The following is a 55,767-nucleotide window of genomic DNA, read 5'->3' on the forward strand; positions in this document are numbered from 1 at the left end:
CGGAATGATCGCTGCCGTCCGCATTCAGTGCTTCCTGTGATTCTTCGTTATTGCCCGGTTCCGCCTCACGCTTCGATCACCTGCCGACAGACACCGGCGATCCGGCAGGCCGCCGAGCGGTTCTGCAACGGAGTGAGGCGCTTGAGATAATCGGGTTCTAACCCGCAATATACCGGTTTGTTCAGCGCCGATCCTACAAAGATCGTCGAAGAAAACTGCGCGATCATCATCCGCGAATTGGCGATCATCTCCTCGGTCTTCCCTTCCGCATAGACGATGCTGCCCGGCGCGTGCTGCTCGATCTCTCGCGCGGCCCGCGCGGCGTTTTCGTTCGGATGGAGCTTGAAGAGCAACTGCCGACCGTCGGCCATCTCAAGGTACTTGCGAATGTTGCGCTTGCGGTTTTCATAGACAAAGGTTTCGCGATTGTCGGAAGTACAGACCAGCACGTAGTCGCGGTGCTCGAAGTCGTTTTCGAGGAAGCGCTCGCAGTTGTCGAAGTTGGGTATGCTGGTCACTTCGATCTTTTCGGGGCGAACGCCTTTGCTGATGAACAGGTCGCGGTAGCCTTCGCTGGCCACGCAGAACTTCTCGTAGGTGTCCGACAGGCCCGTGGTCGCCGTGCCCGCGATCCAGCGCGGCACCCAGCGGAAGTTGCGGGCGAGGTGGAACAGGATCGTTTCCGGCTCGGTCATCCCCTCCTGCACGAGCACGATTTTGCTGCGCTTGAGATGTTTCGGTACGATGAGGTCGGTGCAGGTCACCACCAGATCGTACCGGTGCAGCGTACCGCCAATGTCGAGCTGAAAATTATGCGAAGTAAGGTAATCGATGGCTTTGCTGGCGCGCTTTTTGCCCATGATCGTGAATTCGAGCATTCCCATGTCGCTGGCTTTGCCGAGCAGGCCGTCACTGAAAAAGGGGGTGAACCACTGATCGTACTCCCGGAGATGCTCCGAAATCTGGTGCATCTGGGTGGTCTGATTCATCGAACCGCAGACAAACAGAATCTTCTTGTTCATGCACTCTCTTCACTGACTTGTTCGGCATCCCGAAGATGAATGCCCTCCATAAACATCACACCGTAACCTATCGAATACCAGATCACCTCCTTGAAGCGGCGCAGCATCACGAACGCTCCTCCATAGGCGAGGTAATCCGGAAAGCCGAGCGCGTGAAAAAAAGCGAGATAGCCAAGATCCTGAATCCCCAGTCCCGATGGAATGAAAAAAAAGATCGCCCTGAGAATGGTCAGAGCCGTGTCGAACGCCAGCACCTGAAAGAAAGTCACCTTGAGACCGAGAACGTGTAATATAAGATAACTTTCCAATGCGAGCATCATCCACGCCGCGACATAGATCGCCATCACCGGCAGCAGCGATTTCATGCCGCCCGACTTGACCCGCTGAAGCTTCTGGTCGGTCTCGGCGAACCCCTCCTCCTGCTTGAGCAGCCACTGCCGCACCTTTTCAAACGGAATATTCATCAGAGCCCGATGCAAGCCGGAGGCAGCCTTGCCGTTGATCAGCAGCAACAGCAAGAGGGTGATGACCAGGGTGAGCGCGATGCCGGCAGCGAGCATGACAATGCCGAGTCCATGAAAACCGACCACCTGAACGGAGACGGCCTGGAGCATCCCGAACCCGGCAATCGCGCCAATCATGGTATAGATACCCTGGGTGACACCAAGCAACAGCTTGCGCACCGCGACCGTGGCGACCCCATCCGGCAGGGGAATGCCGAGAAATTTCCGGCAGAGCCAGGGGCGCAGCGGCTCGCCGACGGCCACGCCTGCGGGCAGGGTCATCGAAACCGTTTCGGTGACAACCTGGATTTTAAAGAGGCCGAAAAAGGGTACCTGGCCGCTCTCTTTGGGAAACAGCCGCTGCCATGCCGCCGTCTCCAGAAGATGCAGCCCGAGGTAGGGCAGAAGAATCCAGAGCGAGGAGGGGCCGAGTGATGCGATCAACTTCATCGATCCGGCAAGATCAACCTTGCTGAACAGATATGCAATGAGAGCCAGACCGGCCAGAAGCCCCGCGTAACTTGTCCAGGACTTTTTTCCTTTCTTGTGCGCTTGCATGGAATCGATTGGAGATGAAACAGTTTTGCCACCAGCGAGGCTATTGCGCGGCTCGCCGCCCAGTCGTGTTCGGAGGGCCGGAAACTGCCAGCGCAAGTCTGGGCAACGCGCGGCGGAGAGCAGATGAGGCTCGTCGCCCGGCCCGGAACGAAAGCGCATAAATATATCAAAAATAGGCAATTCCCGTGAACTTGCCTTTTTCGTGACTCACTCCGGAAGTGCGGAGCCGATTTCGATGCCGCAGAGCCGAATCGGAAAAGCATGTATATAGGTAATCAGACTACCGAAAGCGGCAATAAATTGTTGGAGAAGAGGGCTTTGATTGTTACATAACAGTATGTGATCACATTCAGAGCGTTCCTGTCATTTTGTCCGTTTCAACGGACATCCCTGTTGACCGTTTGCGTCAGACCCGATTTCACGATTCTACATCACCTCATTCCGGAATCAAACTTTCGTTTATGGGACTCATCAATCCTGATTTCCAGACCTTGCCCGAACTGTTCATCTCGGTGTTCAGCCATTTCAAAGGACAGCCCGGCAAAGCGCCTATCGCACGGAAAATCAACGGCGCATACTCGCCCATCAGCTACGACTCGCTGGCGGAGGATTGCCGCCATTTTGCCGCATACCTGAAACAGCGGGGTATCGAGCCGGGCGACCGGGTGGCGATTCTGTCGGAAAACCGTCCGGGATGGTACCTGGCCGACATCGCAATCCTCTCGCTCGGAGCGACCGACGTGCCACTCTACCCCTCCCTTCCGCCGAACCAGATCGAGTACATCCTGAACAACTGCGGCGCGAAAGGCATCATTGTCTCCAACATGCTTCAGCTCGGCAAAATCCTCTCGATCTGGCAGAAGCTTCCGGAGCTGAACATGGTGATCGTCATGAACAAGCTCGAAGAACCGGTCGAGGATGTCATCAATCTGGGAGAGGCCAAATCGGAAGGGAAGAAAATTCTGGAGGCCAAACCGTGGCTGCTCGACGGCATCAAAAGCAGTCCGGACGATGTGGCGACGATCATCTACACCTCCGGAACGACCGGCCTGCCGAAAGGGGTGATGCTCACGCACCGGAATCTGTGCGAAAACGTCAAATCGTGCTCCACGGTCATCCGGCTCGACGAAACCGACAGCAGTCTCTCCTTCCTGCCGCTCTCCCACGCCTACGAGCGCACCGGCGGATACTACCTCCTGTTCGCCTGCGGAGCGTGCATCTATCTGGCAGAAAGCATCGAAACCATCTCGCTCAACATCTCGGAGGCCCAACCCACCATCATCTTTACGGTGCCGAGGCTCTTCGACCGCATCAAGGCCAACATGCTCAAGACGGTCGCCCATGAGGGTGGCGTCAAAGAGAAAATTTTCCGTTGGGCGATCAGTACCGGCGAAAAGTACCACAAGCAGCTCGCCGCCGGAAAGGTGTCGCCGCTGCTCGCCGTGCAGCACAACCTGGCCGACAAGCTGGTTTACAGCAAGATTCGCCAGAAGTTCGGCGGCCGCCTGCGCTACTTCGTCTCCGGCGGCGCGGCGCTGCCGCAGAAGACTGGCGAGTTTTTCCAGTCGATCGGCATCACGATTCTCGAAGGGTTCGGCTTGACCGAAACCTCGCCCGTCACCAACGTCAACCGGCCCGAAAAGGTGAAGTTCGGCACGGTCGGCCCGCCCGTCAGCAACGTCGAGGTGAAGATCGCCCCGGATGGCGAAATCCTGCTGAAGGGGCCGAACATCATGAAGGGATACTGGCAGGACGAGGCCGCGACCGCCGAGGTGCTGAAAAATGGCTGGTTTTATACCGGAGACATCGGCGAGATCGATGCAGACGGCTACCTCAGGATCACCGACCGCAAGAAGCACATCATCGTCACCAGCGGCGGCAAAAACATCGCCCCGCTCCCCATCGAGAACCTCATTCTCGAAAGCCCGTATGTCGATCAGGCGATAGTCGTCGGCGAAAAACGCCCCTTCCTCATCGCCCTGATCGTGCCCGATTTCGTGAAACTGAGAGATTTCGCCGCGGAACACCAAATACCGGCAAGCAGCGCAAAAGAGCTGATTGCATCGAAAGAGATTGCGCAGGTTTACGAAAAGCTGCTGAAGAGCATCTCCCGCCAGCTCGCCACCCATGAAAAGGTGCGGAAGTTCCTGCTTGTCGAGGAGCCGTTCTCGATTGAAAACGGCATGATGACCCCCACGCTCAAGCTCAAGCGCAAGGAGATCACCACCCGGTTCAGCGCCGAAATCGACAATCTCTACAACGCGCTGAACATGGTCTATAACACCGAGTGAGCACAGCCGAGCCTGGTTCGACACGGCTGGGGCGCTGAATCAATCTTCCCGCGCCAGCCGCCCTCACCTCTCCGCGCCAGAATCCCCGGCTATCCGCAGCATCCGCTGCTCCCCGTACTCCTCGATCAAGGACTCCATGACCAACATATCGACTATCGAGCCGATGCCGTGCGGGCAATCGGCGTAGCGCTCTTCGACCGACTCGCGGGACAGCTCGCCGCTCGTGAGCAACTCGCGAAGCAGCGCTCCGCGATACCAGCGCCGGGAGCCTTTGAAGCTCGACTGGCGGGTCAGCGGAGCGATGCCGGTTTTCCTGCCGGTCAGCTCCATTGCGCCGTAATCCATCAGCGCGTTGTGCCAGTCGCGGCTGCGCCCTTTCGGTAGCACTTCGCCGGCGACGTCGAGCAACGCTTTCGGAGTGATCGATTCGGGAAGGTTGAGTTCGTAGATCAGCACACGCCTGATATTGGTATCGACGGCTGCGATATCGAGGTTGTCGGCAAAGACGAGAATCGAGCGGCTCGTGTAGGCTCCGATGCCCGGCAGCTCGATGAGTTGCGCGGGATCGGCGGGCACTCGGCCACCGTGCTGTTCGACGATCATCGAGGCCGCCCGGTGCAGCCGCTGGCCGCGAGCGTTGTAGCCAAGACCGCTCCACTCTTCGAGCACCTCGCGAAGCGAAGCCGAAGCGAGCGAGCGCACATCGGGAAAGCGCTCCACCCAACGGAGAAATCTCGGCGCGACCCGGTCGGCCTGGGTCTGTTGCAGCATCACCTCGCTCACCATCACGCCGTAGCGGTCGGTAGTCGAGCGCCAGGGGAAGCTCCGCCTGTTCTTTTCGTAAAAATCGAAAATCTTCGACTGAAAAGCCTCGATGCGAGCGATGTTCATGGCAGGGTAAAATCAGAAGGGAAAAATAGAGCAGTCTGCGCTTTCAGCACTCATCTCTTGTCCACCAAGTCCACAGCGTCCACCACGAAACCAACAGAGCAGCACCGCCGGTTCAGGGCAGCGCTGCTCTGCGTAAAAACTGGAAAAGCTGAAGCTTATGCCTGGGCGGAAGCGCTCTTGCGCTCCTTGACCTTCAGCGCGGCCTTGCCGGTACGCTTGCGGAGGTAGAAGAGTTTGGCCCTTCTTGCCTTGCCGCTTCTGATGACCGTGACGCTCTCGACGTTCGGCGAGTTGATCGGGATGATCCTCTCGACGCCAACGCCATGCGAAATTTTGCGGACGGTGATGGTCTTGGATGCGCCCATGCCCTTGTCGCCAATCACGACACCCTCGAAAGCCTGAAGGCGCTCTTTCTCGCCCTCGATAACCTTGAGCTGAATCCTGACGGAGTCACCGGGACGAATCTCGGGAATATCGCTCCTCTTTTGGGTTGCTTCGACCAACTGAATTAACTGATCCATGATGACACTGTTATCTTTATGTTGTCTTTACTCTTCTTCACTCTCTTTGCCGAGCATCTCCGGCCTGCGCTCAAGCGTACGTTCTCGCGCATTCTCCTGCCGCCAAAGCTCGATTTTTTCATGATGGCCTGAAAGCAGCACATCGGGCACCTTCATCCCCCGGAACTCCGCCGGTCGCGTAAACCATGCGCAGTCGAGCAGCTCGCTCTGGAACGAATCGGTCAGCGCCGACTCACCATCACCGAGCACGCCCGGTATGAGCCTGACCACCGCGTCCATCACCATCAGCGCAGGAATCTCGCCTCCGGAGAGCACCACGTCACCAACGGAGAGTTCCATCGTCACCAGCGTCCGGCGAATCCGCTCGTCCATCGCCTTGTAGTGACCGCAGAGCACGATCAGGTTCCGCGTTTGCGACAGGCGGTTGGCCCGCTTCTGGTCGAAAGCCTGCCCGTCCGGCGTCATGAAGATCACCTCGTCATAACTCCTTTCAGCCTGCAACTTCTCGATACATGCGAACACCGGCTCTGGACGGATCACCATCCCCGCGCCACCTCCGAACGGCGCATCATCCACCTGCTGGTACTTGCCCAATCCGTAATCGTGCAGGTTGTGCACGTGGATCTCCGCAAGCGCTTTCCGCCTTGCGATGCCGAGCAATCCCTTTTCGAGGGGTGACGAAAAAAAATCCGGAATGACGGAAATGATATCTATCCGCATGGCTTCAACACCTCTCTGAGTCATTGCCTTTCAATCTTGTCAAGAACATCGCGCCTGAACTTCATCGAAGAAGTCGCGACACGCTGACGTTACAAAAATTCACGGAATCTCCGTAACGTCACGATCCCTTTTTCGAGATCGGTTTCAGTGATGAAATCCTCCACCGCCGGAACCAACACCTTTTTGCTTCCTGTGTCGATTTCGTAAACGTCGTGCGCAGGCATCTGCAACACATCGCTGACGATGCCGACACAACCATCCTCTTCGTCGAACGCCTCCAGACCGATCAGGTCGTGGATGTAAGCGCGATCTCCGGGAAGAGGCGCCAGCGCTTCACCGGTCACATACAGCCTGAAGCCCGCAAGAGCTTCGGCCCCTTCGCGTGATCCGACGCCCTCGAACACAAGCCAGGCGAAACCCTGACCAAGCTTGGCCGACACCACCTTTCGGAGCGCGACCTCTTCAGGCGTTTTACCGACATAATACTCCCGTCGCTTCAGGAAGCGCTCCGGAAAGTCGGTCACCGGCTTCACCTTGAGTTCGCCTTTCAAGCCTTTGGGCTTCAGGACGACGCCTGTCAGAAACAGCTCCACTCTGGTTCAGCCGGTTCGGATTTCCTCTTCCTCAGCCTTCGGCGGAACCGACGGCTTCGGCGGCTTTCTTCGACTGACGGCGACGCAGCTTGGCGTTCAGGCGCTTCTGACGCCGCTCGGCCTCTTTCTGCTGCCACGCTTCCATCTGAGCGGCGATGTCGCTTTCGCTGAAACCACGGCGCTTCAGGTTCATTTCGTGAAGCAGACCGGTGCCGCGAATGAGGCTGTGGACAGTGTCGGTCGGCTGCGCGCCAACGTTCAGCCAGTAGGCAACGCGATCTTTTTCGATGGTCACGGTATGCGGTTTGGCGGTCGGGTTGTAGTGGCCGACCACTTCAAGAAACTTGCCATCTCTCGGCGCGCGCCCGTCGGCAGCAACGATCTGGTAGAACGGCATCTTTTTCCTTCCGGCTCTTTTCAATCTGATCTTAACCAATGCGTGATAATTTTAATTTATGAGAGACATTGTACTTATCGTTTCAGAAACTTGTCGAGCGCCAGGTTCTCCGTGGTGATCTTCCGACCAGACTTGGCCAGGCGGTTCACCGAGCGCATCATCTTCTTCATTTCGGAGAACTGCTTGAGCAGCATGTTGACCTCCTGCACCCTGGTACCGCTGCCGAGCGCGATGCGCTGACGGCGGCTGCCGTTGATGATTTCGGGCTGCTTGCGCTCATCCCTGGTCATCGAGGAGATCATCGCCTCAATGGGCTTGAAATTGATATTCTCGAGATCCTGCTTGGGCACCATCTTGTTCAGGCCGGGCACCATTTCGATGAGGCCCTGGATCGAACCCATCTTCTTGAGCTGCTGGAGCTGATCGAAAAAGTCGTCGAGGTCGAACTCGTTTTTCATGAGCTTCGACTGCATCGCCATCGTCTTTTCGAGATCGAGCGTCTCCTGCGCCTTTTCGACGAAGCTGACGATGTCGCCCATGCCGAGAATCCTCTGGGCCATGCGGTCGGGGTAGAACACGTCGAGATCATCGACCTTCTCGCCAACGCTCATGAACTTGATCGGCTTTTCGACCACCTGACGGATCGACAGCGCCGCACCGCCGCGAGCATCGCCGTCGAGCTTGGTGAGCACCACGCCGTCGAAGTCGAGCCGGTCGTTGAACGCTTTGGCGGTGTTGACCGCCTCCTGACCCATCATCGAATCGACGACGAAGAGCAGTTCGTCCGGGCTGAGCCTGTTCTTGAGCGCTTCGGCCTCGGCCATCATCGTCTCGTCGATCTGCAAGCGACCGGCGGTATCGACAATCACCACATCCTTGCCGCTCGCGCGCGCCTCTTCGAGACCGCCAAGCGCAGCCTTCATGGCGTCCGGCTCCTCCACGGAGAAGACCGGCACGTCGATCTGCTCGCCGAGCGTTTTGAGCTGCTCGACCGCCGCCGGACGATAGACGTCGGCAGCGACAAGGATCGGATTCTTGCCGTTCTTTTTGAGGCGCTTGGCCAGCTTGGCGCAGAAGGTGGTTTTACCGGAACCCTGGAGGCCGGCGACCATCACGATGGCGGGAATTTTCTTTGGAGGCAGGTTCAGCGGCTGGTTCTCGCCGCCCATGATTTCGGTCAGCTCGTCGTTGACGATCTTGACGATCATCTGCGCCGGGGAGACGCTTTTGATGACCGATTCGCCGAGGGACTTTTCGCGGATATCCTCGACCAGTTTCTTGGCAACCTTGTAGTTGACATCGGCGGAGAGCAGGGCGCGCTTGATGTCGCGCATGGCGATACCGATGTTGACCTCGTTGATCGTCGCCTGTCCGGCGAGCTTTTTAAAGGTCAGCTCAAGTTTGTCACTGAGATTGTCGAACATATTGAACCTGTCACATAAATTCTAAAAATGGATAGCTTTAAATATAAAAATATTCTTGTAAAATAAAACCAAACGATGCGACCTTCACCAAACTATTTTCAATTATATTGGTGGGCTAAATTTCAAACCACAGATCAATGACCGTGGAAACGATCGAGCAGATATTTCAATCATTCAAGGAGAAGAAGATCGCCGTTATCGGCGATGTGATGATCGACAAATATATTTTCGGCCACGTATCGAGAATTTCACCCGAATATCCGGTACCGGTGGTCGATGTCACCCGCGAGAGCAGCCGTCTCGGCGGGGCGGCCAACGTGGCGGTCAACACCAGGGCGCTCGGAGCCGAAACGCTTCTGATCGGCGTTACTGGCGACGATCAGGAGCGCCGAAACCTCACGAGCCTCATGGCGGAGCACGGGCTCGATCCGGGGATGCTCGTGGCCGACAGCAACCGGCCGACAACCTGCAAAACCCGCATCCTGTCGCAGAACCACCACATCACGAGGGTTGACTACGAAAGCCGCACTCCGCTGAATACCAAGCTGGAGCAGCAACTGCTCGGCATGTTTACGGAGATTGCCGACTCGGTCGATGCCGTGGTGCTCGAAGATTACAACAAGGGGGTGCTCACCCCGTCGCTGATCGCTTCGGTGATCGCCATCTGCCGTGAGCGCAAGACGCCGGTGCTGGTCGATCCGAAGCTGAAGGGCTTCTTCTCCTACGGCGGCAGCACGGTCTTCAAGCCAAACCTTTCCGAACTCTCTGCCGCGCTCGGCATTCCCGTGGCCAACGTTGATGGCGATGTCGAACAGGCGTGCCTGCGGCTCGTCGAAAAGCTCAATATCGAGAGCCTCGTGGTGACAAGAAGCGAAAAAGGGATGAGCGTCTATGATGGCTCGTTCACCCACATTCCCGCCCTTTCGCTCGATGTTGCCGACGTCTCCGGCGCGGGCGATACGGTGATCGGCACCCTCGCGCTCGGGCTGGCCTCAGGCCTCGACCTGGTGACCAGCACCCGGATCGCCAATCTGGCGGCCAACACGGTGTGCCAGGAGGTCGGCGCCGTACCGGTCAGGCCGGACAAGCTGCTCAGCGCCTGCCTTGCCCATCTTCGCTGATAAAAATGTGACGGTCCACCACCGTCGGCCACGCCGGTTTGTATGACGGATCCTGCGCGAGATTCCTCATTTTGAGCAGTGAGTAGAACGGCACCTCGAACAGGGCCGCGTTGCTGAGCGCGGGAGGGATGTCGCTGCCGGGATCGAGATGCATCACAAAGGTCACGTGCACCTTGCCGCCCGCCACCGGCATCAATATCCAGACGCCCCTCGACTCGCGCACCCGGTGAAAGTCCGGCCTCGGCGGAGCGTAATCGGGAATACCGGTCATCGTCAGGGCGAGCGCCCCCTCCTCGGAGGCGTGCAGGGCAGTGCGCACGATCATCTCCCGTTTCGGAATCGGCCAAGGGGTATTGAGCACCTGACGGACGACGTAATCGAGTTCATGGCTCTGGTGCAGCACCTCCATCTCGGCAAGCTGATGCACCCATTTGCCGTAACTTCCGAAATCGTGAAAGAGGCTTATCAGTTTTCTGAGCGATGCGTTGAACATGGTCTCGCCCTTAAAACCCAGCACCTGGGAGCCACTGATCTTTGACGAAAAAATTTTGATGTCTTTGTGATCAACACGAAACTCCCAGTTGCCCTCGAGGGCGACAGCTACATCCATTTGCTCAGCAGATTATGATGATGAGGGTAGATTAGGTACGGTGCGCTATTCCGCAATAAAATCCTTGTAGTTTCTGATAATTTCTTTCGAGGATTCATTGAACGCCGCATCGACAGGCGTGCAGTACTTTTCCTTCTTGATAAAGTCGCGCATGTTGTTCAGCGTGTGGTACGGCGTGTCGATCACGGCGATATTGGCCAGCCACGAAGGAATTTCTCCGCCCGGCTCGATGTGCAGCCTGAACACCACGCGGCACTGCTTGTCGGAAAGCGGCAAGATATTCCATGCGCCTTCGAGCTTGCGAACCCTGACGTACCGGTCGTCTTCGGGGATAAAATCCGGAAGACATTCGATCTTGATGAAAGCCTCCCCTGTTTCGGGATCCCTGTAAGCAGTCGAACGACTGATAATCTCCCGGTCGGTCACCGGCCAAGGGGCATCGACATGCTGAAGCACTACTCGCCCCTCATTGTCGTCGGCAAGCTCCTGAAGAATGCGCATGTCGCTGGTTTTCCAGACCCAGTCCGGAGCTGACTCGATGTCGTACAAAAGACTGAGCACGGAGTGCTGTGGCGCATCGATCGTAGCAACAGCGACGAACGAAAGAAAATCGGATGAAGGTACCGGACAGGTAAAAATCTTCAGCCAGTCGTTGCTGAGCTTGAGCGTGCAACTGTTACTGTTTATTTTTTCAAGTAATGACATAGCGAAACTGGTTGTATGAAAAAATGGCCGGAAGCCCTCTTGCCGATCTGAAAGCCGCTCCGACCCGGCGATTCATAGGTACCTCATAATGCCCGCTTTTCAATGAAATGCCGTGCAACCTTCATGAGCGGATCGCCTTCACGGATCAACACTTTGACCTGCTCTTCAGTTCCAAACAAGTGCCTGGCGATTCTTGCCTTGAGCGCCAGGGCGATCTCAGCTCTGTCACGGTTGAACTCTGCCTGGTCGAATGTGACCCTGGACTCCTCGCATCCCTTTTTGACCAGCGCTTCGAGATTGGCGGGAACATGATAGTTTTCGAGGTATGCCGCCGCCGAATGGCGGAACTTCTGGACCGGATCATCGGAAGCGTCGATCAGCTTCAGGGCGATATCCTCGATGACGCCCTTGGCGTAAAGCTCCTGGTACAGGTTGGAGTAGGGCTTGCCGAAAACCCAGTAATCGGGCATGATGCCACCCGCTTTGGCCAGCATGGCGCGGAGGCTGTCCGCCGAAGCGCTCTTCAACAAGGTTCCGGTGCTGTAAACCGAAATATCTTGACCCTCCCGGTACAAAAGACCGCCGTACTTCTTCATGAAATTACCGGGAAGATTCCGGGTGAACATCTCCTTGTAATAGCGCTCGCGTCCGGAGAAACCCTCGTCATACTCGCGCTGAATCTGCCGTCCGGACGGAGTGTAGTATCTCGAAACGGTCAGTCTGACTACTGAGTTGTCGGGCAACTTGAACTGCCGCTGCACCAGTCCCTTTCCGAAGGTCAGCTCGCCGATAAGCAGGGCGCGATGGTTGTCTTGCAGCGCTCCGGCAAGAATTTCGGCTGCCGACGCGCTCCCGCGATCAACCAGCAGGCACACCGGCCCCGTCTCGAAAATGCCACCAGAGGTCGAGGAGTATTTCATCTGGTCGTCACCGCCATGCCGACTTTTAGTATAGACAATGAGCTTGCCTGCCGGAAGCAGCTCGTCGGCGATAGTGACGGCCTGATCGAGATAGCCGCCAGGATTGCCGCGCACATCGATAATGAGCTGCCGCATTCCCTTGTCACGCAGCTTCTGCACCGCTTTATGAAACTCGCTTGCCGTCGTTTCGACGAACTGGCCAATCCGGATGTAGCCGGTATTGGCATCGTCAAGAAACGCCGCGTCGATGCTCGTGGTCGAAATTTTGTCGCGAGTGACCCGGAAATCGATCATCCGCCGGGTCAGCGGCCGGTAAACTTTAAGACTGACTCTGGTGCCCCGCTCACCCCTGAGCTTGGTGAGCACAGCCGAAGGCTTGATGCCGATGACATTTTTCGAGTCAATCGCAACAATCCGGTCGCCAGGCATGATTCCGGCTGACTCGCTCGGCCCGCCCGCAAGCGGCGTAACGACCAGCAGGGTATCGCGTACGACATCGAATTCGATCCCTATTCCCTCGAAGTTGCCATTGAAATTCGACTGGGTGATCGCGGCTTTTTCCGGTTCGAGGTAGATGGAGTGGGGATCAAGCGACTGCACCATGCCGCGAACTCCCGCGCTTTGCAGGCTGTCGGCATTGACCGGATCGACATAATATGACCTGATTAGCTTGTAGGCATCGAGCATTTTTTCTCCTGCCCCGCCGCTGGTCCGCCACCCGATAAAATAACCGAATACCCCAATGAGCAGCATGATAATGACAGTGAAAATACGGGACATAGAGATCGTTTCAGGTTAACTGCAGAACTGATGGTGACGGGTGACCAAAACAACGCAAGTCATACAAGACAACTCGAAAAGAGCCGGTAGCGAAACGCCAAAAGAGAGCACAAAATCCGGAGTCGGAATGCCTTTACATGAACACTGCAAAAGCGCGTCAGACTGACTGGTGGATATCGACGGCAAAAGCCTGCCGGTTCACGAACTACTAATTGTACCGAAGAGAAGGGGAATTCGCAACAACAACCATCGTCATCAAAAAGCATCACCCAGCATTAACTCGGTGCAATCCTGAATTTCAGCCTGCTATTTATCCACGAATAACCCAAAGACCATAACCAGTTATTTTATCTTTAATAATGACAAATAATCAGGTTTATAGAATTTTATCTAAAATTAAATTCAGCAATATTTTGATATGTATTTTGAATAAACTCAACAATAATTAAACAATATGAAAACGAAATACGTATAATTAATAATTATTAATTATACGCTACACTGAAGAAAATAACACCAATAATACCAATATTAAAAAAATTATATGAACATAAAACATTATAATTTTAATATTAAAAAAATAAACATAACTTGTTTTAATTAAAAAACTTATGTTAGTTTATTAAAATATTTTTTTATTATATTTACTTCTTTTTAATAAGAAATTAACGCTTTTTATTTATTAAAATAAAAACAGATATTTACACACAAGTGATGATTTTATTCAATAACACTTGCTCTATAAGATGAGAATAAGGCGGGTTTATCAAAAGATATTAACCGCCTCTATTCTGTTCTTTAAACGTAGATTAAAAGCCTGATTATTTTTCTGATAGAGGACTATAAGCGATCATTTCAATCTCGACGCTGGCATCAAGCGGGAGAGATGCAACACCGACAGCGCTTCTGACATGCCGACCCGATTCACCGAAAATTTCACCGACAAGTTCAGAGGCTCCGTTGGCCACCTTGTGCTGACTGGTGAATCCTTCGGCGCTCGAAACATAGACCGTCAACTTCACGACCCCCGCTATGGCATCGAGATTTCCGACAACGGATCGGAGTACCGCAATGGCATTCAGCGCCGCCGCTCTGGCGGCCATCGCGGCCTCCCGCTCGCGCGCTTCGGTGACGCGCCCCTTTCCTCCCGGTTCAAGCAGCTTGCCGCCAACCAGCGGCAGTTGGCCCGAAGTGTAAATCAGATCGCCGATTCGTATCCCCGGCTGATACAGTCCCGCCGGTGACGAGATTTCCGGCAGAATAATGCCAGATTTCTTCAGGTTTTCTTCGTTTGATACCATGGCTGTTTTGTGCTTTTTTGTTTAGAAAAAGAGCGAAAAACCGGAAGAGCACAGAGAAGATTTTCCGCATTGTGATTCCATTGAAAAATAGTTATCGTGCCTGAAATTGCATCTATGGCTGGAAAACATCCCTCACTCCCCCGGCTGATGATAGTCAGCAGCGGCGGCGAACATCTCGCTCATAGCGGACTCGTTCTGGAACAGGCGCAGGCGCTCGCCCGCTCAGCGCCGGTGATCTTTCAGTTGCGCGAGAAAATGCTCGATACCGCTTCGATCTGGCAACTCTGCCGCCGAATCGCGCCTCTGATCGATAGTGCCGGATCGATCCTCGCCGTCAACGAGCGCTTCGACATCGCGCTTGCCTCAAAGGCTGGCGGCGTTCATCTCCCCGAATCCTCCTGCCCTGCCGATGCCGTCCGTAAAGTCACCCAGGGAAACCTGCTTGCCGGGCAGAGCGTCCATAGCGAGCTGTCAGCCAGGAGAGCCGCTTCGGCGGGCCTCGATTATCTGCTTTTCGGGCCGGTCTTCCATACGCCGTCGAAAGCGCCATTCGGCCCGCCGCAAGGTCTGGATCAACTCCGGGAGATTTGCGCGAAAGTACGCATTCCGGTCTTCGCCGTCGGCGGCATCACGCCCGAAAAAGTCCCGGCCTGCCTCGAATGCGGAGCCTGGGGCGTTACCGCGCTCACTCCGTTTCTCGATGCCGGATCGCTGCCTGAAACCATCAACCGCTTCTTCTCATTCATGCCATAATGTCACTACCGCGAAGACTCCTCTGCGTCATCACCGATGAGCAATCCGATCCCGTTGAACTCGCCCGCATGGCCCTTGAAGGCGGAGCAGGTATGGTACAATTGCGACGAAAAACAGCCTCGGGCCGAGAACTTTATGAGTGGGCTCTGAGGATTCAGGAGCTGTGCCGCGAACACCAGGCGCTCTTTATAGTCAATGACCGGCTCGATATAGCTTTGGCAATGAAGGCCGACGGGGTGCACCTCGGCCAGCAGGATCTGCCCGCATCCGCCGCTCGCGCCCTCTTCGACCCCGGCGCGATGATCGGCGTGTCGGTCTCCAGCGCTGCCGAGGCCGCAAAGGCCGCCGAAGAGGGCGCGAGCTACATCGGCGTTGGGCACATCTTTCCGACATTCTCCAAAGACAAACCCTCCGAGCCGATCGGTACGGCGGCGATACGGACGATCCGCAAGGCCGCGCAACTGCCGGTCATCGCCATCGGGGGCATCGACCACGACAACGCCGCCGAGGTTATCCGCGCCGGAGCCTCGGGCATCGCGGTCATCTCGGCGGTTTCCGACAGCAGCGATCCTGTCGCAGCCGCCCGAGAGCTGGTGAAGAGAATCAGGCAATGAGCCTCGTACCGAACTACATTACCGTGCTGACCATCGCCGGATCGGACGGCAGCGGCGGGGCCGGCATCCAGGCCGACCTGAAAACGATCGCCGCCAACAACGGCTACGGCCTGAGCGTCATCACCGCTGTGACAGCCCAGAACACCCTCGGAGTACGCTCGTTTCACGAAATCCCGCCTGCATTCATCGCTGAACAGTTCAGGACGATTGCCGACGATATTGGCATCGATGCGGTCAAGATCGGTATGCTCGGCTCGCCTGAAGCGGCGGAAACGGTCGTCGGACTCATCGAAAACCTCGATGGGGTTCCGGTCGTCCTCGACACCGTTTTGCGCTCATCGAGCGGGAAATCGCTCTTCGAGGCGGAAACGATGACGCCGATGCAACGGCTCTTTGGTCTGGTCAACCTCATCACGCCGAACCTGCCAGAGGCGGCGTTACTGACGGGCCGCAACAAGGCTCCGGCAACGAAAGCCGAAATCGAAGTGATGGCGAAGGATTTGCAGCGAAAAGGAGCGAGTTCCGTGCTGGTCAAGGGGGGGCATGGAGAGGGAGAGCGATGCAACGACTGCCTGCTGCACGAAGGGAAATTCTTCTGGTACTCGAACCCGAAAATCGAGACGGACAACACGCACGGCACCGGCTGTACTCTGTCGTCGGCGATAGCGTGCGGGCTGGCCAAAGGAGAGACAATGAACGAAGCCGTAGCCTCAGCTATCGACTATACGAGAAAAGCGTTGCTGGCGGGAGCGGCGTGGCGGCTCGGGCGCGGAAACGGCCCGCTGGAACATTTTCCCGGTCGAAAGGTCGAAGCCCGGCCAGGAAAAAATCGATAAAACGGATCAGCGCACCAAGCGAGGTCGGCGGCCGATAGAGTAGTAGCGGAGTCCCGCCTGCAAGATTCGCGAATCGTAGCCGGCTTCCGTGCCGTGCGCTCAAGCGCCTGCACATCCTTTGGGAAGCAGGGGTCGCCGCAACCCACGCCGGGATAGATAAAAGCGAAGCCGATCCTCGAATCGGAACCGATTCCCCTGCGCACCGCCTCGACATACGCCCCGGCACGTTCGGCGATGTTGGCGATCTCGTTCATGAAGCTGATCTTGGTGGCAAGCATGGCGTTGGCCGCATACTTGGGTCAACTCCGCAGAGAGAGCGGATGTCCATGGCGATAAAACGCTCGCGGCTGCGGTTAAACGGCGCATAGAAGTTGCGCAGCAGCTCCTTGGCGCGCGGACCCCTGTCCACGCCGACGACGATACGCTCCGGCTTCATGAAATCGTCCACGGCATCGCCCTCTTTGAGAAATTCGGGATTGGAAACAACGTCGAAATCGAGCGTCTTGCCCCGCTCTTCGAGCACCGTCCGGATCGTTTCGCGCACCAGATCAGCGGTTCCAACCGGCACCGTTGATTTGTCGATGACGATACGGTAATCCTCCATGTTGCGTCCGATGCTCTCGGCAACGCAGAGCACGTGGCTCAAGTCAGCCGATCCATCTTCGTCGGGCGGCGTACCGACAGCAATAAACTGGTAAAGGCCGAAATCAACCCCCTCGCTGATGCTGGTGGTGAACCGGAGTCGCCCTTCACGAATATTTTTGGCGACCATCTCGGTCGAGACCCGGTTCATAGATGGGAATTTCTCCCTTCAGGAGCCGATTGATCTTGTTTTCGTCAATATCAACGCACAACACGTCATTGCCTGCATCGGCAAAACAGGCGCCGGTCACCAGTCCGACGTAACCGGAACCGAATATGGTTATTTTCACGCAATCTGAGGCTTACTTAATCAGAAACAACAGAATGATGATCCACGCCGAAACCATTGGCACAGCGGCAAACAGCCTCTTTTTCCAGAGCCGCTCACTCCACGACGACAATCAGGCAGCGAGACTTTTTCCAGAACTCCGACTCGTTTCGGATCAAGAGGAGCGCAGAGGTTTTACCGCCGACAAGCTCGTATGAACCTCTGGTATGCGGGGTGATGATGTGCAGACGGCTGACCGGCTTGTTGAAAAATATGTCTTTGGTTTCGGTTATATCAACCTCACTGAAGGGGCGCAGATCGAAATCGTTGGCCAGAGCCGGTCGTGTGCCAAAAAATCGGTAAAAAGGGCCTGATGGAGCCAGAATCCCTTTTGAGACAAGCTGATCGACGGTGCCAACGATGTAATAGGCCTTGACCATCTGGTCTTCCTGGTCACTGATAGCCTCATCCATGACATCGACCGTGTTGGTGAGCCTGGCGATCTGCCGGTTCAGCTTGGCGATCTCCCCTTTCATGGCCCCAAGTTCCAGACTCTTCTTATCCAGCTCTCCCTTGAGCTGACCGGTCATGCGGTCGAGTGCCGTGATCCGGTATTGCGAATCGTGGTTCTCCTTTTCAAGCGTCGTGACCAGGTTCTTGCTTGCCGAAAGCGTGGAGTCGATGTAACGGATATTGGTGTTGATCTCGCGCCCGATCTGTTCGGCGCTCTTTGGCTTGCGCCCCTCCACATCGGACGAGAGCCGCACGACCACGGCCTCTTTCTGGCGAATCCGCCCGAGATTTTTCTGAACCTGCACAAGAATGGACATCATCGACTCGAGATGCTTCTCCTCCTCCTTTTTGCGCTCTTGCCGAGAGCAAGAGGAGGTCGTGACGATGATCGCGCCCGCCAGTAACATGACGGCGATGCGCCTGAAGGGCTTCAGAGCCACTCTATCCATTGTTCAACTCCATCTTTGGTACCATACCACTTTGTATGCGGCGCTGGCAAATGTTCGCATTCGGGTATAGTAACATTTTCGGCGCCTTCAAGAAAGCAGCTTTTCGCGGGAACAACCCCGTCTCCGGCAAGATTTCCATCGTCGGTCACTCCCCGGTAAAACATATAGCACAGTTTTTCGATCATGCCGCCATCGAGCGAACCTTTATACCGGTCGCTGACGACCGAGACAACCTTATATTTACGGAAAAATTCAGCGCTGAGATGCTGAAAAATAAAATCGGTCTTGATTTTCGCGAAATGCTCGTGGGTATGAAATGGAGTCCCAAGCGTGACCAGTCTGCCGACCAGACCGTTCACGGCATAAACATCGCCCTGAAACGGACGTTCCAGGAGATAGACCATGGCTACCGTGCCGCCGCCGCTATGCGCGACGATGGTGACCGGCTCGCCGGGAAAACGCGAACCCATGTCGCGCACCGTCCGGTCAAGCGCCGCCATCACGCGGTTGGTCGAACGCTCAGGCGATGGAGGAAACCCGATCCAGTCCAGAAGATTGATCGGAACGATGGCGATCTTCTCCGCCGGAACCCAGGCGGAGAGGGCCTGGCGCATCACCTCGTAAAGGGAGTCCCAGAAAAGTACGCCCGGAACGATCACTACCGGATTCTGCCTGACCGCTACCATAGTGGACCACGCCTCCTGCGCAGGTTATGGATCATGAACAGAGGGGTTCAATTTCAGAGTTTCTTATGACCAGCTCTTGAGCAAATCGAGCACCAGGCGGACGCCAAAACCGGTCGCGCCGGGCGTCTTCGAGCCGCCCTTGGCCGGAAAGGCCGGGCCGGCAATGTCGATATGCGCCCAGCGCTTGTGGCCGTCGATGAACTTCTGGAGAAATTTGGCCGCAGTTACCGAACCGGCCCCGCGTCCGCCGGTGTTGTGCACATCGGCTACGTCGGACTTGATGAGTTCGTCGTACTCGTCCCAGAGCGGCATTTTCCACACCTTTTCGCCGGACGACTGGCCAGCCTCGAAAATACTCTCGGCCAGTTTGTCCTCATTGCTGAAAAGTCCCGCCACCGAATTGCCGAGCGCCACGATGCAGGCGCCGGTGAGGGTCGCCAGATCAATGATCACGTCGGGATCGTACTCCTTTTTGGCGTAAGTGAGCGCATCGGCCAAAATCAGGCGTCCTTCCGCATCGGTGTTACCCACCTCGACCGTAATGCCCGACATGGTCGTGATGACGTCGCCAGGCTTCTGCGCCGAACCGCTCGGCATATTGTCGGTCGCCGGAACCAGGCCGATCACTCGCAGCGGCAGTCCGAGGCCGGCGACGGCCTCGACCGTGGCGATCACCGCGGCAGCTCCGGACATGTCCGACTTCATCTCCTCCATCCCCTGGGCGGGCTTCAGGGAGATACCGCCGGAATCGAAGGTCACGCCCTTGCCGACCAGCGCAATGGTCTTTTTCGCCTTGCCCTTCGGCTTGTAGTCAAGAATGGTGAAGGTCGGCGGCTCCAGACTCCCCTTGTTGACCGCCAAGAGGCCGCCCATGCCAAGCTCGGTAATTTTCTTTTTATCGAACACCGTCACCTCGAAGCCGCCCCGTTTACCGGCCTCGATGGCCGCATCGGCCAGCTCTTCGGCGGAGAGATGATTGCCCGGCAGATTGACCAGATCTCGCGCCTGGTTCTGGCACGAGCCGACGATCATGCCAGCTTTCGCTCCTTTTTCGACAGCATCAAGCCGGTCGCCGCATCCGGCAAGCATCAGCTCCTCGATCGCTTTCGGCTTGTCCGAGTCCTTCTCCTCCTTGTCGAGCTTGCCGCTCTTGAGGCGATCGAAGCGGTACGCGCCGAACAGCGCGCCTTCGACAAGAATGGAGGCCAGCGCTTCCGGCTTCTGCTTCGACTGCTTTGACCACTCATCGATCGGCGAACAATCGAGGGCGAGAACGCCGAGATGCAGATCGACCGCCTTGCGGGCGACGGCATCGGCAGCCTTACGATACTCCTCGGCGGTTTTGCCTTCGCCGACACCGGCAAGCATCACCCTCAAAGCCCCTTTGCCCGAGGTCTGGCGGTACAGCATGGCGACTTCGCCTGCCGACGCCTTGAAGTCGTCATCGGGAACGGCAACAATGCCCAGAGCACCGAGAACCTTTGCCGCATCGCGTTTGAACTCTTTCTTGCCGAAGAACCGGACAAGAATATCAGCCTTGACCAGCCCACCCTCCTTAGCCGTAACGGTATATTTCATAATTGCTTGTAACTCAAAAGAATTGAAAGAATTAACTGTTGGCCTGTTCGAGGGTGAATTTACGGACATCTTCGAGAATGACCAGTTGCGCCTTCTCTGCCGACATTCTCAAAAGGCATCCCGCGGCGTTCATATGGCCGCCGCCACCGTACTGTTTAGCCAACTGGTTGACATAAATTTTACCCCGGGACCTGAAACTGACCTTGCACCGGCCATCCTGCATCTCGACAAGGAGAACGGCAACCTTGATGGTCGGTACACTCAAAAGATAGCGAATAATGAGATCGGTGTCGAACAGTTTGCTGCCTGTCTGTTCGAGCATCTCACGAGAGATGAAAAGCCATGAAATCAGGCCATTCTCGATGATCTTGATGTTTGAAAGCGCCAGGCCGAGCAGTTTGAGCGCCTCCGGCGTCAGGGAGTTGTAAATGCGGTCATAGACCAGTTCGGGATCGGCCCCCTTCTCGACCAGCATCCCGGCAAGTCGATAGGTATAGGGAGTGGTTTTTGAAAAGCGGAATGAGCCGGTATCGGTCATGACCGCCGCATAGAGAGCCGAAGCCACATCGGAAGTGAACAGCTTCTTTCCGGTGCGGATCTCCAGGGCAGTAACAAGATCGCAGACAAGCTCGCCGGTCGAAGAGGCGTAGGTTTCGCAAACAGTGAAATCGGCAAAATCTTCCGGTTCGAGATGATGATCGATGCAGAGCAGCCTGAGCCGACTCATCTCCCTGGCAAACTCGACATGCGGCCAGAGCTTGCCGATACGATCGTGCAGGTTGGCATCGAGCACCATGAGGAGATCGGCGAGGAAAAACTCCTGCATCGACTCTTCGTCACGATCCCGAAAGAGTTTGATATCGTGAAGCTCCTTCAGAAAGAGATAGTTTGGCGGTACTTCCGTGGGATTGAAAATGGCGACCTCCTTGCCAAGAGCCTTGAGGACAAGCGCAAGGGCGACCTGGCTGCCAAGCCCGTCGCCATCGGAATTTTCGTGGGTGGTAAAAAGAACGTGTCTGGCTTCCAGCATCTCATCGATGACCGGGGCCCACTCATCAGGAGTCAATGTCCGTCCATATTCGGGTATAATCATCAGCGCTGGAGATGTTTGGCAAAAAATACTCAACGGAAACGAACGCATAATACGGAAATTATCGGATGGACGGAATCCGATAATTTCGGGGCGTCAGCAGAAAGTAAAACGCCGAGCATACGTCAAACTCAATCAAAAAAAGAGATCAAGCCGTTTCCGCCTGCAAAGCGGGCACATCTTCACAGAATTTGCCCATATTACCGAGGTACTCGATAAATGCCTTCTGGCCCTTCTCGGTCACCCGGTAATTGGTCAGAGGCTTGCGGCTTTCAAAACTTTTTATGCAATCCACATAGCCTGCCGTTTCGAGTTTTCTGAGATGAATACTGAGATTTCCGTCTGTGGCTCTGATGCTGTCGCGAATATCCACGAACGAGGCCTCAGATACGCTCATCAGGTAAGCCAGCGCCGCGAAACGGATTCTGGCATGGATTACCTTGTCGAGACGCTGATGATCGTAATCTTTTTTGTCTTTTGATGGTTCCTTTGACATGATGCCATTACTATTTATGGGTTAATATAGAACCTACATCTATACTACATAAAAAGATATAGATCACGCATTAACTACAAGACACATATAAGGTAAAGTACTTTTTTTACAGACATAAACAAACAAAAATCAATAGCACCAGAGAGATGTCGAAAAACTTCGCGGCAGCAACAAAAGAGAGGCAAAACCGGCAACTGCCGAATATCAGAGTACTGAACAGAGAGGAGCTTGCCAAACTCATGGCTCAACTCGGCGAACCGGCCTACCGGGCAAGTCAGTTGCACCGGTGGCTGTACAGCCATCAGGCGCTCGATTTCGACGAAATGACCACCTTCGGCAAGCAGTTGCGCCAAAAACTCGCCACATCCTGGACCATACGCCCGGCCTCGCTTGCCAGCGCCGAAAGCGAAACCCTCGAAGCGAGTCCGGCGCTTGCCCCTCCGACAGCAAAGTTTCTCATTCGGCTGGAGGATGGCGAACTGGTCGAAAGCGTCCTGATCCCTTCCGAAGAGCGCATGACCGCCTGCATCTCCTCGCAGGTTGGCTGCCCGCTCCGCTGCTCCTTCTGCGCCACGGGCAACATGGGATTCAGAAGAGACCTCGCGGCTTCGGAGATCACCGACCAGGTTTTCCTGCTCGACGCCGAAGCCCGGAAACGCCACGAGCGCGGCCTGAGCAATATCGTCTTCATGGGCATGGGCGAGCCATTGCTGAATCTCGACAACGTCTTCGAGTCGATCGCCACCCTGACAGAAGCGGAGTACCGTTTCAGCATCTCCGAAAAAAAGATCACGATCTCAACGGTCGGGCTCCCGGCGGAAATGGAGAGAATCGCCCGATCGGGCCTCAAAACCAAGCTTGCCGTATCGCTGCACAGCGCCGATCAGAGTACGCGGGAGCGGCTGATGCCGGTGGCCATCGACCATCCCCTCGACCGGCTTACCGAAGCCATAAGCTCCTGGAACGCCCTTGTCGGCCAACCGGTGACGCTGGTCTATATGCTTCTGGAGGGCATCAACGACTCGCCCGAAGACGCCCGCAAACTGGTTCGCTTCGCAAAGAGAGTGTTGTGCAAAATCAATTTGATTGATTATAATTCTATCGTTAACTTGAGGTTTAAGCCTGGATACAGCGACGTAAAAAACAAGCTCATCCAGCAGTTGCTGGACGCCGGATTGCACGTAACCGTCAGAAAAAGTCAGGGCGCCGCGATCAATGCGGCATGCGGACAACTGGCCACCAGCCATAGACGGAAATAGCGGTCTAAAGCCGCAAAATCTCATAAAACCGGCCCATCTCATTATGGATTTATCAGACTTCCTCCCCTTCAGAGACGAAATGGTCAAGGTCTATCACTGTCTGACCAACAATGCAACCCACACCTCCGAAAAACCGGTTTTCAACGAACTCAAGGTTCGCCGCTACGCCTGCCCGATAGACGATGTCGCTGACGTTATCACCAATAAGATAGAGGGCTGGGTAGGCTGGGATATGAAAAACCAGAAAACGGCTGTCGGCGGCATGAAGACCATCCGCGCCGAAGTCTCTTCGTTCGCCCTGCTCGGCATGAAAATCGACGTCGCATTCGGACTGATCGAGGAAACCGACATCAACGGGCGGAAAATCACCACCGTCAATGCCAAGGCGCACACCAGGATCGACTCCAGAGGCGATCTCGGTGAAAGCCGCAGAATGATAAGGATGCTCCTGGTCGCGCTCGATTTCGAGCTGAGACCCCAGATCATCCACGAAGACGAGTACGTTCACCGCTCCATCGACCCGAAAAACTCGAACGACGCCTTCCGGCAACTCTTCGATGAAAACACCACGCTCGAACATCGCTCAAGTACGCCAAAGGCTAAAACCATCGAGCTGAAAAAGCCCTCGAAACAAGCTATAGAATTCAAGTCATCCAAAAACAGTGGAGAAACCGTAAAGGCTCCAGCCTCACCGCAGGCCGTGCCAGCCGCCACGAACGGAGCGCAACCGATCGCCCCGGATTCAAATGCCGAAGAGGTGAAGAAACCGGCAAAACCGAAAATCACCGTCATCTCCCTGAAAAAAAATTCATAAAAGGACAGTCATTTCATGAGAGTAATCCTGTTGGGCGCGCCGGGCGCCGGCAAAGGAACACAGGCACAATACATTTCTGAAGCTTTCGGCATACCACAGATTTCGACCGGCGACATGCTGCGCGCCGCCGTCAAAGCCGCCTCTCCGCTTGGCATGGCCGCCAAGAAAGTCATGGATGAGGGCGGACTCGTACCGGATGACATCATCATCGGACTTGTCAAGGAGCGCATCGAACATGCAGACTGCGCCAATGGCTGTCTTTTCGACGGATTTCCCCGCACCTTGGCCCAGGCCGAAGCCCTCGGAGCCGAGGGCATCAACATCGACTCCATCATTGAAATTGACGTCCCCGACGAAGAGATCATCAAACGCATGAGCGGACGCCGCGTCCATCTCGCTTCGGGCCGCACCTACCACGTCGTGTTCAACCCGCCCGCCGTACCCGACACGGACGACGTCACCGGAGAGCCACTGGTACAGCGTGATGACGACTGCGAACAGACCGTGCGCAAACGCCTGAAAGCCTATCACGAACTGACCGAGCCACTCGTCGGCTACTACCGCAACCTGTCGATGAACGGCTCTGCCGATGCCCCGAAATACTCCCGGATCGCCGGAATCGGCGGCGTCGAAGAGATCAAAACAGAGATCATCGCCGCCCTCAACGGGTAAATGGTTGAGCACCTGTCTGTCGAAAATCAAGCCAGCACTCCAAAAAAGCCAGCAATCTATGCTGGCTTTTTTGAATTATGAGTGATGAATTTTGAATTATGAATTGAAGAAATGCCGCATCGTGCTCGCATTGTCATTTCATTGTTTTCACCCTGTTGTCTTTTTCGTCCCTGAAGTCCTTTTCTTTTAGCCTCCCGATTACCAATGCTTGCGATTGTCTATGTAGAGCGAATCTATCGTGACGAGCCGTTTCTTCTGACTGTGCCGGAGGGACTCGAAAAGACGATTCAGCCAGGCTGCCAGGCGCTGGTAAGCCTGGCTCGCCACAAGGCATCGGCCTACACCGGCTACGTCTGGTCGCTGGAGACGGCGAGCGAGAAGGAGGCCGAGGGCGAACTGCTCGACCTCCTCCACGGCGGCGTTCCGGTGCTGACCCCGGTGATGCTGAAGCTCGCCTTGTGGATTTCGGATTACTACGCCGCCCTGCCCATAGACTGCCTCTCCACCGCCGTTCCGGCCCCGCTCAGAAGCACGGTCGATGACGTGGTGGAGCTTGCCGGCTTCCAGCTCGAAAGTCCCGAAACGAGAATCAAAAGCACCGGGCTGCGCCGGAGCATTTTGAAGGCGCTGGCGACGGCGAAGCGGCTCACCGTGCGCCAGCTCCGCAAGCGAGTGGGGCGCAAGGAGCTGTACAGCGCCATCGCCGAACTTGAACGCGCCGGGCTGGTCACGGTGCGCAAGAGCTTCTCGGAAACGAAGCCCCGCACCGTCACGGCGTGGCGCCTGGCGGCGGCGCTGCCCGACGAGCCGAAAAACCTTCTCGCCCGCTCGCCGAAAAAACGGGAAGCATTCGAGTTGCTCGCCTCACGACCGGAGCGCCTGTTCCTGGCCGGTGAAGGCGGCATTTCGCGAGCGGTGTTTAACGGCCTCGTCGCGATGGGCCTGGTCGAGAAAGTCGAAACCGCCGCGCCCGCCCGCGAAAGTCTGCGCTTCGACGAACCGCAAAAAGAGATCGCCTCGCTCGGCAAGCACCAGCAAATCGCGCTCGACGCACTTGGCGAGGCGCTGCGCCAGAAGCGCTTCCAGACTTTTTTGCTCCACGGCGTGACCGGCAGCGGCAAGACGCTGGTCTATATCGAGCTGCTCCGGCGCGTCCTCGCCGAGGGCAAGAGCGCCATTGTGCTGGTACCGGAAATCTCCCTCACCCCGCAGACCGCCGCCCGCTTCCGCCACTATTTCGGCGACGACATCCAGATCATGCACAGCGCCATGAGCGACCGCGAGAAGTACGACGCCTGGCAGCGCTTGCGGCAAGGCAAGGCGCGCATCGCCCTCGGCGCTCGCTCGACCATCTTCGCGCCGCTGGAGAATGTCGGGGCAATCATCGTGGACGAGGAGCACGACGCCGCCTACAAGCAGGATCGCACACCGCGCTACCACGCCCGCGACACGGCGGTGATGCGGGCAAAATTCGAGAACGCCCTCTGTGTGCTCGGCTCGGCCACGCCGTCGTTCGAGTCGTACCGCAACGCACGGGAGGGCAAGTACGCGCTGCTCGAACTGCCGGAGCGCGTTGACAACGCCCGGATGCCCTCGATCGAGCTGGTCTGGATGCCCGGCAGCCAGCGCGTCACGCCGTCGATTTCCGGAGCGCTCTACGACGCCATCCGCCTGCGGCTTCAGCGCAACGAGCAGGTGATCCTGTTGCAAAACCGCCGGGGATTTGCAGGCAGCCTCCTTTGCCTCGACTGCGGCCACACGCCGCAATGCCGTTTCTGCAACATCCCACTGGTCTATCACGCCAGCGACCGGAGCCTGCGATGCCACTACTGCGGCCACATCGAACCGTTCCGGCAAACGTGCCCGGCCTGCAAATCGGAAAACCTTTTCTACAAAAGCAGCGGCACCGAGCGCATCGAGGAGGAGCTGAACGAGCTGTTCCCCGGCGAGAGGATTCTGCGCATGGACATCGACACCACCTCGACCAAGGACGCCCACACCTCGATGCTGACCGCCTTCCGCGAAAAAAGCGCCCGCATCCTGCTCGGCACACAGATGGTCGCCAAGGGGCTGGACTTCCCGGAGGTGACGCTCGTCGGTGTGCTGATGGCCGACATCGGCCTGAACCTCCCCGACTTCCGCGCCTCGGAGCGAATCTACTCGCTCCTGATGCAGGTCGCCGGGCGGGCGGGGCGCTCGTCGATGCCCGGCGAGGTGCTGCTTCAGCTCTACAACCGCGACAACGAGCTGTTCCAGCACGTCATACGCGCCGACTACCGCCACTTTTTCGAGGCGGAGATGGCCACGCGCCGCGAACTCGCCTACCCGCCATTCACCCGCCTCGTCAAATTCGAATGCTCTTCGCCCTCGGAAGCGGTGGCCGAAAAAGGGGCGCTGGCGCTGCGGGAACATCTGCGCCCGCACCTGCCGGAATCGTTCGGCGCGATCCTCGGCCCGGCCCCGGCGGGCATCAACAGAATAAAAAACCGTTACCGCTACCAGCTCATCCTCAAGCTCTCCGGCATCAAGCTCTCCGCCACCCTGCTCCGGCAGGTGCAGTACGACACCCTCAGCGCTTTTCGGGGAGAAAATCTCGTCATCACCGTTGACGTCGATCCCCAGCATCTGCTGTAAAGAGGTTTTTTTATCGTAAATTTGATGCGACCGGCGGCTGTCGCAAGCGTGGACTGCGACCCGCGAATTGCAAGATTGAACCATTGTTCAGCATGCCATGACCGATTTCGAGTGGAAACCCGGCTACCTGAAAACGCACAAGCTCAAGGCATCTGGCGTCATCGCCATCCTTGCGCTCCGGTACCTCTACACCTCGCTCTTCATCTACGGCTTCGTCCATAAAATCATGCGCGACTGGATGTGGAGCGACATTCTCTCGCACCATTTCACGAAACGATTGCACGAGCTGCTCGCCACAAACGCCGCGCCCGGCTCCATCGAGGCGAGCGTCGCCCTGTGGCAGGCGTCGTATCTGGAGCACTTCGCCCTGCCGCTCGTCATGCCCATCGCCTGGATCGTCACCATCGGCGAACTCATCATCGGCGTCGCGCTGCTTCTCGGCGTCACCACGCGCCTCAACGCCGCGTTCGGCCTCTTCATGCTGCTCAACTTCGCGGCTGGCGGGTACTACAACCTGACCATCCCGCCGCTGGTCACGATTTCGATTTTGCTCATCCTGCTGCCAACCGGGCACTGGCTCGGCCTCGACCGCCGTCTCAACAGAAAATATCCGGAGTCACTATGGTTCAGATAACAGGCACACCGATTCAGCTTTTGCGAAAAAACAGGCAAAAAGCGTTGACCACGCTTCTGGCTGCGCTGTTTCTCATGCTGTCGCAACCCGCCAGTGGAGCCGAGGTAAACAAAACCATTGACAACGTCGAAATCGATGCTGCCGACAAGGCGTTCAAATCGCTGCACTACGAAAAAGCCGACTCACTCTACAGCACGATGCTCCAGACCGGGCACGAGTCGGCAGACCTGTACTGGAAGCTCGCCCGCCTGAACATCAGCATCGCGGAGTCGATCGACCCGGCAGAGCGTGAAAAACGGACCCCCTTTTACAACAAATCGGTCGAATATGCGAGGAGATCAGTGCAGCTCGACAGCAACAACGCCAGCGCTCACACCTGGCTTGCCGCAGCGTTGGCCCTGAAGGCCGACAAGATCGGGACGAAAGAGAAGCTGAACAGAGCTGCCGAAATCAAACGCGAACTCGACCGGGCGCTGGCGCTGAACCCGCACGACGATGTCGCCTGGTCGATGCTCGGCTCATACAACTTCGAGGCATCAAAAATCGGATGGTTCAGCCGGTTTATGGGCGGCACCTTCGTCGGGCAAATGCCCAAAGGCAGCCGTGAAGAGGCGGAAAAGAATTTCAAGAAGGCCATCAGCCTGAATCCGCGGGTCATCAGGCACTACCATGAACTGGCCTTGCTCTACCTTGAGGAGGACAAAAAACAGGACGCGCTGAACACCTTGCGGATGGCTGCAACCAAACCGGTGCTCATGAAAAGCGACGTGCGCCGCCTGAAAGAGATCAGAAAGTTGATTAAAAAGCTCTCAAAAGAGGTGGGAGAACATTAGCGAGGGGAACTTCAAGATCGGTCGGATCAGCCTGAGCTGACCGATCTTCAACCCCGCCCCAGCAGCGCCCTCACGCCAAGGTGGTAGCTCTCGATGCCGAAGCCCGCGATCACGCCAACGCAGACCGCCGAAATAACCGAGTGGTGGCGGAACTCCTCGCGTTTGTGCACATTGGAGAGGTGCGCCTCGACCACCGGAACCCTGACGGCGCTGATGGCGTCGCGCAGGGCGATCGAGTAGTGCGTCAGCGCGCCCGCGTTGAGCACCACCCCCACGCAGCCTCCCCGCTCTTCGACCTCGAAAAGCTTCTCGATAAGCGCCCCCTCGTACTCCGACTGGAAAAACTCGAACGTCACCTCCGGGAAGGCCTCGGCGATTCCCCGGTTGATCTCGTCGAGGGTGAGACTGCCGTAAATTTCAGGCTCGCGCTTGCCGAGTCGTGAAAGATTCGGCCCGTTCATGACCAGGATCGAGGTCGCGCTCATGGGTGCTCCGGTTTGGCTTAGAGAATGTACTGGCTCAGATCCCTGTCGGCGACCACCTTGCCCAGCTTTTCGCGCACCTGGTCGGCGTCGATGACCACCCTGTTGTCGGCGATCGTGCCATCAATGACCATTTCGGGAATACCGAACATCAGCTCTTCGAGCAGGTTGGTCAGAATCGTGTGCAGGCGCCGAGCACCGATATTCTCGACCGTCTCGTTCACCTTGGCCGCCGTCCGGGCGATTTCGCGGATCGCGTCGTCGGTGAATTCGAGATCGATCTCTTCGGTGCGGAGCATGGCTCGATACTGCTTGATGAGCGCGTTGCGCGGCTGGGTCAAAATCAGGAAGAAGTCCTCTTCGGTGAGGCTTTTCAGCTCGACCCTGATCGGAAAACGCCCCTGCAGTTCGGGAATCAGGTCGGATGGCCTCGCCACGTGGAACGCGCCCGAAGCGATGAAGAGCACGTGATCGGTCTTGACGACGCCGTACTTGGTCGAAACCGCCGAGCCTTCGACGATAGGCAACAAGTCGCGCTGCACCCCTTCGCGGCTCACATCGGGGCCTTTGCCACCCGCGCCGGTGGTCGGCGCAGCGATCTTGTCGATCTCATCGATGAAAACGATGCCCGAATTTTCGACCTTGCCAAGCGCCTCCTTGACCACGGCATCCATGTCGATGAGCTTCTGCACCTCCTCCTGCTCCAGATACTTGCGGGCCTCGGCAATGGTCAGGCGGCGTTTTTTGCGCTTTTTCGGCATACCGCTCATCAAGTCCTGCATGATGTTGCCGATCTCCTCCATCTGCCCCAGGGGGCCGAAAATCTGCATCATGCCGCCCTGCCCGTCGCTGCTGATTTCGAGTTCGATCGGGCGATCCTCCATCCGGCCCGCGCGCAAGCGTTCGCGCATCTTCTGGCGGCTTTTGCGATTGACTTCGCGCTCAAGGTTCTTTCCTTCGATGGTGGCATCTTCGCCGGAAACAATGACGGCCTCCTCTTCACCGGCGCTCTCCTGCTCTTCGACGCCACTGACGGGGGGCAGCAAAATGTCGAGCAAGCGCTCCTCGACGAGCAACGCCGCCTTCTCCTTGACCTCCTCCGATTTTTCGCTGCGCACCATCGCGACGGATTGCTCGACCAGATCGCGAATCATCGACTCGACATCGCGCCCCACGTAACCGACCTCGGTGAACTTGGAAGCCTCGACCTTGACGAAGGGCGCGCGGGCGAGCTTGGCCAGCCGCCGGGCGATCTCGGTCTTGCCGACGCCGGTCGGGCCGATCATGATGATATTGTTCGGCATGATTTCGTCCCGCAACTCCTCACTCACATTCTGGCGGCGAAGCCGGTTGCGCAGGGCGATGGCCACCGATTTCTTGGCATCTTTCTGGCCGATGATGTATTTGTCGAGCTGCTCGACGATCTGCGTCGGCGTGAGCTGCTCCTTGTCGATGAGTTTCACCGGAGGAGCCTGGGGTTCATCCGGCTGGGTCATATCCTGAATATCGTTGTTCATTGAGCTTTCGTTCGGAATTTCATGAAAATGGACGCCAACGCCCAGGGTTAAAGGGTTTCGATGACAATGTGGTCGTTGGTGTAAATGCAGATTTCAGCGGCGGTTTTCAGACTTTCGCGGACGATCTCTTCGGCGGAGAGCGAGGTGTGCTTCATGAGCGCCCGCGCGGCGGCAAGCGCGTACATGCTGCCGCTGCCGATGGCCACGATGCCGTCCTCCGGCTCGATGACGTCGCCGGTGCCGGAGATGATGAGCGCCTTGTCCTGGCTGACGACGGCCAGCATCGCTTCGAGACGGCGAAGGTATTTGTCGGTGCGCCAGTCCTTTGCGAGTTCAACGGCGGCGCGTTCGAGCTTGCCGCTGTAGGCTTCGAGCTTCGCCTCGAACCGGTCGAGCAGCGTGAGCGCGTCGGCGGTAGCTCCGGCGAAACCGGTGATGAACCGGCCCTGATAGAGGCTGCGTATCTTGCGAGTGGAGTGCTTCATGACGGTGGCGCCAAGCGTCATCTGGCCGTCGCTGCCGAGCGCGGCCTTGCCATCCCTGAGCACGCCGATGACTGTGGTCGAACGTATCTGCGTTTTTTCCTGACCCATAAAATCTTTCGTAAGAATGAGATTAACCTATTTTTTTCCTTAATCTTGCAACTGGAATTTGCATTTGTTCACGGTATTTTGCAACCGTGCGCCGGGCGATTTTCACCCTTTTTTCGCCAAGCAGCTCACCGAGGCGTTCGTCGCTGAGCGGCTCGGCAGAGTTCTCCGCTTCGATCAGCTCGCGAAGCTGCTGCTTGATGATCCTCGACGAGGTCTCTTCACCCTCGCCGGTCGAAAGCGCGCTGCTGAAGAAATATTTCAGTTCAAACACGCCAAAACGGGTCTGTACGTATTTTCCGTTCACCGCGCGGCTGATGGTCGAAATGTCGTAGCCGCTCTCTTCGGCGATGGTCTTCATCACGAGCGGCTGGAGGTGGCGCGGGCCGTCTATGAAAAACCTCGCCTGCGCCACCAGCAGCGCCTCCATCACCTTCAGCAAGGTCTGGCGGCGAATCTGCAGCGCGGTGGCGAACTCGTTAGCCCGCTGGAGCTTCTGGCGCATGAACTGCCGATCCGCCTTCGGCACCTTCCGCTTCGAGAGCACCTCGCGGTACTCGTCCGACACCCTGACCGACAGGCTGCTCCGGTCGTTCAGGGAGGCGAAGAGCGCGCCGTTTTCGTAGGTGACGATGAAATCGGGCGAGATGTAGTGCCCACCCTCATCGAAAAACACTTCGCCAGAATGCGGATCGAGCGACGTAATCACGCCAATAGCCGCTTCGAGCTGGCGCTTCTCCAGGTTCAGCTTTTTCAGCAACCGGTCGAAGCGCTTGTTCATGAAGTCGTCGAACGCTTCCTGGAGGATCGTCCGCGCCACCGACACCGCATCGGCGTCGTGCTCGCGTTCATAGACCGAAAGCTCGACCAGCAGCCGCTGCCTGAGGTCGGCGACCGCCACGCCGGGCGGATCGAGATACCAGATTTTTTGCTGAATCTCGCGCACCTCCGCCAGTCTGGCCTCGATGCCCGACTGGCGCAAGCCGTCGATGATCACCTCCAGCTCCTCGGTCAGGTAGCCGTCGCTGTCGAGATTGCCGAGAATTTCGGCGGCGATGAGCACCTCGCGCTCTTCGACGCCCTCCTGAAGCGAGAGGTCGCGCAGCAGTCGCTCGTGAAAGGTGTCGTGCTGCACCGCCTGGAAAAAGCGCTCCTCGGCGCCACTCGAAGCCCCGCCGCCGCCCGTCCTGCCGACGGAAACGGTCTCGCGATTCCCGCCGTCGGCCCGCACCTTCATCGACGAGCGCTCGAAACGGGCCACCGAATCGAACATCTCCGTCGAATCGCCGGAAACCGGCTGCGCCGCGCCAGCCGTTCCATCGTATGGACGGCGCTCCTCGACCAGTTCGAGCATGGGGTTATCCTGAACCTCGTCGTAAATCCGCTGTTCGAGCTGGGTCAGCGGCAGTTGCAGTAACTGGCTGGTCATCACCTGCTGCGCCGACAACTGGGCCGTCTGGCGCTGCTGTAGTCTCATCTCCGCCATGATACTTCAAATAGATGCGGCAAATTCCTTCAGGCTCATGTACCACTCATCTCCATACTTTTCCACAAGGGGCGCTTTGACGTAATCGATCAGCATGACATTCCGTTCGGCCCCCTGCCGACGGGCATCACGGCACATGGCGTGTTGTTCGTAAACAAGATAGTCCAATCCGAACTTTTTTCGCACCCGGATCGGGAAAAGCCGACACGACAAGGGTTTGGTGCCTGGGAGCTGCCCGTTTCGCCACGCCGTCTCGACAGCGCAGAGCGCCTTGCCGTTTTCGTGATAGACGAACACGCACTCTTGGCCTTCGATGGTTTTGGTGTAGAGGTTTCCCTGATAGATTTCCGTGCAGTCGTGCCGCCGGATGTAGCGGAGATTGCGCTCCGGAAGCATTGGCCGGAGCGGCTCGACCGAGGCTTCGAGATAGTTCGCTTCCGGCTCGTCGATCGGCGCGCCGAGTTCGCCCTCGACGCAGCAGGCGCCGTGGCACAGGTCGAGATTGCAACAGAACCGCGCTTCGAGAACGGCGCGATCAACGAGAACTTCACCGATGGAGAGGACTGACATGCTCAGGATTGAATGAAAAGGAGAGAAGTGGACGTTCCGGTTTGGGTGGAAAAATCAGAGGGGAAATTATGCGTGCTCATTGAACGGCTCTTCACTATCTTTTTACCTTGAATGTTCATCGTAACCATACCCCGTCCCGAAAACCGAAACGGATAAACCGGAACCATCATCGTATATTCAACAGATCGCTTACCGCAGAAATCGCGCCACGACGGGCATCCTTCGGCGTCACTGCACACTATGTAAACAATAAAGCCGAAAGTTGCAAAGCGACGCCACTGGCTTGAGCTTATCCGGATAACACACCGTTTCATGGCAAAATCCACCGTTCGTTACGTCTGCTCGGCCTGCGGGGCCGTTTCGCTGAAATACCAGGGGCGCTGCTTCGAGTGCCAGAGCTGGGGGACGCTGGTTGAAACGCACGCCGAGGAACCGGAGGGCAAAACCCGCAAGAAGCATCCCGCCGGTTCGCTGCCCGAAGTGCAGAACCTCGACGAAGAGGTTCCGTCCGGCTTCCACCGCACCCTGAGTGGCATCGGCGAACTCGACCGGGTGCTCGGCGGCGGGCTGATGGAGGCCTCGGCTATTCTGGTGGGCGGCGAGCCGGGCATCGGCAAATCGACGCTGATGATCCAGCTCGTGCCGCGCCTCGCGGGCAAAAAGGTGCTCTACGTGGCGGGCGAGGAGTCGCCGAACCAGATTCGCCAGCGCGCCCGGCGGCTGTCGATCAAGGCCCCGAACCTGCGGCTCGTCTCGGAAGTGGCGCTCGAACGCATTCTCGACGCCATCACCAGCGAGCAGCCGGAGCTGGTGATCGTCGATTCGATCCAGACGGTTTATTCGACCGACTACCAGAGTTCGGCGGGAACCATCACGCAGATCCGGGAATGCGCCGCCTCGCTCATCCGGGCGGCCAAGGAAGAGAACTTCATTCTGCTCATCATCGGCCACATCACCAAGGAGGGGTCGCTGGCCGGGCCGAAGGCGCTGGAGCACATGGTCGATACGGTGTTGCAGTTCGAGGGCGAAAACTACCAGCGCTACCGCATCATCCGCTCGGTCAAGAACCGCTTCGGCCCGACCAACGAAATCGGCGTCTTCAAGATGGAGGAGGATGGCCTGACCGAAGTCTCCAACCCGTCGGAGTTCTTCATCTCCGACCGCCGGACGGACGTGCCGGGCACGGCGGTGCTGGCCGCAATCGAGGGGTCGCGCGCGCTGATGGTGGAGGTGCAGGCTCTGGTCTGTCGCACCGGCTACTCCATGCCGCAACGCATCAGCACGGGATTTGACCTCAAGCGCATCGCCATCATCCTCGCCGTGCTCGAAAAGCGGTTGCAGTTCCAGACCGCCGGGCAGGATGTGTTCGTCAAAATCGCGGGCGGCCTGAAGCTGGTCGAACCGGCGGCGGACCTCGGCATCGCCGCCGCCGTCGCATCGGGCTTGCAGGACAAGCCGTGCAGCCCGATGGCCTGCTGCTGTGGCGAGATCGGCCTGTCGGGCGAACTGCGGGCCATCAGCGACGGCGAGCGACGCATCCGCGAGGCGGTGCACCTCGGCTTCAAGTCCATCGTGCTGCCGGAGTCGAACACCCGCGAGCTGAAGCCGTCGATCAAAAAGCTGCCGATCCGGATTCACGGCTGCCGCACGCTGCACGAAGCGCTCGAAGCGATGGGGGTGTAAGGGAAAAAGTGGACAGTATAGACAGGTTCCGGAACAAAACAGACCACCTTCGCCCTTTTGGCGAAATGTCTTACATTAGTGCAGACTACCGTTTCCAAACCGTTCAGGAGCTACTACCATGTTCAGATTGTTGATTCACTGGCTCATCAGCGCGACGGCGGTGTATGTAACCGCCAACATGCTTTCGGGAATTACCGTCCGCAGTTTCGGCGCGGCGCTGATCGTGGCGCTGGTGCTGGGGCTGGTCAACGTGCTCATCAAGCCGGTGCTGGTCTTCTTTTCGATTCCGGCGCTGGTGCTCACGCTCGGTCTTTTCATGCTGGTCATCAACGCCCTGATGCTGATGCTCGCCGCCTGGCTGGTTGACGGCTTCGCGGTCGCGAGCTTCTGGTGGGCCGTGCTCGGCTCGCTCTGCATCAGCCTGGTAGCCTGGCTCATGAGCGCTGTTCTGAACATCTGAAACACCATCGATAACCGACCATGCAGGGAGAAGCACAGGCCCTCGTCCTCATCAAAGCCAACAAGCTCAAGCTCCAGACCGTGAAGTATGCGGCCGACGGGCCGCGAGACATTCTCGTCAGAACCATCGCGAGCACCATCACGCCCGGCCTCGACCGGCTGCTGTTGACCAACAAGCCGGTGTCGAACAAGGTGCTCGCCTATCCGGTGATGCCGGGCAGCGAAACCATCGGCCAGGTGATGCACACCGGCCCGGCAGTCACCAGCGTCAAAAAGGGCGATTTCGTCTATGCCTTCAAGGGCGACTGCTGGGTCGGCGTCGATCCCTATTACGGCTGCCACGCCGAGGTGGTGCCAACTTCCGAGGAGAACGTGCTGCCGCTTGGCCGCGAACCGATTCATCGCGACCTGCTGACCGGCCTGGTGAGCTACGTACTCAGCGCCATGGAAAAGGTTGCGCTCGATCCCTCCATGCGGGTGCTCTTGCTCGGTCTCGGCTCGGTTGGGCTGATGGTGTCGGAATATCTGCACTACCGGGGCATCCGCCACGTCGATGCGCTGGAGGTCTTCCCGCTTCGCGGCCAGCTCTCGCACGCCGAAAACATCGGCATCGACATCGTCGATTTCACCGGTGACTTCAACGACCGCTACGATCTGGTCATCGAAACGACGGGCCGCATCCTGATGGTCGAAAAGGTAATGCGCCTGTTGAAGCCGAAAGGTAAGGTGCTGCTCATGGGCAGCTACGAGGTGCTCGGCTACGACTACCGGCTGATTCAGCACAAAGAGCCGGTCATCGTCTGTTCGAGCCTCACCGACCGGCGGCATCTCGTCGAGGCCAAAGAGCTGCTCGAACGCGAGGTGCTCGAAACCGAAAAGTTCTTCACCAACGTCTTTCCGGTCAGCCAGTACGAGCTGGCCTACCGCATCGCCCTCGACAGCAAGGAGGCGATAAAGACGGTCATCAGTTGGATTTAGGCGCGGAGTATCTTCATGGCGACCGCGGTAAAGCTCTCCGGAATCACCAAAACTTTCGGCAACCTCAAGGCCAACGACAACGTCTCGCTGTCGATAGCGTCGGCATCGATCCACGCGCTGGTCGGCGAGAACGGCGCGGGCAAAAGCACCCTGTCGAACATCATCTACGGCCTCTTGCACCCCGACTCCGGCATGATGGAAGTTGACGGCAAAGCGGTGAAATTCAAATCTGCGCGTCAAGCCATCGAGGCGGGCGTCGGCATGGTGCATCAGCACTTCATGCTGGCGCCGACGCTCACGGTGACGGAGAACATCATTCTCGGCAAGGAGGAGAGCCGCTTTTCGCTGCCGACCCGCCGCATCGGCAAGGAGATTGGCCGACTCGCCACGCAGCACGGCCTCGACGTCGATCCCGGCGCGCTGGTCTCGACGCTCTCGGTCGGCGAGCAGCAGCGCGTGGAGATTCTCAAGCTGCTCTATCGCCGCGCCCGCATCCTGATTCTCGACGAACCGACCGCCGTGCTCTCGCCGCCCGAAACCGCTCGCCTTTTCGCCACCCTGCGCTCGCTCGCCGCCGAGGGGCGCACGATTCTCGTCATCACCCACAAACTCGACGAGGTGCTCGCCATTTCGGACACGGTAAGCGTCATGCGCAAAGGGGCGCTCGTCGGCACCGTGCCGACCGCCTCGACCGGCAAGGAGGAGCTGGCGCGGATGATGGTCGGGCGCGACGTGCTGCTCAGAACCGCCAACCCGCCGCAGGCAACGAGCAAAACGGTGCTCTCGATTGACAGGCTCTCGTATCGGACGCCGCAGGGGGTCGAAAAGCTCAGCGGCCTGACGCTGAGGGTGCGGGCGGGCGAAATCTACGGCATCGCCGGAGTGGAGGGCAACGGCCAGAGCGAGCTGCTCTCGCTTTTGTGGGGGACGTTCGAGCGCGATGGCACAACCGGCGGCTCCATCACCATCGACGGGCGACAGACGCTCGGCCTGAGTCCGGCGGAGGTCGCCGCGCTTGGCGTTTCGATGATCCCCGAAGATCGCCACAAATCGGCGGTGATTGCCGAATACGGCATCGAACAGAACCTGATCCTCGGCAGGCATCGCGAAAAAGCGTTCCATCGCGGCATCGGCTTCAACCGCCAGGCGCTCCGCGAAAACGCCGCAGCGATGATCGAGCGCTACGACGTGCGCGGCGCGGCGGAAACCAATCCGCCCATCGCCTCGCTCTCCGGCGGCAACCAGCAGAAGATCGTGGTGGCGCGGGAGATGGAGCGCCCCCTGCTGAAGCTCCTCGTGCTCGCCCAGCCCACGCGCGGCGTGGATATTGGCGCCATCGAGCAGATTCACCGACGCATCATCGAGGCCCGCAAAAGCGGCCTAGCCATCCTGCTCATCTCGTCGGAACTCGAAGAGCTCGTCGCCCTTTCGACGCGCATCGGCTGCCTCTACAAAGGCGCGATCCGCCACGAATTCAGCGAAGAGGAGGTGCGGCAGGGGCGCGAGGCGGAGTCGGGCTTCGAGCAAGAGATCGGCATGCACATCACCTGAAACCTCATTTTTTCGATGTCGAAGCGCAGCGTCAAACCTCTCATTCCCGTTCTCTCACTCCTGTTCGCCCTCGCGACAGGCAGCCTCATCATTGCGGCCACGGGAAGCGACCCGATGGCCGTCTGGCAGAAGATGCTCCGCTCGACCTTCGCTTCAGGCTATGGCATCGGTCAGGTGCTGTTCCGGGCGACGACGCTCATCTTCACGGGCCTGGCCGTCGCGCTTCCGTTCCGGGTGCGGCTCTTCAACATCGGCGGCGAGGGCCAACTCCTCATGGGCGCGTTGGCCGCCGCGCTCTGCGGCCTGGCGCTTCCGGCGGGCACACCGGCACTCGTCGCCGCGCCCGCGCTGATGCTCGTGGCCGCCGCCGCCGGCGCAGGCTGGGCGCTCGTCGCGGGATGGCTGAAGGTGCGACGCGGTGTCAACGAGGTGATCTCGACCATCATGCTCAACTTCATCGCCCTCGGCATCACCGGCTACCTGCTGACCAACCACTTCGCCGTGCCCTCGACCGTCCACACTTCGGCGATCATTCCCGGCGGATGGCTGCCCGATTTCGACACGCTCTTCGGCCTCAACTGGCACTCCCCGGCCAACCTCTCGCTTTTTGTCGCTCTGGCCGTCACCGCCGGAGCCGCCGTGCTGCTCTTCCGCTCGCGCTACGGCTACGATATGATCGCCGCGGGCCTGAACCCGGAGGCCGCCCGCCACGCCGGAATCGCGACCGGTCGGCACATGCTCGGTGCAATGGCGCTCGGCGGCGCGATGGCGGGTCTCGGCGCGGCGAACCTCGTGCTTGGCTACAAGCACTGGTTCGAGGCCGGTCTCTCCGCCGGAGCCGGATTCATGGGCATCGCCGTCGCCCTGCTCGCCGGAGCCAACCCCGCCGGAATCATCGTCGCCGCCCTGCTCTTCGCCTGGCTCGACTACGGCGGCCTGGCGGTCAACACCCTCGTCCCCAAAGACATCTTCATGATGGTGCAGGCCATCACGATTCTCTCGATCATCAGCTTCCCCGCTCTTTTCAAAAGCTGGTTAAAAGAGGATTGATTTTCAGAAAAAGGACGGCGCGGACAGCCAAGCTCGCCCCCGCATCTCCGCTTTCGACAGACTCTCGTTCCGTTACAAAGTGGTGAAATAATGGCGAATCCACTTTTCTCCGAGATGATGAATTTTTTATCTTCCACCTGCAACGGGCGTTCTTCGTTCTCGAAATGCCCTGTACTGACCGAAGCAATTCATTGAAGAAGACCTGAAAATCCTATGGCTAAAAAATCTACCAACAAAGAGACTCTGGAAGTAACGCCCGAAAAGAAACCGGCAAAAAAAGCCGCCGCGAGCGCGGAAGCCAAGCCGAAAACCGCGAAACCGAAAACCGCCAAAAAAGCGGCGCCGGACGAAGCCAAGCCCGCAAAAACCGCCAAGCCGCGCAAAAAAGCAAGCGCTGAACCCGCTGCGGTCGCCGCTCCCGAAGCCCCGGCGACCGCAAGCCCGGAGGCAACCGAAGAACAGATTCGCGTCGCCGCCTACTACCGCTGGGTTGAGCGCGGCATGTGCGACGGCTGCGACGAGGAGGACTGGATCGAAGCCGAGAAACAAATCAGGAAGTAAACCGGTTCTTGTCTCTGTACATTAAAAAAAGCCATTCAATGAATGGCTTTTTTATATTCAGTTTTTCCGTACCGGGACTCGCCGCCCACACAACACCGCTCTCCATGAAATTTTTCACCTCCATCAACGAAAGCATCCGACTCCTTTTCGCCGGACTCTGGCTCGTTTTTCGGATCATTCTCGAATACTTCGGCATCATCAGCGACGGCAACGACCGCACCACCGGCATCAAGGACATGCGCGAAGAGTACAAAAAAGCCAACTACCGCTGAAGCTCAGAGGCTGGAGCTATCCGCCGCCTTGTCATAAAAGACGACCCCCGCCCGCCGGATATGCTCCCGCACCTCCCGATCGTTTATCAGACGCAAAACCGACAGATCGAAGGTATAAGGCAAAAGCAGATCGTCGATCTCGTCCATAATCCGGTACAAAATCTTCAGGTTCAACGCCTCCGACCCAACCAGCGTCAGATCGATATCCGACCCCGGCCTGTAATTCCCCATCGCCCGCGATCCGTACAGCATGGCGCGATCCACCTGCGGATACCGGGCCAGCACTCCCTGAATCCGCGCAATCACCGCACCGTCAAGTCCGTACTTCATTCCGATTCCCGCCTGCTCAAAGGTTCAAGCGTTTCCAGCAGACGCTGAAAAGCGGCATGATAGCGTTGCCGGATCGCCTCCGAAATCTCATTCGCCACATCCTGATTATAGGTGTGAGAGGTCAGATTTCGGCTTTTGATCATCTCCATCCAGATATCGCCTTCAGCGAGAAGACCCCGCTTATACGCTTGACGAGTCGTGTCTTTCGATCCGTACAGCGGCTGAACTCCCATGTTTTCAAGGAAATCCTTCAAGGTATTCCAGGCCAGTTCATGGGTATATTCGAAAGCCTGAATCAACCCCTGCTCCTCAAGCTCGCTCAACGCCCTCTGACGGGCCAGTTCGACGGCCCGATCAAGCTGCCCAAAAGCCTGAATGAAATGATGGTACCGCTGTATCCAGCGAATATCTTGTGTGGTCATGGCGATGATTTATACTATTGCCCTCGTTCTGATCGAGTAAACAAGCACGTCTTTTGAAACAAACGAGTACAAATAATCAAATCCAAATAAGCTTGCTCCCTGCCAGAAAAAGCATCACTCCTACCCTCGTCTCCCCCCATACACCACGAACCGGAGCATCGCGTACCCGCAGCGCGAGTTGTTGTATCCGACCTCGTCGAGCCAACGCAACGGTCCTCGCTGAAATTGACAAAGTTTCCCGAAGTCACACCGACGCCAATTCCCCGCCCTCACCGGCTGAAAAAGAAGAGCGTCATCACGTAAACGGAGTACATGAGCACCAGCAGCACGCCCTGCCTGCGTCGAACCCACCCGGTGCCTCGCCGGGGAACGGCGACGAGGAGCGACAAAACGCCGAAAAACAGCGCGGGGGCGACCTCCGTGAGCGGCACGCGGATGGGGCGGATGATGGCCGCCACGGCGACGATGAAGAGGCTGTTGAAGATGTTGCTGCCCAGCACCGTGCCAACGCCGATGTCGTCGTGCCCCTTGAGCTTGGCCAGCACGGTCGAAGCCAGTTCGGGCACTGAGGTTCCGAACGCCACCAGCGTCGCGCCGATGATGAAGTCGTCGATACCAAAATCGCTCGCGATGCCGGTTGTGGAAATGACGATCAGCCGCCCGGCGGCGACCAGCAGCACAAGGCCCCCGGCAACCTGAACCCAGGGCAGAACCCTGTCGCTCACCGTCACCTTGCCGTTCGACGGCGCGCGGTTTTTCAGCGCCTGCGTAACCGTCGTGGCCATCCATGCCGCGAAAATGGCGAGCATGAACACCCCTTCGAGCCGGTCGATCACGCCGTCGATAAGCAGAATCGTGGTGAGAACTGGAGCGAGAATGGCCACCGGCGCGTCCCGCTTCAGCACTTCGGAGCCAACCGGAATGCCGGAGATGAGCAGCGCCGTGCCGAGCACGATCGAGATGTTGACGATATTGCTGCCGAGCGCGTCGCCGAGGGAGAGAGATGATTTATCGACCAGTCCGGAGTTGATCGCCACGGAGAGTTCCGGGCTCGATGTCGCGAACGCCGAGACCGTGACCGCAACAATCGAGGGCGCGATGCGCAGCACCGCCGCGACTCCCGACGTACCCCGGACGAACAGTTCACCGCCAAAGGCGGCGCACGCAATGCCGGTCAGTAAAAAAAGATAGTCACTCACCATAACCTGTTTCATGGCTTTTGTGCCGAGCCGATTCCTTCAACGCATTCAGAAAAAGCTCCGTAAAAAAGCTCGCCACACGTTGCCAATGCTCCGGCGAGCGAAGGGTTCCCCGATCAAACCGGCAAAAGAGCGCTCAATCCGAGCCATCACCGGCGGCGACCGTAATATCGACCGTCTGACTGAACTGCACCATCGCGTTTGCCGATGGCTTCTGGGAGACGACCGTACCGGGCACCAGAAGGTACGAGTGCTCGTAACTGACCTTCCCCACCCTCATGCCGTTTCTGATGATGAGGCTTCTTGCCTGATCGACCGACATGCCAAGCACGTCGGGCACGACCACAAGCCTCGCGCCCATCGGCTCCTGTTCGAGTTTGCCGACGATGAACGACATCTCGCTACCAGACTTGAGCACCACGTCGGGCGGCACGGACTGGCTGAGCACCCGCCCGTCCTCGTCGGAATCGGAGACCGCCTGCAACTGCACCTCGGTAACGACCATGCCGAGCCGTTCGAGTTCACGACGCGCCTCCGTTTCGGTACGCCCTACCAGATCGGGCACGGGGTAACTCGGCTTGTCGCGCCGGTTAAGCACCAGCGAAATGCTGCGCCCAGGCTTGACCACCGAGTTGGGTTCGGGAACCTGATCGATAACCAGATCGGGCGACACGTCGGGCAGGTAACGCACATTGAAACGTTTCGTCGCCTTCAGTCCCTTCTTGCGCAACTCCGTGACGGCCATGTCATAGCTCATGTTCCTGACATCCGGCACGGAGAGTTGCTCTCCGCTTTCGGTCAAGTAGGGCAGCAAAAATTTATCGGCGGCGACGATGGCGGCAATAAACAGGATCAGGAGTACTATTACGTTTTTCATCTTGACTGACCAGTCTGGAAATGCTGGGTTAGCGGTGACGGCGGCGGCTTCAGTGCTGCCGCTTCATGACGAAATCGACAAGGAGCTGGAGGGAGCGTTTGGCGTCACTTTCGGGAAAGCGAGCGAGCGATTCAAGCGCCTTGTCGGCAAAGCCCTCGGCCACGGTCGCCGAGTATTCGAGTCCGCCTTTGCGGGTGACGAAGTCGATCACTTCGGCGGTTCTGACCGAACGTTTCCGGGAGCTTTTCAGGATAGACTTGATCCTGTTCTGCTCCGATTTGTCCGATTGACGAAGGGCGTGGATGAGCGGCAGGGTGATCTTGCGATCCTTGATGTCGATGCCGAGCTGCTTGCCGGTTTTTTTGGAGTCGCCGGTGTAGTCGAGCAGGTCGTCCCTGATCTGGAAGGCGAGACCGAGAAATTCACCATAGCTCTTCAGGCTGGCGATCTCGTCTTCGGAGTCGGTGGCGGTGGCCGCGCCGATGGCGCACGAGGTGGCGATGAGCGAGCCGGTCTTGTCGGCGATGACACTCACGTAATCCTCTTCGGTAATGTCGAGGCTGCGGGTCTTCTGTATCTGGAGAATCTCCCCCTCGCTCATGCGCCGAACCGCTTCGGAGACGAGATGCAGCGAGCGGTAATCCTTGTTTTCGAGCGAGTAGAGCAGGCCCTTGGAGAGCAGATAGTCACCGATCAGCACCGATATCTTGTTTTTCCACAAGGCGTTGATCGACGGAATGCCGCGGCGCATCTCGGCGCCATCGACCACGTCATCGTGAATCAGCGTGGCTGAGTGCAACAGCTCCACCATGATCGCTCCGCGATAGGTGACGTCGTGAACGCCGCCACACGCCTTGGCGGCAAGGATCACCAGCGTCGGCCTGATCTGCTTGCCCTGCTGCCGGAGCACGTAGCGCGTGACCTTGTCAACCAGACTGTTGCTCGAATGGAGCACCGTTTTGTAGCGCTCCTGGAACTGTTTCAGCTCTTCCGTGACGGAAGATGTCACCAGATTAATATCCACCTGATCCTCTGTACTTGAGTGTGCCCCGCCAATAGCCCGGCACGATTTGCGCTTACGTTCAAAACCGTGTGAAGTTATCGATATTTCCATGATTGAGCAAATCACCTTCCGCCACCCCGGATTCATGCCGCTTTCCGCGCGGCTTCATTGCCAAAAAACCATTTGCGCACAAAGGCGATCTTTGTTACTATGAAACGGGTTACTGGCTCTCCGGGCGTCCGCCGCCAGGCATTGCCCGTCATCCTCCTGAAATTTTCCCAAACTCTGTAAGCGCCTTCCGAGGCAACCCGGCTCCCCGATTCGACATGAGTAACGAAAACGAACCAACCATACCGCCAGAGGATGGCAAAGGGACCGGTGCGGAGACCGGAAACAATAAAGAAACCACGCTTCCGGCGCTGCCCGAAAAAGAGGAGCCGCAAGAGCAGGAGGAGCACAAAAACGGGGAGAACTTCGATTTTCCTGATGAGGAGTTTAAGGCGCTCGAAAAATCCTCCGCCGAAATAGCTGAGCCGACCGCCCAGGTAAACACCGAAGCGGCAGAACCGGAACAGGAGGCCGAGCCTGAAGGCATGGGCTTTCTCGACCATCTCGAAGAGCTGCGCTGGAGGTTCATCCGGGCCGGTATCGCATTTGTGGTGGCAGCCATCGCCACCGCTTTCTTTTCCGACTTTCTGGTCAACCAGATACTTATCAGACCACTCAAAGAGAGTGGCCCCAACATTCATTTGCAGAACCTGGTGCCCTACGGCCAGATTTCACTCTACCTCCAGGTGATCGTTTTTGCGGCCTTCGTGCTCACGTTTCCCGTTCTGGTGTGGCAGATATGGGAATTCATCGAACCCGGCCTGCATGAAACCGAAAAAGCGGCAAGCCGTTTTATCATTTTCTTTATTTCGATCTGCTTCTTCTCCGGCATCGCTTTCGGCTACTTCGTGTTCCTGCCGATTTCGCTGAAGTTCTTCGCCGGATTCGGCTCCGACCTCATCGTCAACAACATCGCCGTTCAGGACTATATCAGCTTCTTCATGGGCACCCTCTTGACGACCGGTCTGGTCTTCGAGCTGCCGTTCGTTTCTTACGTGCTGTCGAAAATCGGCCTGCTGACCCCGGCCTTCATGCGTTTTTACCGGCGTCATGCGGTCGTGACGCTGATTGTCATCGCTGCCCTCGTCACTCCTTCGACCGACATGGTCACTCAGGCGGTCATCGCCATTCCGATGATTCTGCTGTACGAAATCAGCATCTACATTTCAGCCGGCGTACAGAAAAAGCGGAGCAAGAAATTGATGGAGGAGTCAGCGGCATGAACGCCGCCGATGCCGTCCGCTCGAACGTGGTGTTCGAGGTTGTCGAAAGTTCACTCCTGCAAGGCAACCCGCTCGGTGATCCCGCCACGCGCCACGTGCCGGTTTATCTGCCGCCATCGTATCGCGAGAGCGAAACGACGCGCTACCCGGTGATTTATCTGCTCGCTGGATTCGCCTCCACCGGCATGAGCTTTCTGAACTTCAGCTTTGGCCGCCCAACCCTGCCGGAGATGCTTGACTCGATGATCCGGATGGGCGAAATGCCGGAAGCGATCGTCGTCATGCCGGAGTGCATGACCCGCTACGGCGGCTCGCAGTACGTCGATTCCGCCGCCACCGGTCCGTACGAAAGCTACCTCACGGGCGAACTGATCCCGCACATCGACCGGCAGTTCCGCACACTTGCGGCGGCGCGGCATCGGGCTGTCGTCGGCAAATCGTCGGGGGGATTCGGTGCGCTCCGGCTCGGCATGAACCACCCGGAACTCTTCGCGGCGGTGGGCTGCCACAGCGGCGACATGGATTTCGAGCTCTGCTACCGCCCGAACTTTCCCGTGGCGGCGCGGATTCTCGAAAAGTACGACGGCAATGTCGCGACCTTTTTCACCCGATGGGAGTCGCTCGACAAAAAGCCGCGAGGCGAGTTCGCCCTGCTCGACCTGATGGCGATGGCCGCCTGCTACTCGCCGGACGCCTCGATGCCGCCGCCCGGCAACATGCGGCTCCCCTTCGAGCCGCGCACCTGCCAGCTCGTGCCGGAAGTCTGGGCGCAGTGGAAACGCTTCGACCCGCTGACAATGCTCGAAGCGGAGCAATGCCAGGAGGCGCTCGGCTCGCTTCGCCTGCTTTTCCTCGACTGCGGCTCGCAGGACGAGTACAACCTCCAGTTCGGCCACCGGCGCTTTTCGGCGAGAGCCACCGAGCTTGGCATCGCGCACCGCTACGAAGAGTTCCCCGACACCCACGCCGACACCTCCTACCGCTACCGCGTTTCGCTCCCGCTGCTCGCCGAAGCGATTGCGGGGTAACGGGCGACCAAAATACATTGTGATGATTCCGGCAAGTCGGAACGGTCGGAAGTCTGAAAAACCTGATAGCTGATTCAGGAGGGTTTTAACCCGACAGTTATCGGGAAATTCAATCTTCCCTCCTCTTCTGTTGCCCTGGCGTCTTACATTCAGGAGGGTTTCAACCCGACGGACATTCAGTCTTGTATTGCTGTTCAGCCCCGGCTTTCAAGCCGGGGGGCGCAGGTAACGCAAAACAAAAAAAAGGGCTTTAGCCCAATTTCCAACAATGGCGGTGATTTCGATTTCGAGGAAAAAGTTGGGAGAGGCGTTTAGTCACTCTGCCACCGTCATGAGGCTCCGGTAAATCTGCTCCACCTGCGAGCGCAGCTCTTCGAGCGTACCGTCGTTAAAAATCACGTAGTGCGCCCGCTCGATGAGCCTCTCCTGCGGCCACTGCGCAGCCATGCGCTTTGTCGCCTCCTCCCTGCCGAGACCGCGCTTGACGGCGCGGTCGAGGCGCAGGCCGTCGCCAGCCGCCACCACAATGATGCGGTCGAGGTCGCGATCCGCGCCCGCCTCGAAAAGTATGGCCGCCTCCTTGCAGAGCATCCGCTTTCCTTCGCGGGCGCACCGCTTCACCTCGCGCGCAAAGGCTTCACGCACTTTCGGATGGATGAGTCGATTGAGGGCGGTAAGTTTTTCGGGATCGGAAAAGACCACCGAGGCGATGGCTTTGCGGTCGATCTGGAGCTGGCCCGACCCGTCGCGGGAATAGACGTCGCGGCCAAACAGCTCCTCGATGCCCCGGATGACTTCGGGGTCTTCGAGTTGCAGCTCTCTGGCAACCCGGTCGGCCTCGAACAGTTCGCAGCCCATTCCGGCGAGCATGGCGCACACCGTGCTCTTGCCGCTCCCGATGCCGCCGGTCACTCCGACCAGCAATGGCAGGCGCTCCATCGTTTACGGCCTTTCCTGACCGAGGTTACGGCGCACCTCAAGCAACACTTTGCGCCAAAGCTCGGGATCGCGCGAATAGGCGTTCAGCCTCGCGTCAAAGGTTTTCTGGTCGAGTTTGTGCCGGACGAACAGCGTATCGAGTCCCGCCGGGGTGAGATCGGTCCAAGGCGCCGCCCTGCCTTTATCCGTCACGCCGGAGCGGGCCAGATAATCGGCGTAAAACGCGGCAAAATGGTGATCGTCCGCACTGAGATTGTCCGCATTCCGAGAGCCGCAGCCGACCATCAGAAGCACGAAGAGCGCCATGAACGAGAGCCGCCGAAGCAGCACAAATCCTTTATGTATCAATGTGAAATTGAGATTCAACTGTTTCAAACTATTTTTCCGAGCGCTGAAACTAAAAAGGTCAGGAGCCGGGTTAATGGGTTACTTCGTAACGTAGCCTGCTTAACGATAAAAATCAATAGTCACATGGCATATCAGCAACCAGCACTCCCGTACGCCGACAACGCGCTCGAACCGCACATTTCGGCCAATACCATCGGATTTCACTACGGCAAGCACCATGCGGCTTACGTCAAAAACTACAACGGCCTTGTCGAAGGTACGCCGTATGACGCCATGAGCCTTGAAGAGGTAATCCTTCAGACCGCCAGCGACGCCGCCAAGGTTGGCGTATTCAACAACGGCGCTCAGGCCTGGAACCACAGCTTCTACTGGAACTGCCTCACGCCGAACGGCGGCGGCGAGCCGACCGGCGAAGTGGCCGCGAAGATTGCCGAGAATTTCGGCAGCGTTGACAAGTTCAAGGAGGAGCTGAAGAACGCCGCCGCAACCCAGTTCGGCAGCGGCTGGGCCTGGCTGGTGCTCGATGGCGGCACGCTCAAGGTAGTCAAAACCGCCAACGCCCAGAACCCGATGACCTCCGGCCAGACCCCGCTGCTGTGCATCGACGTCTGGGAGCACGCCTACTACCTCGACTACCAGAACCGCCGCCCCGACCACGTGGCCGCCGTGATCGAAAACCTCATCAACTGGGAGTTCGTGAACGCAAACTACGCCGCAGCGAAATAACCGCGTTGGCTGAATCTTTCGCCAAAGGCTCCGGTTTCCGGGGCCTTTGGCGTTTTGGGGAAACTCTTATAGGTCTTATAAGTCCTATAGGTCATATAGGACTTATAGGAAAAGAATGAAAGACGATTTTCCGCTTTTTTGCCCCCTCTTCAATTCATAATTCAGCATTCATCATTCATAATTCTCCTCACAGCCACGGCAGGCGTTCCACTTCGTCGAGGTTGACGGTTTTCGTTTTAGCGGGGCGCTTGAACTTGATCGTGAAATCGGGTGGATTGATGACCCGCTGGTCGTACACCACCTTCAGACTGCGCGATCCTTCCGGGTCGCCTTCGCGATAGAGAATCATGTCAATCTCACTCGGCACACGCAGCAATGCGCCATCCATGCCTGGCTGAGACTGATAGCCCGCGAACCGGAATTCGACGTTTTTGCGGCCCCAATGATCGAAATAGACGAGTCCGACGAGCGCCCTCGTCAGCGGATCGACCACCAGCTCTTTGGCGCCGTTACCGGACTTCACGGTGAAGCTGACCCGTCCGCTGCCCGTCGTGACCGATGCAATGTCGCTCGCCGGTTCCGGCATGTCGGCTATACCGAAGAGCGTTTCGGTCATGCGGCCAAACCCGGCGTTGACGCCGATGATCTTGCCGAGATTCTCGCCGTTGTTGCGCCCGACGAGCATCCGGTTGTTGAGCATGTCGTTCACGAAGAGCGAGTCGGGCCGGATCAGGAGATCGGCCACCGGCCAGCCGAGAATGCCGGCCGTAACGATCATGCGGGCCTCCTTCGACCTCTGCAACTGAACCGTGCAGTAGGCTTTGGCCTTGCGCTTCGGCGTCTGGAGGTAAAGGTCAGCGTAGCCATCCAGCGCCTTGACCATGCTTGCGCTCGACGCCACCTCTTCGTACAGCTCCCTCATCTCTGGTGTCAACGGCACACGTCCACCGGGCAAGGCTGGTTCTCTGGTGACGGTTTTGAACTGCGAGCATCCTGCCATGACCAGAAATATGGTCAGGCACACCCATTTCATTACCGCTTTCATCGACACTCCTGTTTTCGTCATAATTTCTCTTATCTCTTCACAATCCGTTCAACACGACCCTAAAGCGCCTTTGTCGGCGAAACTGAATCCCGGACAAGGTTGATAGCTCCGAAATGTTATTTTAATCAAATCCTTTCTCTGTAAAAACATGAAACCGGGAGTTTTCGATCCATGCACGCACTCTACCTCAAACCTAAAGAGCACCGTCGGCTGCTCGGTGGCCACCTGTGGGTTTTCAGCAACGAGCTTCGCGAGGTGCCGCGTGACATTGCCGCCGGTGAAACCGTTCAGCTCTTTACCAACGATGGACGCCTGCTCGGCGCGGGATTCTTCAACCCGCAATCGCTGATCGCCTTCCGCCTGCTGACCCGTGACGAGGCGCAGCCCGACCGCGATTTCTTCCGGAGCAAACTGCTCGAAGCGCTGAAGCTTCGCGAAAAAATCTATCCCGAAAGCCAGACCAACGCCTGGCGGCTGGTTCATGGCGAGTCGGACGGCCTGCCAGGCCTGGTGATCGACCGCTTCGACCGCGCCTTCGTGCTGCAATCGTTTTCGGCCGGTATTGACCTTCACCTGCCGCTGTTCTGCGAACTGCTCCGGGAGCTGTTCGATCCGAAAGCGATCGTGGTGCGAAACGAATCGCCGCTGAGAGAACTCGAAGGGCTGCCGCTCTACCGCGAAACGGTTCTCGGCGAGAGTGACGATATGCTGCAGGTGATCCGGGATGGCGGCGTCAGTTACCGGGTCAACATTCTCGAAGGCCAGAAGACCGGATTTTTCCTCGACCAGCGAGAAAACCGACGGCATATCCGGAAATACGCCGCAGGCGCTGACGTACTCGACGTTTATACCAACGAAGGCGGCTTCGCACTCAACGCCATGCACGCCGGAGCGAAATCGACCACCATGGTCGATATTTCGCAGGAGGCGCTGCAACGCGCCGAACAGAATGCCCGGATGAACGGCTTCGGAGATTTTTCGATCGTCGCCGCCGATGCGTTTCAAACCCTCGGACAGCTCCGGCAGGAAAACCGCTCGTTCGACCTGGTGATCCTCGATCCGCCAAGCTTCACCAAAAGCCGCAAAACCGTACCGACGGCGCTGAAAGCCTACACGAAACTCAACCGGCTTGGCGCGCAGCTCGTCAGGAACGAGGGATTTCTTGCGACCGCCTCCTGCTCGCACCACGTTGCCGAAGAGGATTTCCTCTCGGCAGTCCAGCTCGGAGCGACGCAGGCGGGCAAGCATCTGCGCCTCATCAGCCGCGCCGCGCAGCCGCCAGACCATCCGGTGCTGCTCTCGATGCCCGAAACGAGTTATCTCAAATTCGCCTGTTTCTACGTAACGAATCTGTAGCTTATCTGACAAATGCTGCCAAACGGTTGCTTGACTGAAAACCTTGACTCCAGACCAAAACACGAAATAAAAAAAGCTTGTAAAAAATTACGTTTTTTCACTTTACAGAAACCTCAAAAAATCAGCATCAGCCGCCACAAACAGGAAGAAATACGTCATTTCTATACAATGGTTAGTAATTCATAAAAAAACTATTTTTTGTCTTGCAATTCACCGTTTCATGCCTATATTGTTGTCGAGTAAGCTATATAATCGACGCCCGTTGATTAAGATAGCTTACATGTGCAGCATGATGTAAAGGGGTACGTCATGCTGCTTTTTTTTGTGCCTGCCCGCTAACCCTCACCCGGCGAAAGCTTTTACCATGTCATACACCTCCCGCCACGAACCGGCCCTCGGCGTTTCGATATGCCGGTTGGTACTGTTCCCGAAACAGATGGTAAAAAAACCCCGGCTTCGGAGCTGCTCCACATTGCCCGGAGAGTCCTCGATGTAGATGTCCGCGCCGACCTGCGTCTTCTCCTTCATGAAACAGAGATCCCAATAGGGAATGCCGTGGCTGTCGAGCCAGTTGACTGTCTGCTGCACGGCGGCGGCATGAAAATAGTGGATGAACAGCCGGTGGGTGATGATGCGGATGCGATAGCCTTCGTCGGAGAGCTGGCGCAGATATTTGCGTGCTCCCGGAATCACCTCCATGCTGCCGAACAGCTCGCGCTGCGTGACGGCGAACCGGTGGAGACTGTCGTACTGGTTCTGGTTGGTGATCCCCCACTCGGAAAGCCCGTAAGAGACTTCTGCTGAGAGTTCGTCAACCGGCTTCTCGAACCACTCCGCGGCGATATGCCTCATGCGCCCGTAAAAATCGGCGCACACCCCGTCGAGATCAACGCCGATTACAATGCTGTTTTGTGACATGGTTAATAGGGTATTTTTTGTGAAGAGGTGGCTGCCCTGAAGCGCCGAGGAAAAGAATAGGTCTTATATGACTTATAAGACCTATTTATCGATGTTGCAAACCAACGCTCTTCAGAACGCGCGGTCGAAGGTTCGACGGTATTTCATCGTGACTTCGTGCTCTTCGCCGAGAAACCGGAAAATGGCGATGCAGGCCTTGCGCGAACCATCATCGTCGTAAGAGCGATCATCCCGCAAAACCGAGATAAATTGGTCGAGCGCGCGGTCGAGGCCTCCGCCTCGCAGGCTTTCAACCGCCGCGCCGTAAGCCTCCCGGCTCTGTGCTTCGGGAAGCTCCGCGGCGGGGCGCACGAGCAATGCGCCGAGTGTTCGCACCGACTCGCTCAGGTCGGCATAGTCCGGCTCCGCTTCGAGCGACTCAGCAAGCCTCAGCGCCTCTTCGGGGCGTGAAAACAGAATAAGCCTCACCAGCATTGCGACGGCTTTCCGATTCTCCGGTTCATTGGCCAGCACGCCATCAAGCAGGGCGATCGCTGCGGCGTCGTTGCCCGCAGCGATTTCGGCGGCAGCGCGTTCGACGTCGGCAGTCCAGGGACTTGGCAGGGCTTTCGAGAGCCACAGCTCGATCTGCTGCTCAGGAAGCGCTCCGGTGAACTCATCGATCAGTTCGCCATTTGAAAACAGCTTCACATTCGGAATTCCCCTGATGCCGTATTGCGCTGAAATCTCCGGAAACTCTTCGGTATTGACCTTCACGAGCACCCATTTCCCGCCATGACGCTCCGCAAGTTGTTCAAGCACCGGGGCCAGAATCCGGCACGGCCCGCACCACGGCGCCCAGAAATCGACGAGCACCGGAACGGTTTTGCTTTGCTCAATGACATCACGCTGAAAATCGAAAGGAGTACTGCTCTGCATTGTTATGAATATTTTCGTTGAGAATCGGCCCAAAACATGCCGCCGGAAACAGCATGGATAACAGGGTAGTATAAACCGCACAACCCAAAACACCAATTCAACCTCGCCGCGAACTCCGACTCATTGACAGTTTCGCATCCATAACTTATAGAGAAGTCAGGGCCAGAGCGTAAACCCGAAAGACGCATACACATAAGAATTACTTTTAGTATGTATCGAAATTAATACTTAACTTCTGCGTGTTGTACCAACACAAACCCATCACCATATCAATCAACCAATAAACCCAAACATTAATGAAGCACTCTGTGTTGAAACGTGCGCTGCTTCCGGCGCTGCTGGCCATCGGAATGAGCGCTCCGTCCGCAGCATTCGCCGGAGCCGGAGATATCGCCCTCGGCGTTAAGGGCGGCACCACCGGTATCGGCGGCGAAGTTACCGTCGGCGTCATCGACAAACTCAATTTCCGGACGGGTTACAACTTTTTCAATTACGACGGAAACGCCACGGAAAGCGGCATCGATTACGATTACAAGCTCAAACTCCGCACCTTGCCGTTGCTGCTCGACCTGCACCCCTTTAGCAGTGGCTTCAGGGTGACATCGGGCATTTTCATCAACAACAACGAAGTCACCGGCACAGCGACAGCGCAAGGCAGTTATGATATTGGCGGAACAACCTATAACGCTGCTGACATCGGCTCTCTCGATGCAAAAATCGATTTCAGGAAAACAGCGCCGTACCTCGGCATCGGCTGGGGCAACGCTGTCGGCAAGAACAGCCGCCTGACCATCGCGTTCGATGCGGGCGTCATGTTCCAGGGGACACCGAAAGTCTCGCTCACGCCAAGAGATGTTCAGGCAGGAGTTGATACGGCTCTCCTCCAGAAAAACATCGACAAAGAGATCGCAGACGTCAAGGATGACATCGACAACCTCAAGTACTACCCGATCATCTCGCTCGGCCTGGCTTACAAATTCTGATCTCTCGCTCGGCAGTCCTGGCCGATCTTTCGGGATCAGCCCTGTTCTTTAAGCTCTTTCGAAGCTCTCCTCAGGTAACTCGAAGCCTCTTCGAGATGGTTGAGCGCCTGGCGGATTTCGTAATCGTCATCCGCATCGGCCCTGGCCCGCTCAAGGCGCTTGCGGGCATCCTCAACAGCGTCGGCAGCAAGCTGGAGCGTTGAATTGACAGACATGATTTCCATCCCATAATTATGTAGTTGTCAATAAAATTCCTTAACCTTCACAATGTAAAAAAGAGACCCCGTGCCATGCAATTGTACGCCCTGCTCTTTTCAGCACGACATCGTTCTCTGAACGGCAAAACGCTGAGCTGAATCCCGGCGATCTGTCCGGAAAATCTTCCCTGATTTCAACTTGTCTGATAACAACCTATGAGAAAAGCGATACCGGCGTTTTTACTGCTCTCACTCCTTACCGCTCCATCAACGCTCCGGGCGGAAGGCTCAGTCGGCAGAATCGAGGTGCTTATCGACAATATGCGCAGCCCCAATGGCGTGGTGGGCGTGGCGCTGTTCAACGCCAAAAAGGGATTCCCCGATAAAAACGCGCTGGCATACAAGGGGCGAAGCGTTCCGGCGGGAAAGCGCTGCGAGGTGATTTTCGAGAATGTTCCGTATGGGGTCTATGCCGTCAGCGTGCTGCACGACGAGAATGGCAACGGCAAAATGGACAAGGGATTCCTCGGCATTCCGAAAGAGGGATTCGGCGTCTCGAACAACCCTGAAATCAAAATGGGGCCGCCCTCCTTTTCCGATTCACGTTTCGATCTCAAGAGCGAGAAATTGACCCTGAACATCGACATGAACTACCTGCGCAAACCCAAAAACAAGAATCAGCAATAATGGCTCAATCGAGAAAAATGCCTGTCGAATCTTCTTCATTCATGTAGTTTTTACATACATTCCTACCCGATGGTATCATTTCCAGCGTACCAGCCAATCCCGAAAAAATATAACCCTTTCTTTCAGAACAACTTGTCGCCAATCCTCTGACTTGGCACGGTTATTGTAACAATGAATCAAGAGACTGAAGTATCATACCATAAAACAGGACTAATTATGACCAATTTTACCACCATACAGGGCGAACTTCGCGGCGTCGAATTCAGAACGCTTTACTCGAACGGCAAGACTGACGGCTGCCTGGTCAAGGAGGAGAACATGCTCAGCACACCGTACGGCGACCTGATTCCCCAGTACGAGGCCGAGGACATGGGACGCCGCCACCTCAAGCCGTTCTATTTTTACAAAAGCGGCACCATCAAATCGGTGCCGTTGCAATCGCAAACGCTTATCCGGACTCCGGTTGGCGGTGTGCCCGCCGAGCTGGTCACCTTTTACGAGTCGGGCGCGCTCAAGCGCCTCTTTCCGCTCGACGGCAAGCTCAGCGGGTTCTGGACGGCAAAGAACGAGTTCGCGCTGGCCGAGGAGCTGACGGTCGAGTCGCCGCTTGGCAGCCTGCGGGCAAAGTTCATCGCCCTGCAATTTTTTGAAAGCGGCGCGCTCAAAAGCCTCACCCTGTGGCCTGGCGAGTTTTTGACCCTCTCGACACCGGCAGGTCAGATTCGGGTTCGCACCGGCATCGCCTTCTACGAAAACGGCGCGATCCGCTCGCTCGAACCGGCGGGCGTGGTCAAGGTTGAAACCCCGGTCGGTACCATGACCGCGTACGACAACGATCCGCAGGGCGTGCACGGCGACCTCAATTCGCTGGAGTTCAACCAGGACGGCGGCGTTATGGCGCTCAAAACGGTGTCGGAGGAGATCGTGATTACCGACCAGCTCGGCGAAGAGCACCTGTTCCGCCCCTGGCTCAAGGACAACCCGTGCGGCGCGGAGCGCAAGGTGGTGGTGCCGCTGAAGGTGCGCTTCAGCGAGGGGCGGATCATCTTCGACGACCGGCGCGAGTCGTTCAATATGGCGCAGTGCCAGGTGGAGATCAGGGCGTTCGACCGCAAGGCTGGCGATCCGGCCTA

At 57.4% G+C, this 55,767-nt stretch carries 60 protein-coding genes and 1 pseudogene (3 of these 61 only partly in view); 25 read left to right on the forward strand and 36 right to left on the reverse strand.

The window, feature by feature from the left end; genetic code table 11:
- The 3 genes in view from EST62_RS05260 to EST62_RS05270 are tightly spaced (at most 41 nt apart) and all read right to left on the reverse strand, a layout consistent with a single transcriptional unit that may run on beyond the window.
- Positions 1–24, reverse strand: the beginning of a protein-coding gene (locus EST62_RS05260; protein ID WP_129051059.1) for a cytidylyltransferase domain-containing protein. Its footprint begins 684 nt before the window's first position; only the first 24 of its 708 coding nucleotides appear in the window; it begins with the start codon at positions 22–24; its stop codon lies off the left edge, out of view.
- Positions 25–65: 41 nt separating this feature from the next.
- Positions 66–1,022: a hypothetical protein gene (locus tag EST62_RS05265; protein WP_129051060.1), complete on the reverse strand. Its 957-nt coding sequence runs from the start codon at positions 1,020–1,022 to the stop codon at positions 66–68.
- The gene (locus EST62_RS05270; protein ID WP_129051123.1) at positions 1,019–2,083 is read right to left on the reverse strand and encodes a lysylphosphatidylglycerol synthase transmembrane domain-containing protein; all 1,065 of its coding nucleotides are present in this window, start codon (positions 2,081–2,083) and stop codon (positions 1,019–1,021) included. Before EST62_RS05270 ends, EST62_RS05265 begins: the two co-directional genes overlap by 4 nt.
- A 461-nt stretch (positions 2,084–2,544) precedes the next feature.
- Here EST62_RS05270 and EST62_RS05275 point away from each other — a divergent pair, with 461 nt between their 5' ends.
- Positions 2,545–4,374 (forward strand): long-chain fatty acid--CoA ligase, encoded by a 1,830-nt coding sequence (locus EST62_RS05275; RefSeq protein ID WP_129051061.1) that lies wholly within the window; start codon positions 2,545–2,547, stop codon positions 4,372–4,374.
- Positions 4,375–4,437: 63 nt separating this feature from the next.
- Here the strand turns inward: EST62_RS05275 and EST62_RS05280 are convergent, their stop codons facing one another.
- The 6 genes from EST62_RS05280 to ffh all read right to left on the reverse strand — a co-directional run bounded on the left by EST62_RS05280 (position 4,438) and on the right by ffh (position 8,920).
- Positions 4,438–5,265, reverse strand: a complete 828-nt coding sequence (locus tag EST62_RS05280) for an A/G-specific adenine glycosylase (protein WP_129051062.1) — start codon at positions 5,263–5,265, stop codon at positions 4,438–4,440.
- A gap of 155 nt (positions 5,266–5,420) precedes the next feature.
- On the reverse strand, positions 5,421–5,786 hold the full coding sequence (gene rplS, locus EST62_RS05285) for a 50S ribosomal protein L19 (RefSeq protein ID WP_129051063.1): 366 nt from the start codon (positions 5,784–5,786) through the stop codon (positions 5,421–5,423).
- Positions 5,787–5,813: 27 nt separating this feature from the next.
- Entirely contained in the window at positions 5,814–6,506 is a 693-nt protein-coding gene (trmD, locus tag EST62_RS05290; protein ID WP_129051064.1) for a tRNA (guanosine(37)-N1)-methyltransferase TrmD, read from the reverse strand.
- An 89-nt stretch (positions 6,507–6,595) separates the two neighbouring features.
- Entirely contained in the window at positions 6,596–7,099 is a 504-nt protein-coding gene (rimM, locus tag EST62_RS05295) for a ribosome maturation factor RimM (RefSeq protein WP_129051065.1), read from the reverse strand.
- A gap of 31 nt (positions 7,100–7,130) precedes the next feature.
- On the reverse strand, positions 7,131–7,535 hold the full coding sequence (gene rpsP / locus EST62_RS05300) for a 30S ribosomal protein S16 (RefSeq protein WP_129051066.1): 405 nt from the start codon (positions 7,533–7,535) through the stop codon (positions 7,131–7,133).
- Between the two features lie 35 nt (positions 7,536–7,570).
- The gene (gene ffh / locus EST62_RS05305) at positions 7,571–8,920 is read right to left on the reverse strand and encodes a signal recognition particle protein (RefSeq protein WP_129051067.1); all 1,350 of its coding nucleotides are present in this window, start codon (positions 8,918–8,920) and stop codon (positions 7,571–7,573) included.
- A gap of 137 nt (positions 8,921–9,057) precedes the next feature.
- Between ffh and rfaE1 the strand changes: the two genes are divergently transcribed.
- Positions 9,058–10,041, forward strand: a complete 984-nt coding sequence (rfaE1, locus tag EST62_RS05310) for a D-glycero-beta-D-manno-heptose-7-phosphate kinase (protein WP_129051068.1) — start codon at positions 9,058–9,060, stop codon at positions 10,039–10,041.
- Here rfaE1 and EST62_RS05315 read toward each other — a convergent pair.
- From EST62_RS05315 to EST62_RS05330, 4 genes are all read right to left on the reverse strand, one after another.
- A complete protein-coding gene (locus EST62_RS05315) occupies positions 10,013–10,651 on the reverse strand; it encodes an START domain-containing protein (RefSeq protein ID WP_129051069.1) in 639 nt (212 codons plus the stop codon). The two genes, rfaE1 and EST62_RS05315, sit on opposite strands and share 29 nt — an antisense overlap.
- Before the next feature lie 45 nt (positions 10,652–10,696).
- A complete protein-coding gene (locus EST62_RS05320; protein WP_129051070.1) occupies positions 10,697–11,356 on the reverse strand; it encodes an START domain-containing protein in 660 nt (219 codons plus the stop codon).
- Between the two features lie 83 nt (positions 11,357–11,439).
- The gene (locus EST62_RS05325) at positions 11,440–12,963 is read right to left on the reverse strand and encodes a S41 family peptidase (protein ID WP_371414678.1); all 1,524 of its coding nucleotides are present in this window, start codon (positions 12,961–12,963) and stop codon (positions 11,440–11,442) included.
- A 914-nt stretch (positions 12,964–13,877) separates the two neighbouring features.
- Positions 13,878–14,357, reverse strand: coding sequence for a RidA family protein (locus EST62_RS05330; protein WP_129051072.1), 480 nt, complete (start codon positions 14,355–14,357; stop codon positions 13,878–13,880).
- 147 nt (positions 14,358–14,504) lie between these two features.
- Here EST62_RS05330 and EST62_RS05335 point away from each other — a divergent pair, with 147 nt between their 5' ends.
- The 3 genes from EST62_RS05335 to thiD are packed head-to-tail and all read left to right on the forward strand — an operon-like array spanning position 14,505 to position 16,560.
- Positions 14,505–15,110, forward strand: a complete 606-nt coding sequence (locus EST62_RS05335) for a thiamine phosphate synthase (protein WP_245153479.1) — start codon at positions 14,505–14,507, stop codon at positions 15,108–15,110.
- Entirely contained in the window at positions 15,110–15,724 is a 615-nt protein-coding gene (gene thiE, locus EST62_RS05340) for a thiamine phosphate synthase (protein WP_129051074.1), read from the forward strand. Before EST62_RS05335 ends, thiE begins: the two co-directional genes overlap by 1 nt.
- On the forward strand, positions 15,721–16,560 hold the full coding sequence (gene thiD / locus EST62_RS05345) for a bifunctional hydroxymethylpyrimidine kinase/phosphomethylpyrimidine kinase (protein ID WP_129051075.1): 840 nt from the start codon (positions 15,721–15,723) through the stop codon (positions 16,558–16,560). Before thiE ends, thiD begins: the two co-directional genes overlap by 4 nt.
- 54 nt (positions 16,561–16,614) lie before the next feature.
- Here the strand turns inward: thiD and EST62_RS05350 are convergent.
- The 6 genes and pseudogenes from EST62_RS05350 to EST62_RS05375 form a co-directional block, all read right to left on the reverse strand.
- Positions 16,615–17,492, reverse strand: a pseudogene (locus EST62_RS05350) (UDP-glucose/GDP-mannose dehydrogenase family protein); the annotation flags it as partial.
- A gap of 94 nt (positions 17,493–17,586) precedes the next feature.
- Entirely contained in the window at positions 17,587–18,432 is an 846-nt protein-coding gene (locus EST62_RS05355) for a biogenesis of lysosome-related organelles complex 1 subunit 2 (protein ID WP_129051076.1), read from the reverse strand.
- Positions 18,414–19,118 carry a triacylglycerol lipase gene (locus EST62_RS05360; protein WP_129051077.1) on the reverse strand — a complete coding sequence of 235 codons (705 nt, stop codon included), beginning with the start codon at positions 19,116–19,118 and terminating at the stop codon, positions 18,414–18,416. The genes EST62_RS05355 and EST62_RS05360 overlap by 19 nt, the downstream gene beginning before the upstream one ends.
- Before the next feature lie 63 nt (positions 19,119–19,181).
- Positions 19,182–20,696 carry a leucyl aminopeptidase gene (locus EST62_RS05365; protein ID WP_129051078.1) on the reverse strand — a complete coding sequence of 505 codons (1,515 nt, stop codon included), beginning with the start codon at positions 20,694–20,696 and terminating at the stop codon, positions 19,182–19,184.
- Between the two features lie 31 nt (positions 20,697–20,727).
- Positions 20,728–21,789 (reverse strand): bifunctional oligoribonuclease/PAP phosphatase NrnA, encoded by a 1,062-nt coding sequence (locus tag EST62_RS05370; RefSeq protein ID WP_129051079.1) that lies wholly within the window; start codon positions 21,787–21,789, stop codon positions 20,728–20,730.
- Between the two features lie 145 nt (positions 21,790–21,934).
- Positions 21,935–22,282, reverse strand: coding sequence for a transcriptional regulator (locus tag EST62_RS05375; protein WP_129051080.1), 348 nt, complete (start codon positions 22,280–22,282; stop codon positions 21,935–21,937).
- A gap of 146 nt (positions 22,283–22,428) precedes the next feature.
- Here EST62_RS05375 and rlmN point away from each other — a divergent pair, with 146 nt between their 5' ends.
- The 6 genes from rlmN (at position 22,429) to EST62_RS05405 (ending at position 29,128) form a co-directional block, all read left to right on the forward strand.
- The gene (gene rlmN / locus EST62_RS05380) at positions 22,429–23,541 is read left to right on the forward strand and encodes a 23S rRNA (adenine(2503)-C(2))-methyltransferase RlmN (protein WP_129051081.1); all 1,113 of its coding nucleotides are present in this window, start codon (positions 22,429–22,431) and stop codon (positions 23,539–23,541) included.
- 43 nt (positions 23,542–23,584) lie between these two features.
- Positions 23,585–24,355 carry a hypothetical protein gene (locus EST62_RS05385; protein WP_129051082.1) on the forward strand — a complete coding sequence of 257 codons (771 nt, stop codon included), beginning with the start codon at positions 23,585–23,587 and terminating at the stop codon, positions 24,353–24,355.
- A gap of 15 nt (positions 24,356–24,370) precedes the next feature.
- On the forward strand, positions 24,371–25,027 hold the full coding sequence (adk, locus tag EST62_RS05390) for an adenylate kinase (RefSeq protein WP_129051083.1): 657 nt from the start codon (positions 24,371–24,373) through the stop codon (positions 25,025–25,027).
- A 204-nt stretch (positions 25,028–25,231) separates the two neighbouring features.
- Positions 25,232–27,661: a primosomal protein N' gene (gene priA / locus EST62_RS05395; RefSeq protein ID WP_129051084.1), complete on the forward strand. Its 2,430-nt coding sequence runs from the start codon at positions 25,232–25,234 to the stop codon at positions 27,659–27,661.
- Between the two features lie 97 nt (positions 27,662–27,758).
- The gene (locus EST62_RS05400; RefSeq protein ID WP_129051085.1) at positions 27,759–28,295 is read left to right on the forward strand and encodes a DoxX family protein; all 537 of its coding nucleotides are present in this window, start codon (positions 27,759–27,761) and stop codon (positions 28,293–28,295) included.
- A complete protein-coding gene (locus tag EST62_RS05405) occupies positions 28,283–29,128 on the forward strand; it encodes a tetratricopeptide repeat protein (RefSeq protein ID WP_129051086.1) in 846 nt (281 codons plus the stop codon). The genes EST62_RS05400 and EST62_RS05405 overlap by 13 nt, the downstream gene beginning before the upstream one ends.
- Positions 29,129–29,175: 47 nt before the next feature.
- Here the strand turns inward: EST62_RS05405 and aroQ are convergent, their stop codons facing one another.
- The 5 genes from aroQ to EST62_RS05430 form a co-directional block, all read right to left on the reverse strand.
- A complete protein-coding gene (aroQ, locus tag EST62_RS05410) occupies positions 29,176–29,613 on the reverse strand; it encodes a type II 3-dehydroquinate dehydratase (protein ID WP_129051087.1) in 438 nt (145 codons plus the stop codon).
- Between the two features lie 17 nt (positions 29,614–29,630).
- Positions 29,631–31,106 (reverse strand): ATP-dependent protease ATPase subunit HslU, encoded by a 1,476-nt coding sequence (gene hslU / locus EST62_RS05415; protein WP_129051124.1) that lies wholly within the window; start codon positions 31,104–31,106, stop codon positions 29,631–29,633.
- A gap of 68 nt (positions 31,107–31,174) precedes the next feature.
- Complete coding sequence (hslV, locus tag EST62_RS05420) at positions 31,175–31,720, reverse strand: ATP-dependent protease subunit HslV (RefSeq protein ID WP_129051088.1); 546 nt, start codon at positions 31,718–31,720, stop codon at positions 31,175–31,177.
- 22 nt (positions 31,721–31,742) lie between these two features.
- The gene (gene rpoN / locus EST62_RS05425; protein WP_129051089.1) at positions 31,743–33,203 is read right to left on the reverse strand and encodes an RNA polymerase factor sigma-54; all 1,461 of its coding nucleotides are present in this window, start codon (positions 33,201–33,203) and stop codon (positions 31,743–31,745) included.
- A gap of 6 nt (positions 33,204–33,209) precedes the next feature.
- The gene (locus EST62_RS05430; protein ID WP_167599196.1) at positions 33,210–33,773 is read right to left on the reverse strand and encodes a DUF3109 family protein; all 564 of its coding nucleotides are present in this window, start codon (positions 33,771–33,773) and stop codon (positions 33,210–33,212) included.
- Positions 33,774–34,085: 312 nt separating this feature from the next.
- On the opposite strand from EST62_RS05430, the gene radA reads away from it, so the two are divergent.
- The 7 genes from radA (at position 34,086) to EST62_RS05465 (ending at position 40,327) form a co-directional block, all read left to right on the forward strand.
- A complete protein-coding gene (gene radA, locus EST62_RS05435) occupies positions 34,086–35,456 on the forward strand; it encodes a DNA repair protein RadA (RefSeq protein WP_129051091.1) in 1,371 nt (456 codons plus the stop codon).
- A 118-nt stretch (positions 35,457–35,574) separates the two neighbouring features.
- A complete protein-coding gene (locus EST62_RS05440; RefSeq protein WP_129051092.1) occupies positions 35,575–35,916 on the forward strand; it encodes a phage holin family protein in 342 nt (113 codons plus the stop codon).
- A gap of 20 nt (positions 35,917–35,936) precedes the next feature.
- Positions 35,937–36,893, forward strand: coding sequence for a zinc-binding alcohol dehydrogenase (locus EST62_RS05445; protein WP_129051093.1), 957 nt, complete (start codon positions 35,937–35,939; stop codon positions 36,891–36,893).
- Between the two features lie 15 nt (positions 36,894–36,908).
- Complete coding sequence (locus EST62_RS05450) at positions 36,909–38,444, forward strand: ABC transporter ATP-binding protein (RefSeq protein ID WP_129051094.1); 1,536 nt, start codon at positions 36,909–36,911, stop codon at positions 38,442–38,444.
- A gap of 15 nt (positions 38,445–38,459) precedes the next feature.
- Positions 38,460–39,494, forward strand: coding sequence for an ABC transporter permease (locus EST62_RS05455; RefSeq protein WP_129051095.1), 1,035 nt, complete (start codon positions 38,460–38,462; stop codon positions 39,492–39,494).
- A 213-nt stretch (positions 39,495–39,707) separates the two neighbouring features.
- Positions 39,708–40,055: a DUF2934 domain-containing protein gene (locus EST62_RS05460; RefSeq protein WP_129051096.1), complete on the forward strand. Its 348-nt coding sequence runs from the start codon at positions 39,708–39,710 to the stop codon at positions 40,053–40,055.
- Positions 40,056–40,159: 104 nt separating this feature from the next.
- Complete coding sequence (locus tag EST62_RS05465) at positions 40,160–40,327, forward strand: hypothetical protein (protein ID WP_129051097.1); 168 nt, start codon at positions 40,160–40,162, stop codon at positions 40,325–40,327.
- A gap of 3 nt (positions 40,328–40,330) precedes the next feature.
- On the opposite strand, the gene EST62_RS05470 is transcribed toward EST62_RS05465, so the two are convergent.
- From EST62_RS05470 to EST62_RS05490, 5 genes are all read right to left on the reverse strand, one after another.
- A complete protein-coding gene (locus EST62_RS05470) occupies positions 40,331–40,657 on the reverse strand; it encodes a nucleotidyltransferase domain-containing protein (RefSeq protein ID WP_129051098.1) in 327 nt (108 codons plus the stop codon).
- Positions 40,654–41,079, reverse strand: coding sequence for a nucleotidyltransferase substrate binding protein (locus EST62_RS05475; protein ID WP_129051099.1), 426 nt, complete (start codon positions 41,077–41,079; stop codon positions 40,654–40,656). Before EST62_RS05475 ends, EST62_RS05470 begins: the two co-directional genes overlap by 4 nt.
- A 269-nt stretch (positions 41,080–41,348) precedes the next feature.
- Entirely contained in the window at positions 41,349–42,293 is a 945-nt protein-coding gene (locus EST62_RS05480) for a calcium/sodium antiporter (RefSeq protein ID WP_129051100.1), read from the reverse strand.
- Positions 42,294–42,414: 121 nt separating this feature from the next.
- A complete protein-coding gene (locus EST62_RS05485) occupies positions 42,415–43,155 on the reverse strand; it encodes a PASTA domain-containing protein (protein ID WP_129051101.1) in 741 nt (246 codons plus the stop codon).
- A 49-nt stretch (positions 43,156–43,204) separates the two neighbouring features.
- Positions 43,205–44,179 (reverse strand): polyprenyl synthetase family protein, encoded by a 975-nt coding sequence (locus EST62_RS05490; protein ID WP_129051102.1) that lies wholly within the window; start codon positions 44,177–44,179, stop codon positions 43,205–43,207.
- Positions 44,180–44,484: 305 nt separating this feature from the next.
- Here EST62_RS05490 and tatC point away from each other — a divergent pair, with 305 nt between their 5' ends.
- Both tatC and EST62_RS05500 read left to right on the forward strand, forming a co-directional pair.
- Positions 44,485–45,489, forward strand: a complete 1,005-nt coding sequence (gene tatC, locus EST62_RS05495) for a twin-arginine translocase subunit TatC (RefSeq protein WP_245153481.1) — start codon at positions 44,485–44,487, stop codon at positions 45,487–45,489.
- Positions 45,486–46,517, forward strand: coding sequence for an alpha/beta hydrolase family protein (locus tag EST62_RS05500; RefSeq protein ID WP_129051103.1), 1,032 nt, complete (start codon positions 45,486–45,488; stop codon positions 46,515–46,517). The genes tatC and EST62_RS05500 overlap by 4 nt, the downstream gene beginning before the upstream one ends.
- A gap of 315 nt (positions 46,518–46,832) precedes the next feature.
- Here the strand turns inward: EST62_RS05500 and coaE are convergent, their stop codons facing one another.
- Both coaE and EST62_RS05510 read right to left on the reverse strand, forming a co-directional pair.
- Positions 46,833–47,456: a dephospho-CoA kinase gene (gene coaE / locus EST62_RS05505; protein ID WP_129051104.1), complete on the reverse strand. Its 624-nt coding sequence runs from the start codon at positions 47,454–47,456 to the stop codon at positions 46,833–46,835.
- 3 nt (positions 47,457–47,459) lie between these two features.
- A complete protein-coding gene (locus EST62_RS05510) occupies positions 47,460–47,804 on the reverse strand; it encodes a hypothetical protein (protein WP_245153483.1) in 345 nt (114 codons plus the stop codon).
- A 123-nt stretch (positions 47,805–47,927) separates the two neighbouring features.
- Here EST62_RS05510 and EST62_RS05515 point away from each other — a divergent pair, with 123 nt between their 5' ends.
- Positions 47,928–48,530 (forward strand): superoxide dismutase, encoded by a 603-nt coding sequence (locus EST62_RS05515; protein ID WP_129051106.1) that lies wholly within the window; start codon positions 47,928–47,930, stop codon positions 48,528–48,530.
- Between the two features lie 187 nt (positions 48,531–48,717).
- Here the strand turns inward: EST62_RS05515 and EST62_RS05520 are convergent, their stop codons facing one another.
- The gene (locus tag EST62_RS05520) at positions 48,718–49,596 is read right to left on the reverse strand and encodes a DUF4292 domain-containing protein (protein WP_129051107.1); all 879 of its coding nucleotides are present in this window, start codon (positions 49,594–49,596) and stop codon (positions 48,718–48,720) included.
- Positions 49,597–49,746: 150 nt separating this feature from the next.
- On the opposite strand from EST62_RS05520, the gene EST62_RS05525 reads away from it, so the two are divergent.
- On the forward strand, positions 49,747–50,931 hold the full coding sequence (locus EST62_RS05525; RefSeq protein WP_129051108.1) for a class I SAM-dependent rRNA methyltransferase: 1,185 nt from the start codon (positions 49,747–49,749) through the stop codon (positions 50,929–50,931).
- A 342-nt stretch (positions 50,932–51,273) separates the two neighbouring features.
- Here the strand turns inward: EST62_RS05525 and EST62_RS05530 are convergent, their stop codons facing one another.
- Together EST62_RS05530 and trxA are read right to left on the reverse strand one after the other, a co-directional pair.
- Positions 51,274–51,849, reverse strand: a complete 576-nt coding sequence (locus EST62_RS05530; protein WP_129051109.1) for a 5'-nucleotidase — start codon at positions 51,847–51,849, stop codon at positions 51,274–51,276.
- A 111-nt stretch (positions 51,850–51,960) separates the two neighbouring features.
- Positions 51,961–52,767 (reverse strand): thioredoxin, encoded by an 807-nt coding sequence (gene trxA, locus EST62_RS05535; protein ID WP_129051110.1) that lies wholly within the window; start codon positions 52,765–52,767, stop codon positions 51,961–51,963.
- A gap of 296 nt (positions 52,768–53,063) precedes the next feature.
- On the opposite strand from trxA, the gene EST62_RS05540 reads away from it, so the two are divergent.
- A complete protein-coding gene (locus EST62_RS05540) occupies positions 53,064–53,750 on the forward strand; it encodes a hypothetical protein (protein ID WP_129051111.1) in 687 nt (228 codons plus the stop codon).
- 35 nt (positions 53,751–53,785) lie between these two features.
- On the opposite strand, the gene EST62_RS05545 is transcribed toward EST62_RS05540, so the two are convergent.
- A complete protein-coding gene (locus EST62_RS05545; protein ID WP_129051112.1) occupies positions 53,786–53,965 on the reverse strand; it encodes a hypothetical protein in 180 nt (59 codons plus the stop codon).
- Positions 53,966–54,163: 198 nt separating this feature from the next.
- Here EST62_RS05545 and EST62_RS05550 point away from each other — a divergent pair, with 198 nt between their 5' ends.
- A complete protein-coding gene (locus EST62_RS05550) occupies positions 54,164–54,634 on the forward strand; it encodes a DUF2141 domain-containing protein (RefSeq protein WP_129051113.1) in 471 nt (156 codons plus the stop codon).
- Positions 54,635–54,850: 216 nt separating this feature from the next.
- Positions 54,851–55,767, forward strand: partial view of a hypothetical protein gene (locus tag EST62_RS05555; protein WP_129051114.1) — the 5' portion only. Its footprint extends 16 nt past the window's final position; 917 of the gene's 933 nt are visible here — the first part of the coding sequence; it begins with the start codon at positions 54,851–54,853; its stop codon lies beyond the right edge, outside the window.
- A protein-coding gene (locus EST62_RS05560; RefSeq protein ID WP_129051115.1) for an aminoacetone oxidase family FAD-binding enzyme crosses the window boundary here: on the reverse strand, positions 55,765–55,767 show its final stretch. It continues 1,371 nt past the right edge of the window; only the last 3 of its 1,374 coding nucleotides appear in the window; its start codon lies off the right edge, out of view — the gene reads right to left on this strand; its stop codon occupies positions 55,765–55,767. The genes EST62_RS05555 and EST62_RS05560 overlap by 19 nt on opposite strands.

Source organism: Chlorobaculum sp. 24CR (assembly GCF_004118635.1).
In the GTDB taxonomy this organism is placed as follows: Bacteria; Bacteroidota; Chlorobiia; order Chlorobiales; family Chlorobiaceae; genus Chlorobaculum.

Coding starts and splice junctions, on each gene's coding strand:
- EST62_RS05265 (WP_129051060.1), bottom strand. CDS start 1,022: ATGAACAAGAAGATTCTGTTTGTCTGCGGTTCGATGAATCAGACCACC.
- EST62_RS05270 (WP_129051123.1), bottom strand. CDS start 2,083: ATGCAAGCGCACAAGAAAGGAAAAAAGTCCTGGACAAGTTACGCGGGG.
- EST62_RS05275 (WP_129051061.1), top strand. CDS start 2,545: ATGGGACTCATCAATCCTGATTTCCAGACCTTGCCCGAACTGTTCATC.
- EST62_RS05280 (WP_129051062.1), bottom strand. CDS start 5,265: ATGAACATCGCTCGCATCGAGGCTTTTCAGTCGAAGATTTTCGATTTT.
- rplS (WP_129051063.1), bottom strand. CDS start 5,786: ATGGATCAGTTAATTCAGTTGGTCGAAGCAACCCAAAAGAGGAGCGAT.
- trmD (WP_129051064.1), bottom strand. CDS start 6,506: ATGCGGATAGATATCATTTCCGTCATTCCGGATTTTTTTTCGTCACCC.
- ffh (WP_129051067.1), bottom strand. CDS start 8,920: ATGTTCGACAATCTCAGTGACAAACTTGAGCTGACCTTTAAAAAGCTC.
- rfaE1 (WP_129051068.1), top strand. CDS start 9,058: ATGACCGTGGAAACGATCGAGCAGATATTTCAATCATTCAAGGAGAAG.
- EST62_RS05315 (WP_129051069.1), bottom strand. CDS start 10,651: ATGGATGTAGCTGTCGCCCTCGAGGGCAACTGGGAGTTTCGTGTTGAT.
- EST62_RS05320 (WP_129051070.1), bottom strand. CDS start 11,356: ATGTCATTACTTGAAAAAATAAACAGTAACAGTTGCACGCTCAAGCTC.
- EST62_RS05325 (WP_371414678.1), bottom strand. CDS start 12,963: ATGCTCGATGCCTACAAGCTAATCAGGTCATATTATGTCGATCCGGTC.
- EST62_RS05330 (WP_129051072.1), bottom strand. CDS start 14,357: ATGGTATCAAACGAAGAAAACCTGAAGAAATCTGGCATTATTCTGCCG.
- EST62_RS05335 (WP_245153479.1), top strand. CDS start 14,505: ATGATAGTCAGCAGCGGCGGCGAACATCTCGCTCATAGCGGACTCGTT.
- thiE (WP_129051074.1), top strand. CDS start 15,110: ATGTCACTACCGCGAAGACTCCTCTGCGTCATCACCGATGAGCAATCC.
- thiD (WP_129051075.1), top strand. CDS start 15,721: ATGAGCCTCGTACCGAACTACATTACCGTGCTGACCATCGCCGGATCG.
- EST62_RS05355 (WP_129051076.1), bottom strand. CDS start 18,432: ATGGATAGAGTGGCTCTGAAGCCCTTCAGGCGCATCGCCGTCATGTTA.
- EST62_RS05360 (WP_129051077.1), bottom strand. CDS start 19,118: ATGGTAGCGGTCAGGCAGAATCCGGTAGTGATCGTTCCGGGCGTACTT.
- EST62_RS05365 (WP_129051078.1), bottom strand. CDS start 20,696: ATGAAATATACCGTTACGGCTAAGGAGGGTGGGCTGGTCAAGGCTGAT.
- EST62_RS05370 (WP_129051079.1), bottom strand. CDS start 21,789: ATGATTATACCCGAATATGGACGGACATTGACTCCTGATGAGTGGGCC.
- EST62_RS05375 (WP_129051080.1), bottom strand. CDS start 22,282: ATGTCAAAGGAACCATCAAAAGACAAAAAAGATTACGATCATCAGCGT.
- rlmN (WP_129051081.1), top strand. CDS start 22,429: ATGTCGAAAAACTTCGCGGCAGCAACAAAAGAGAGGCAAAACCGGCAA.
- EST62_RS05385 (WP_129051082.1), top strand. CDS start 23,585: ATGGATTTATCAGACTTCCTCCCCTTCAGAGACGAAATGGTCAAGGTC.
- adk (WP_129051083.1), top strand. CDS start 24,371: ATGAGAGTAATCCTGTTGGGCGCGCCGGGCGCCGGCAAAGGAACACAG.
- priA (WP_129051084.1), top strand. CDS start 25,232: ATGCTTGCGATTGTCTATGTAGAGCGAATCTATCGTGACGAGCCGTTT.
- EST62_RS05400 (WP_129051085.1), top strand. CDS start 27,759: ATGACCGATTTCGAGTGGAAACCCGGCTACCTGAAAACGCACAAGCTC.
- EST62_RS05405 (WP_129051086.1), top strand. CDS start 28,283: ATGGTTCAGATAACAGGCACACCGATTCAGCTTTTGCGAAAAAACAGG.
- aroQ (WP_129051087.1), bottom strand. CDS start 29,613: ATGAGCGCGACCTCGATCCTGGTCATGAACGGGCCGAATCTTTCACGA.
- hslU (WP_129051124.1), bottom strand. CDS start 31,106: ATGACCCAGCCGGATGAACCCCAGGCTCCTCCGGTGAAACTCATCGAC.
- hslV (WP_129051088.1), bottom strand. CDS start 31,720: ATGGGTCAGGAAAAAACGCAGATACGTTCGACCACAGTCATCGGCGTG.
- rpoN (WP_129051089.1), bottom strand. CDS start 33,203: ATGGCGGAGATGAGACTACAGCAGCGCCAGACGGCCCAGTTGTCGGCG.
- EST62_RS05430 (WP_167599196.1), bottom strand. CDS start 33,773: ATGTCAGTCCTCTCCATCGGTGAAGTTCTCGTTGATCGCGCCGTTCTC.
- radA (WP_129051091.1), top strand. CDS start 34,086: ATGGCAAAATCCACCGTTCGTTACGTCTGCTCGGCCTGCGGGGCCGTT.
- EST62_RS05440 (WP_129051092.1), top strand. CDS start 35,575: ATGTTCAGATTGTTGATTCACTGGCTCATCAGCGCGACGGCGGTGTAT.
- EST62_RS05445 (WP_129051093.1), top strand. CDS start 35,937: ATGCAGGGAGAAGCACAGGCCCTCGTCCTCATCAAAGCCAACAAGCTC.
- EST62_RS05450 (WP_129051094.1), top strand. CDS start 36,909: ATGGCGACCGCGGTAAAGCTCTCCGGAATCACCAAAACTTTCGGCAAC.
- EST62_RS05455 (WP_129051095.1), top strand. CDS start 38,460: ATGTCGAAGCGCAGCGTCAAACCTCTCATTCCCGTTCTCTCACTCCTG.
- EST62_RS05460 (WP_129051096.1), top strand. CDS start 39,708: ATGGCTAAAAAATCTACCAACAAAGAGACTCTGGAAGTAACGCCCGAA.
- EST62_RS05465 (WP_129051097.1), top strand. CDS start 40,160: ATGAAATTTTTCACCTCCATCAACGAAAGCATCCGACTCCTTTTCGCC.
- EST62_RS05470 (WP_129051098.1), bottom strand. CDS start 40,657: ATGAAGTACGGACTTGACGGTGCGGTGATTGCGCGGATTCAGGGAGTG.
- EST62_RS05475 (WP_129051099.1), bottom strand. CDS start 41,079: ATGACCACACAAGATATTCGCTGGATACAGCGGTACCATCATTTCATT.
- EST62_RS05480 (WP_129051100.1), bottom strand. CDS start 42,293: ATGAAACAGGTTATGGTGAGTGACTATCTTTTTTTACTGACCGGCATT.
- EST62_RS05485 (WP_129051101.1), bottom strand. CDS start 43,155: ATGAAAAACGTAATAGTACTCCTGATCCTGTTTATTGCCGCCATCGTC.
- tatC (WP_245153481.1), top strand. CDS start 44,485: ATGAGTAACGAAAACGAACCAACCATACCGCCAGAGGATGGCAAAGGG.
- EST62_RS05500 (WP_129051103.1), top strand. CDS start 45,486: ATGAACGCCGCCGATGCCGTCCGCTCGAACGTGGTGTTCGAGGTTGTC.
- coaE (WP_129051104.1), bottom strand. CDS start 47,456: ATGGAGCGCCTGCCATTGCTGGTCGGAGTGACCGGCGGCATCGGGAGC.
- EST62_RS05515 (WP_129051106.1), top strand. CDS start 47,928: ATGGCATATCAGCAACCAGCACTCCCGTACGCCGACAACGCGCTCGAA.
- EST62_RS05520 (WP_129051107.1), bottom strand. CDS start 49,596: ATGACGAAAACAGGAGTGTCGATGAAAGCGGTAATGAAATGGGTGTGC.
- EST62_RS05525 (WP_129051108.1), top strand. CDS start 49,747: ATGCACGCACTCTACCTCAAACCTAAAGAGCACCGTCGGCTGCTCGGT.
- EST62_RS05530 (WP_129051109.1), bottom strand. CDS start 51,849: ATGTCACAAAACAGCATTGTAATCGGCGTTGATCTCGACGGGGTGTGC.
- trxA (WP_129051110.1), bottom strand. CDS start 52,767: ATGCAGAGCAGTACTCCTTTCGATTTTCAGCGTGATGTCATTGAGCAA.
- EST62_RS05540 (WP_129051111.1), top strand. CDS start 53,064: ATGAAGCACTCTGTGTTGAAACGTGCGCTGCTTCCGGCGCTGCTGGCC.
- EST62_RS05545 (WP_129051112.1), bottom strand. CDS start 53,965: ATGTCTGTCAATTCAACGCTCCAGCTTGCTGCCGACGCTGTTGAGGAT.
- EST62_RS05550 (WP_129051113.1), top strand. CDS start 54,164: ATGAGAAAAGCGATACCGGCGTTTTTACTGCTCTCACTCCTTACCGCT.